Below are 57671 nucleotides of genomic sequence, written 5' to 3' on the forward strand. Positions count from 1 at the left end.
CTCAATTCAGATCAAGATATTAATCTATTGAATGTAAATCTCAGTAATCTTAATCAAGATACAGAACAATTAAATGATGATTTTAGGCTATTGAGCATCATTAACGCTGCAATGGCCTCTGATATATCACAATTGAATCAAATATCTTCGAAAATAAATGATTTATATTTATCTCCTAGCAATACTAACCACATCGAAGAATTAAACCGATTAAAAAGCAACCTGATAGGTTATAGTTTGAACTTATCTTTATCAGGTCATCTTAACGCAATACCAGATACTGAAATTGACATACTTTCAAAAGCGAAAACATCAGAAATCGAGTTGTCAAAATATAAAGAATCCCAAGAAACACTTGTTAATTTAATAACTAAGGCTAAAGCTGTGCCTGGAGGAGGCAGCTAACATAATGTAGAAGGAAGGAAAAATGAAAACAGTTGGTCTTTTAGGCGGTATGAGTTGGGAGTCCACAGCAAGTTATTATAAAACAATCAATGAGGGGGTTAAACACTCTCTTGGAGGCTTACATAGCGCCAAAATCGCGATGGTAAGTGTTGATTTTCATGAAATTGAACAACTTCAACATAAAGGAGAGTGGGGGGAAACAGCGTCAATCTTAACCTCTGCAGCACAATCTATTGAATCAGCTGGTGCTGATTTTTTATTAATATGTACCAATACTATGCATAAAGTTGCAGTCGATATCCAAGCCAATATTTCTATACCTTTATTTCATATAGCAGATGCCACAGCTCAAGAGTTACAAGTTGATGGCATCACTAAAGTCGGTTTGCTTGGTACACGCTTTACAATGGAGCAAGACTTTTACAAAAGCCGATTGATAAATCATTTTAATATTGATGTCATAGTACCTGACTCAGATCAACAAACGATAATTCATAATGTTATATATAATGAGTTGTGCCTTGGAATTATTAATATTGATTCTAAAAAGCAATATCTGAATATTATAAATGATTTATTTAGACAAGGCGCACAGGCGGTTATTTTAGGCTGTACAGAAATTGCATTATTAGTAAAACAAACAGATACAAATGTGCCGCTATACGATACAACACAAATACATGCTAATGCGGCCGTGAAAATGGCGTTAGGTTTCCTGTAATTAGATGGTCGTTCAGCGGCCTAAAAGGCGCTTTTGAGGATTTCCACTTTGTTGTTCTGTCAGTTCTAGCGGCAATAACCATTAATTAGCTGAAATGCCTAGAATTGCAAACTCTCATAAGCTCTGAGTAGCCATTTATTTATAGGAATTGGTATTTATAATGAACAGTTTTGATCATTTTGTTTTTGCACGAATTTTTCATATCATAGGTATCGTTTTATGGATTGGCGGCGTTGCATTTGTCACCTTGGTTTTAATACCTTCCTTAAAAAGAATCGATGAAAAATCTAAACGCATGGATTTATTTGAATCATTAGAGGGCGCTTTTTCACTTCAGGCAAAATTTACAACTTTGATAACAGGCATATCAGGGTTTTACATGATTGCATATTTGGATGCATGGGATAGATATCTACAAATACAATTTTGGTGGATTCACTTAATGACTTTAGTATGGCTAGTGTTTACATTAGTATTATTCGTTTTTGAACCGGTATTTTTACATAAATGGTTTCACCAAAAAGCTAAATTAAACTGCGATAAAACATTTAATTACTTACATTTTATGCATGTTGTATTACTGTCTATTAGTATAATTTCAATTTTTGCTGCTGTAGCAGGCGCTCATGGTTTAAGTGTTTTTTGACGCTATTCGATTAATCCCATTCCGATATATCTTTCAATTATTTTGAAGTATGCTTTTGAATGATAAAAGAATGAAAGCTCCTTATTAAAATTTTCTCTTAAATTTTTATCATGGAAGCCTATACTCGCAGGTACTTGCGGAATAAGGTTATGCTCTGTAAAAATAGATGTGTCTCTATTGTGGTTTTTTAATCTGAAATAATAATAAAAAATATATTTATCTAATACCACATAGTCAAACCTATCTTTAACAAGTAAATCAGATAATACACTCATATCAACCATTTCTTGATACTTAGGGGTATTAGCTAACAATGTAAACTCTGGGCCAAAATACCCAGGCGCTCCTTGAAAAGTTGCAATAGAAGCACCTTTCAAATCACGTAAACTCGTTGGATTTAACTTATTTCTTTTAAGCGAAAATACCATAGGTTTATATTGCACTATTGGATCACTCGTATAAAAACCCTTCTCATCTTGTTGCCAAAAAATAGGTGCTATCGCATCATATTTATGTGAAATAACAAGATGTTTTCCTCTTGCTAAACCTGGAAATTCAAATTTTACGGAATAACCTAATTTAAATAAAATAGCTTGTATAATATCTAGGTCTATACCATGAAAACTGCCTCTCACCATATGAGGTGGCCCCTCACTAGATGCAATAACAAGTGTTTCGTTTTTAGCAAAACAAGTATTTGCAGGTATGATAAGTAAGAATAGTATTACAAGATAGTGCATATTTAGTTTGTTTTAATTCAATCCTTTAAATTAATCATAGACTAATTGTTTTTTCTTTGAGTTTTTAATAAATTTAATTTTTTACATATAATGAACGTAGACAATACGATTTTGCTTTGCTCTAATGAGGCTAAGTTTAGATACACTTTTGTTAATAAATAGGTCATTGCTTGATTAATATGAATGCTAAAAAGCAAAATTTGCTAAAGCAGTTAACATTAATTTTTATGTTAATCATATTCGCCTGCCAACTAAGTTCATTAACAAATAATAACGCAATACAATACCCTAGTGATAAACACCCAATGGGCATTGAAGTCAGCCATCATCACACCCATGGGCATGAACACTTAGATAACAACACAAATAACTTAATTCAAAATCTAGACTCTGATTTTCAGCATCACGAACACGCAAAACATTCGCACACGGTATATTTCCCGCCAAGTAATCTCGCTATAGCCACCCCATATAATCAATCTTTAAGTATCATAGGTTTTAGTAAAAATTATAAAAATCTCACGCACGCACCACCCATACCGCCTCCAACTGTTTAACTTTACTTTCTTAAAATAACAATTAATAAAATAATGCCTTATCTATTTATAGATAAAGGTATCTTTTTAAACTCATATAAAAAATATGTAGAAGTAACTATGAAAGAAATATTAATAAAAAATAGGTGTTATTTATGAATATCTCATCTAAAAATGTCATGTATTTTATAATCTTACTGACAACAGTGCTGGCTTCATTTTCAATATTTGCCCATGGTGTAGATGAAAACACAAAGCAGTTTTTGACAAATAATCAAGGGGTTTCAATTATTCCCTTTATCTATATTGGTGCTAAACATATGGTGACCGGATATGATCATCTTTTGTTTTTAGTAGGCGTCATATTCTTTCTATTTAAAACAAAAGATGTGGTGATTTATGTCAGCTTATTTACTGTAGGGCATAGCATCACGCTATTATTTGGTGTTTTAAATGATGTTCAAATAAATGCTTATTTAATTGATGCCATTATTGGTTTATCTATTGTGTATAAAGGGTTTGATAATTTAGGCGGTTTTAAAAAGCTCTTTAACTGTCAACCCAATACCCAAGCAGCAGTGATGATTTTTGGTTTATTTCATGGATTTGGATTAGCAACAAAAATTCAAGAGTTCCAGTTACCACAAGATGGGCTTATAACAAATATTATTGCATTTAATATCGGCGTAGAAATTGGTCAATTTTTAGCTTTAGGTTTAGTACTCATATTGATGAACTTTTGGCGAAAACACACCAGCTTTATGCAGTTTTCAACTGCAGCAAACACCCTATTAATGAGCGGTGGTTTGATGCTAGTAGGTTTTCAGTTAACAGGTTATTTCGTCAATATTTAAAGGATAAAGAAATATGAATACAATTAAAGTACCAATCCATTCTACAAAAACCTTAATAAAGGCAAGTTTACTCGCTTCAGTTATTGCTAGTGTTTTACTTATAACGTGTATTTTACCATCAGAGTATAATATTGACCCAACAGGGGTAGGTGAAGCTTTAGGCTTAACCAAATTATCTCAAACAGCTGGTATTCCTAAGTCTTTAAGCACACCAAAAAGTAACAGTGGAGTTGGTGTTAAACCTAAAAGTGATATTGTACAAATCGAAATCCCAGCAAATAAAGGTATTGAGTACAAATTATTAATGGATAAACATGCGCACCTTGAATATAAATGGCAAACAGATGGCGCAGAGTTATTTTTTGATTTTCATGGAGAGCCCAAAGGTGACACAACAGGTTACTTTGAGAGTTTTTCTATTACAACGTCAAAGGACATGAAGGGAAGCTTAACAACCCCATTTGAAGGCTCTCATGGCTGGTATTGGAAGAATTCAACTGACGAGCCTGTTGTTGTTACACTTTCTATTAAAGGGGTTTATACAATCAAAGGATAAAAAACATTTAAAATCAGCCTTGATAATTCAGGGCTGATTTATATATGAGTATTAGTAGTTAATCTTTACTTTTAGTTAAAAGTTGTGACAAAACTTCAATTTGCGATTGTAGTTCTTTTACCTGCCCTGTAGTGGCAGGCTTGTCATCTTCATCTTGTTGCTCAGCTGCAAAATCTGCACTTTCTTTAGTCATTACTTCAAGTACCACGCCAACCATCATATTTAAAAAGATAAAAGCTGTTAAGAAGATAAAGCTCAGATAATAAATCCAACTTAAAGGGTAAACTTCCATTGTTTCATACATAACATCAGTCCAATCCTCAAAGGTTGCAATTCTAAATAATGTCAGCATGGCAATCGATAAGTCTCGCCATAACGTTTCATTTATATTCGTAAAAAGCATACTGCCAATCGCTGCATAAATATAAAAAATAACAAACATGAGTAAAGCAATATAACCCATTCTTGGGATCGCTTTAAGTAAAGCATTAACCAACATTCGAAGCTCTGGGATCATAGATACTAAACGCAGCACTCTAAATACACGTAATAAACGAGCGATAAATATAGTGGAGCCAGCAACAGGAACTAAACTACCCACTACGATTATTACATCGAATATATTCCAGCCTTTAGAGAAGAACTTTTTAAAATCATTCAGTGCGATGTACCTGATAATAATTTCAACTAAAAAGAAAACGGTAATACCTGTGTCTAAAATTATTAGCGCACGATCAAACCATGGAGGTAATTCATATGTATGTGCTCCAACACTTAATGCGGATACGACAATGACAAATATAATGATTGACTGAAATAGCTTACTATTATCAAGACGTTCAAATAGTAATTTTAATGAAGATAACATGTTTGTTTCCATGAAAAAATAAGTAAATAACAAGAAGGAAATTAAGTGATATATATGATTAACTTATTAAAAAAATGACTCCTATTAAAATATTTTCGGTGAGTTTAAATAGTTCTTATATTCAAATCAAATATCAATTGTTACTAAGTTTGAAATATTCCAAATAGGTAAATATATGCTATTGTTTTTTAATTCAATTCCATTTAACTATTAACAATGAATAAATTACTCATATTACTATTTTTCTTCTCTAGCAGTTTATTTGCAGAAGTCATTCAAAAAGATAAACATGGTTTTAAAATCATAATTAAAAAAACTGTAAATGTTAGCTCTAGTGCCACTTACAAACAGTTTTTAAATATTAGTCAGTGGTGGAATAAAGACCATACTTGGTTTGGTAAATCAGAAAACCTTACATTAGAACCCAAAGCAGGAGGATGTTTTTGTGAAAAATCCAAGGGTAGGGAAGTACTTCATATGACAGTGTCATATGTTGACCCCAACACTGAATTAAGAATGATAGGCGGGTTAGGCCCATTACAAATCATGGGTGTTCAAGGAGGTATGAGCTGGAAATTTTCAGCCATAACACAAACAAAGACTGAGATAATTCACACCTATCAAGTTGTAGGTTTTATGCCCGAAGGTCTAGATAAATTAGCTGCTGTAGTAGATAAAGTACAAAGCAGCCAAGTTGATTCACTTATTACACAATTAAATTCTAAACATTTAAAATAAACGATTATTTATTCTAAGGAATTCCAGTGTTTCGCTGTTGATATTGCTTGAATAAATAATGGCCATTGTTGTAATTTAGTTTGGTATTCTCCGGCTTTACCTTCAAGTTCAATACCGTATGCTGATAATCTAAATGCAAGTACAGCATAAAAAGCATCTACTGGAGTTGCTTTTTCAAACATGAAATTGCCTTGAGCATTATCAAAAATATGTGTTAAACGTATAATTTCTTTATTTAAGGCTTCACTCAATTTGACAGGTTCTACTTTGTCTAAACTAAATGGGCAATTTGCTCTTAAATTCATGAAGCCTGAATGAAGTTCGGCACATAAACTGCGAGACAATGCTTTTTGCTTTTTAGATTCAGGATAGATATTTGTTATGTCATTTACATATTCACAGATAGCTAACGAATCATGAATATGTATGTCATTATCGAGTAGTACCGGCACTAATAGTGTATCTGAGAATTGAGAGATCTTACTTTGGTAATTGTCTTTTTCAAGGTTTATTACAATTTCATTAAACTCTAACTTTGCAATCTTTAAACATAACCAAGCTCTTATTGACCACGTAGAGTGTGTTCCAACTACCAAATCTAACTTAGGCACAATTTGATTCCTTTCTTAAATTATTTAATATTTCAACAGTCCCTATTAGATAACATAGCCCGACAAAAAACCATACAATTGCAGCAATAAATTCCCACATATCAAAGCCAAACTGTATCAAGTATGGAATGACAATCGAAGCCCTGATCAAACACAAACTTGTTATCACAATCAGCGCTGTTTTAAGTAAAGGAAGCTGCCTAATGACGTGAATAGCAGATAGTGCATATAAACTACAAATAAACATTAAAGTCGCAATTAAAACTGCAGATACAGGTGCAAGCCAAGTTCCTTGTTTTGCAGAATCTATAATTTCTTGTGGTGCTCTGGCAAATTCAAACCAAGATGGTCCCCCGATAATACATAATAAATGCCAAATCGCTGCACAAAAGGCGATTGAAGCGCCTAAAAGTAATAATTTTAATTGCATGGCTAATTTCAAAAAAAATATCTCCTCAAATTCACTTTATTGTACCTTTAACGATCAAATTTCAACAATACTATGTTATGCTCAGGTTTACTTTATGTAACAAGATGTTTTATACATATAACTAATTTACTTATCTAAAAGGAATTAAAATGAAAAAATATAAGAACTTATTACTTGCAGGTGCGACTTTTGCTCTATGTACCGGTTTTTTTGGTGGTGATGACTATAATTTTAAAAGCTCTAAATCAGAAGGAATTGGCTCTTTTAAAGTTAATTTACCATACGTAAAATATGAAAAATACTTTGGTTATGTTGATACTAATGTAAAGCCAGATGGTAAATATAAAAATAAAGATGCATATTATTTATATTTATGGGTACCTGCTGCAATAGATGAGCTAGGTGTTTCTATGGTTTCTCCAGCGAAAGATAAACCTGGGAAAAAAGATTTTGTTCATTCAATATTCAAAAAAAGTATGAAAAAAGATAAAAAGGCATATTTTGATACTTACTTAGTTTTAGACAAACTAGACATATTGGATCCTAAAAAAATTAAAAATGGTGGTAAAGTTGTCAAAACACTAAAAACAAATGACGATAGTAGTGAACTACCAAAAAACCCTGGTGGCAAAAAATATAACTCTATATTACGACATGAATCTAAAATCAGTAGCCCAACAGAGTCATTAGTGCGTGGTGTATACCGTGTTTCTTTCACTTCTTTTAGAGGTAAAGTTAAAGGTTCATATATGGCAACTATCGGAAGTAATATCCCTGGTATAAAAGTGGCTAATTCTCTCGAACAATTAAACACGCTCGTGAATGAATAATATTCAAATCTAATTACTGAAATAAATAGGCCGCTATAATTTATAGCGGCCTTTCTTTTATCTATATTATTACCAATTTAAAGTTTAAAATTAATCTATGTAATACCAACCCCAATAAATATGTGATCAATCTAAATATAATTTTTAGGAATAAAATGCAAAGCCAATCAAATCAAGACCAAATAGACATGGTTGACTCTTTAAAATCAATTGCGACTGAAGGGCAAAACATCGATACCTTAGATATCGATTTATTAGATTCTTTAGGTGTTGTAACAAAAATAAATAATGAAGATCAAAAAGTGGCTGATGCTGTTAAAGACATTTTGCCAGAAATAGCAAAAGCAGTTGATGAAATTGTTATTGCCTTTAACAATGGTGGCCGTTTAATTTATATAGGTGCGGGTACCAGTGGTCGTTTAGGTATTTTAGATGCGGTTGAATGTCGCCCTACATTTAGTGTTTCTGATGATAAGGTGGTTGGCATAATTGCAGGTGGTCAAACTGCAATTCAAAGTGCTGTAGAAGGCGCTGAAGACAATACAGAATTAGGTATTCAAGATTTAAAAGATATTAATTTAACGTCTAAAGACGTATTAGTTGGCATCGCAGCCAGCGGTCGTACTCCATATGTTATTTCAGCGATGAATTATGCAAAGCAGATTAACTGTAGCGTAGTAGGTGTGACTTGTAGCCCAAATCAAGGTGTCTCAGATGTAGCTGATATTGCTATATGTGCCCAAGTAGGTCCTGAAGTATTAACAGGTTCAACTAGAATGAAATCAGGTACGGCACAAAAGCTTATTTTAAATACATTGAGCACAGCAAGCATGATCAGGATAGGTAAAATATATAAAAACCTCATGGTTGATGTAAGTGCTACCAATGAAAAATTAAATGCACGTGCAATTCGTATTGTTATGCAAGCAACTGAGTGTGATTTTGATACTGCAAGCACCGCATTAATAAATGCGCAATCGAATACTAAATTAGCAATATTAAATATATTAACAGGTGTTTCAATAGATGAGGGCGCGAAGCTTTTAGAACACAGTGCTGGATTTTTAAGAAAAGCAATTGATACCAATACAAGTGTATAAATTTCAATCGATATTTGTTGATTATAAAATAGCAAAAAAGTTTAAAACACAAAGCGAGTTAAATTAATTAACTCGCTTTAAATTAATCTAAAATGTTATCTAGACTGGCTGTAAATCTTGTCGTCTAAATAAAGGGGCAAAATTACTTAAGAAGCCAGCAATGAAAATACACCCTAATATGTACCATAAGGTAAAGTCTTCATCTATTTCTTTAACTTGCTCTTTCACTTCTTCTAGTTTTTGACCTGTGACTTGTTCAACCTTTTGCTGTGTATTCGGATTTGCTTGTTCAGGGGTAGCTTGTGATTGCATATTCGCTAAAGCCAAAGCAGCCAAACCAAAACCAGCATTTTGATTTTGAACATAATCAGTAAACTTTTGATTATCAGTTGCTACGTCATGTTCATTTGCTATTTCGGTATAGGTTTCTAGCATCTTTTTAATTGTTGCATCATCAGCTTGCCAATAACCTTTACGCACAGCTTCAAGCATGCGTTCAATGATTTGGGCTAGTGCTTCAGCATTATGTTTATCAAAAAATTCTCGCATTTGCATATCGTATTTATCATCAACATAAACTTCAAAGAATTCTTGCCATTGATCGTCTCTTACGGCCTCAGGTGTCATTACTTCCCAGCCCCACATATTATTCATACGATCTAATATTGCGGTTGCGCCGGCATAACCCGAATCTTGCATCGCTTGTATCCAACGTGGGTGAAAGTATCGACTGCGCATTTCTTGGTTTAAGAAATCTTTCATTGTTTGCGCTTTAACATTATCTTTACGGCGTAAGTTTGAAACATACATCTCAGGCGTTTTACCATCTAAATGCCTAACAGCTAATCCTATGCCACCAAAATATTGAAATGGGTCATCATTAGTCATAAGAGCATAAAGGTTTGTCGAGCGTGAAAATATCACGCCATCAGTACCAGATAATACCTGATTATAAAGTTTCGTATCTGATACATTTTCACTCCAACGACTTTCATCTTTACCAAACGCATAACCCATGCGATCTAGGTATAAGTTAGCCAGTTTACTGTCATCTTCCCAGGTATCTGACGCTAAACTTGTTGACGCTAAGCCAGTGCCGTAGTTACCCGTTTCATTAGAGAAAATACGAATAGAAGATAAATAATCAGCATCTTCTTCGCTTTTACCTTGCTCTATCAGACTTTGTTTTACGGTATTTGCGTGACGATATACAAAATTATTATCTTCTTTCAATTTTGCTATTTTATCTATCGCTTCTGCAAGCCAAAGCATTACATTTGGAAACGCATCACGATAAAGACCTGTGGCAGAAATAACAACATCAATACGCGGGCGTTTCAACTCACTATAAGGAATAACCTCAGTACCAGATACATTACCTTGTCGATTCCATTTTGGTCTTAAACCTAATGCATGAAGTATTTGCGCTTCTAATGCGCCATGATGTCTCATTGTTTCTAATGACCAAAGTGAAAATGCTAATTTCTCAGGATAACGACCATGATTTTCAACATAGTCAGCTATCGTTTGATCCATCAATTTAACACCAGCTTCATATGCTTCCTTGGACGGCACTTTTGCAGGATTAAAACCAATTAAGTTACGGCCAGTCGGTGCTGCTTGTGGGTTTCTAATTGGGTCTCCACCATAACTGACTGGAATATATTCGCCAGATAACGCTCCTAATAAGTTTTTAATTTCAGCTATTTTGGCAAAGTTATCCCAGTAAGTTTTAGCTTCAGTTAAATAAGGGGTTATTGTATCTGGTATGTTGTTTAAAGGTTTATTATTAATATAAGCATGTAATAGCTGAAAGCCATCAAGTGCCTGTAATTTTACAACATCACGTTCATCTTTTTTTAATGCTTCAGAAATTGCAATACCTGAATTGAGCTCATATTTAGCTGCAAGCTGTGCAAAATTATCACCTAACATTTGGATCATCGTGCTATATAAATGTGCTTCTTGAGGTAATAAACCAAATATGTGAACACCTAAAGGTTGGCTTTGCTGCGCTAACTCATTTAAATGGTCTTGTATTTTGCTGATATTTTCATCAAAGCTTTGACTCAGGTTTTCTGGTGTTAGTTCAAGATCTTTCAATAGATTAAGCTGTGAAGCCGCAGTAATAATTTGTTGTTTAGTATTTTCTTTCGTTTGCCCTTGTTCGAGTACCACGAAATTACTGATTAATTCATTAAGCTTCGCAACCTCGGTATAAAGTCCTGCTTTAGCAAATCCGGGCGTAAGATGACTGATCATAGTTGCACGGCCACGACGTTTAGCCTGCATGGCTTCTCCTACATTATCTATAATATAAGGGTAGAAGACAGGTAAGTTACCAATTGCCAAACTAGGTGCATCATATACAGATAAACCACGTTCTTTACCAGTCAACCACTCTTGTGAGCCATGAGTACCCAAATGAATATAAGCATTAGCGCCAAATACTTCACGGGTATAGAGATATATCGCTAAGTAACTATGATTAATTGGGGTTTTAGTGCTGTGATATAAAGAAGAGTGCTCTTTTGCATCTTTACCACGCACGCCTTGTGGTAATACAATTAAGTTTCCAAGCTCCATTCGAGGGATCACAAAAGCTTGTTCGCCATTATGATTTGCTAACATAGCATTTTCTTCAGGCTTTCCCCAACGCGCAACAATAGGGTCCGAAACATCTTTTGGTAATGCATTAAACCAGTTTAGGTAAGTAGAAAGCGGTAACCAATCTGCAAGACCTTGCTCAATAAGTCCTTGTGTATCTTCATTACGATAATAAGGACGTAATAATTTACCCGCATTTTCTATTAAGGTTTCAGTTGATTTAGGGTTAACTTGATAACCTTGCGCTTTCATTTCTTTAGCAATTTCATTGATTGATGATGGCACGTCTAGAAATGCAGCACCGATATTTTTTTCACCTGGCGGATAATTCCAGATAAATGTTGCTACTTTTTTATTGTTGTTGTTTATATGCGCTAAATTGGCATGATTATAAGCGCGTTCCACTAACGCCTTTAGTTGTGCGGGCATAACTTTTTTTATGCCTTTCTCATTTGAAGCAATAATAGTTGGATCTGTACTGCCAGTATCTTCAGGCATCACTAAAAAGAAAGGTGTAAGTGAAGGAGAAACACCTGCATTATCAGTTTTAAATTCTTCTGCTGTTCCTTCAGTATAATTAAGGGCATGGATCACAGGCACACCAATTTTAGTAAATTCAGCTTTGCGTTTTTCAACAAAATGTAATGAACGATAATTAATTAGCAGGTCAATTCTTGCTTTATTGTTATCATCTAATAAAAGTTCAGGATACGTTAAATCTTCATCATTGCCTTCAAAAAACACACCAAATGCTTTAGCACCTTTAGCTTGAAGGTCATTAATAATGGCATCAACTATCTGTTGTTGTTCATAATCAACAACAGATCTATGCATTGCGATTGCAATGACTGGTTTATCATTTTTTGGTTGTAGCCAGTTATAAAATTCAGTTTCATTTGCAGTAACTAAACCATTCAGATCAGTATGGTATAAACCCACATTCGGAACTAAAATAGGTTTCGGTGCTGCTTGAGTGCTTAATTTGAAAACATTAGTTGCTAAATATTGCATCAAGTTAGCGTAGTTAATTCTCCCAGCATTATTATAATATTCACCTAATGTCTTTTGTTGTAATGCAGGTAAACCTTGGTTCATATTTTTATTATTTAAATCACCCAGAGATACAACCGGTACATTTTTAAATTGTTGTAAATGGCCCTGATATTTAGCAAACATATATTTAGATAGGGCAGGGTTAATACCATCTAATAAAATTAATTGTGCATTTTCCCAAGCTGCTTTGACTTCTTCTTCAGATTTTCCCTTAGTAGAAAAATTGGTAAAGTTAAATGGTTGATCTTTAGCAAGAGAAACAAGTAAATCACCTTTCGCTTTTGCCGCATGACCAGACATCATAAGTAATACATCTGGCTTTTGTTGTGCTTGCACTAATAAGGAGAACCCCATTAATAAGCACAGTACTAAATAACGCATTAAAGTTTTGCTCCTGTTTTAGCTTTTTCATCACCTTCTGGTACATACACAAAGCTGCCATCAGCCATTTTATATGCAATGCCCGCACGCGCGCCTTCACCAGAGCCGATAGTATCGTTTGCTTTATATTGTTTAATTTCTTTACCTTCTTTAACGATAATTTCCATATTAGGTTTGCCGGCATTTTTAACGACTGTGACATTATCTGCAGAAAAGGTACTTAACGGGTTTTGTGCAATCGCGATTAATAAAGCCGCTATGATCACCAAAAATACATCTACTAAATTAACCGCACTTACGATGGGATTAAGTTCTTCATCTTCATCTAAAAAACGCATAATTTATTCGCCCTTTATTTTTCTGATATTAATGATCTCTTGTGCAAACCAACGTTTTTTAACTGATGCGGGCCAAAATGTAATAGTTGATATCACTAAACCCCAAATAACAGCAGCAAATGCAATAATTAAGTTTTCACTGATCCCTTGAATATTACCATCTGCTAATGATTTTAATGCTGGACCCATAGGGATCATGGTTGCGATAAGGCCTAACATAGGTGCGATACGCGTCACAATTCGCAGTGTTTCTAACTTTTTAAGGGCATAAACTTCGATTTCATCTTCTGAAGCTGTAGGATTTTTAATGAAATAGTTATGAATTGGAAAACCGATAAATTGATTTTTATTCTTAATTTCTACATCTTTAAAATAACTTAAGTAATTCTTTTTGCGTATTAAATACTGGGATATAAATCGACCTAAGATATAAATCGCATATATAAATAGTACAAGTATGGCGACTAAGACGGGTGCCATAAGGATTTCTGACACATTGGCCATTAAGGTTTCTATTAGTTGAATATTCACTTTGCTACATCTCTTTTTTAAAGTGAGGGAAATTTAAATGATTTCCATAAATAGATCAATAGCACGAATGATAATAATTATTATTTGTGTTGATCTTTTGGCTTATTTAAGTATTATTCATGCCATTAAATAGTTAAAACAACAAAATTAGTAATTATTACCCAAAAGGAAAACATAAATTATGTTTAAGCCAAACCTTGCGCTTGTACCTCTGGCAGTTTCAGCTGCTTTATTTTCGGCTAACAGCTTGTCTCAAGAAAGCGGTGCACATAATAAAGACACATTTGAAACAATAGTGGTAAGTGGCACTCGAACTGAAAAACATCTAAAAGATGTTGCTGGCAGTATATCGGTGATCACAAGTGATGATATTGAGAAGCAAGTTATTGATGATATGAATCAATTATTTAAATATGATCCCAGTGTGCAAGTAACAGGCTCTATTGGCTCTGCACAAAATTTTATCGTGCGTGGTATGGGCGGTGATCGAATTTTAATGATCAAAGACGGTATGCGAATGAATGAAGGCTATGGTGCTAATGGTCTTAATGATATTGTTGGCCGAGGTTTTATTGATACTGACACTTTAAAACAAGTTGAAGTTGCCAAAGGCGCTTCTTCATCTCTTTATGGATCAGATGCATTAGGTGGTATCGTTGTTTTTACAACAAAAGATGCCAGTGATTATTTGTCTAGTGATGAAAAATTTGGTGCTAATGTAAGAGTAGGTATGAATAATGATGGTGATCAGACAAATATAGCAACCACCTTTGCTTATCAAGCCGACAAATTTGAACATGTTTTAAATATGGTATTACGTGATGGTGAAGAACAGCAAAACTATGACGAATCAAAACCACAACTTGATATTGGATCTAAAAGCTTTTTCTATAAAGGTAAATATAATATCAATAACACTGACTACTTAGTGTTAAGTGCTGATTTTTGGCAACAAGATGTTGAGGGTGATATAGCAGATGGTTTATTAGGTAACTTTCGCGGACTTGAAGGTTATGACATAATCGCTGAAAGTAATGATAGCGAAAAAACAAATCGCTCTTTTCAAATACAATATCACAGTGAATCTGCCACACAATTTTACGATCAATTAAACCTATCACTTTATAACAACTTTACGCAGCAAAAAGACTCTGAATATGGCCAAATCGATATTGATGCTAATTTTGGTTACCCATTAATAGAAATTAGAGATATGTGGAAAAATTCAGATTATCAGCAAGATACTTTTGGATTTTTGTCTAATGCTAGTTTAAAAGTGAATGATCAACATACCTTAGGTTATGGCTTAGATATTGAAAAATCAGAGTCTTTAAGAACAGAGTTCAAACTATATTCTGTTGAAGGTGTGCCAAAAGGTGGTTATCCACAAAGTTCAGAAAAATTTCCTGAAACTGAAGTACAAAGAGCTGGTGTATATATAAATGATGAAATGTCATTTATGGATGGAGATTTAATTGTTACGCCAGGTATCCGTTATGATAGTTATAAAATGGATCCGATTAACACCACTAGTGAGACTGGCAATAACTATAAAAGCTACGATGAAAACAACTTGTCATTTAACATAGGCTCACTTTATTACGTATCTGACGCCTTATCTGTATTTGCTCAATATGGTCAAGGTTTTAAAGTACCAGCTTATGATTTAGCCTATATTGATCATGATAATTCAATCTATGGTTATAAAGTTGTGCCTGCTGAAGATGACTTATCACCAGAAAAAAGTGATAGTTTTGAGATAGGTTTAAGAGGTCATGTTGGTGACTTTATTATCAATGGTGCTGTTTTTTATGACCAATTTGAAGATTTCTTAGCGACCCAATTAATTGATGTTGAAACAAGTATTAATCCTTATTCTGGAAAAGAAACTGAAGTGTTAGTTTATCAATATCAAAATATTGATGCCGTAACAATTAAAGGGATTGAACTTGGGATCAATTATTTAGTGAGTGACCGCACAACCTTATTTGTAAATGGTAGCTACCAAGATGGTAAAGATGATAATTCCGGTGAATATATCCAAAGCATCAGTCCATTATCTGGTAATGCAGGTATCAATTTTGATGGTAACAACTGGTCTACAGAGCTTATTGCTAATTGGGCTCAGAGCATGAAGAAAGTAAATGATGGTGAAAGTGAAGTAGCCGGTTATGTTTCATTAGATTGGTTAGTAAACTACCAAATAAATGATCAATTAGGTATAAACGTTGGTGTAAATAACGTGCTAGATAAAGAATATGTTCGTTACAGCAATATTGCAGGCCATAAAGGAACTGGAGATAAAAGTTACTTTGCAGAACCAGGGCGTACGTTATCTGCAAAAATGCGTTTTAAATTTTAGAACTTAATTTATTAAACAAAATATGACGACAGTTTTAAGAACTAGGTCGTCATATTTTTTTATCAAGTCAGAATTAGTAATAATCGTTTTCTTAATTTACCTCAAAAACATTCAGTGAATCACCTTTACCAGCAGTTACAATTAAGTATTGTCCATCAGTCGATAAAGTAACAGATGATGCACCAAGTAGATTATTTTCATTAAAATCTAAATTGTTTATCGTATCCTTGAATGTGAGCGTGCCATCTACATTTCTAGAAAAAATAGATAAAGCATTGTCGTTTTCAGCTACAACATATAATAATTTATCATCGTGACTCATTAAAACACTACCCGCACCGTCAAGACCTGTGATTTGCTCACTTTTAATTGATTCTAAGTAACTTAATTTACCCTGATGGTCTTGATTAAACACTACAATCGCGCCACTGGCGCATGCTACGTATAAATATTCACCATTGTTAGAAAATACAATACTCTGTGGTTTATCTAAGTTATTAATACCATTAGCGTCATTTACTAGGCTTTGCTCTAAACGAAATGTATTATCTTCTTCTCTTATAAAGTAATTAATTACATTCTCATTAAAACCAGCAACAGCAAGATAATTATCATCTGGTGATAAAGCCACATCAACAGCACCTTTTAAGCCAAAATTGATGTTATCTGTATCTTTAATGGCATGTGAAAAAATAGGAAAACCATCTTCATTAATATTAAAAATACTGACAGCATTACTCACCGAACTGGCTATATACAATTGATTTGCTGAGCTGTTTATTTCGATATCATACGCGCCTAATAAATAAAATTTTTGTAATGCAGATGAGATAGGTTTTCCTTTATATTCCCACCAATTAATTTTATCTGAATAAGTATGTTGGTAGTGAAATTTACCATCATCTGCTTTTTTAAAAATAACTAAAGCATTATCATAAAAACTCACTACATACGCATATTGACCATTTTTAGAAATAGCAACATCTGTCGCACCGCGTAAGCCTTTAATCTCTTCGTTATTTTTAAAAACTTGTGATAATGAAAGTGTTACATTATTACCCACATTGAATATTGCTAACGCATCATCATCAGCGCTTACAACAAAAAGCTGTGAATCATTTTGATTAAATTTTGCAACGCGGGGATTATCTAAGCCATCAATATTATTGATAGTATCTTGTAATAGGTGAATGTGCTTAATATTTTGAAATTGCAGTCCTGATGAACAACCTATTAAGCTAAATAATGAAAAAACAAAAAATGATGAAACGAAAAGCTTTAAATAGCGCATAACTTTCTCATGAAAATGTCGTAGTTCTATTTTATGCCTTAACTAAAGGTTTTTCCTCATTTTTGTGCCAAAAGTATTTAAAAAACATTTGTTTGATTGTATTTTAATCAAAATTTAGATGAGGGGGAGTGGGTTTAAATCAAAATAATTTAAACCCGTGATAAATTATTCTAAGCCTGCTTCGAAAGTTAAAAACAATGTATTAACCATCTTATCTGCTAAAGCATTATCTTTTAATTCTTTTTCATAAGTCGCATGTAATAAATAACGGCCAGCTTCTTGAGGAATAAATGAAACTATGCCCTTATTATCAGATTTAACTTCAATTGCTTCAATTTTATTACGGTATAAAGTCCCCTCTCTTACAATTGATACTTCAGCATTTTTAACTGGTTTACCATTAAATAGGAATTTAAATTCGGTATCATTTTTTTCAACAATATCAGCAGGGTGAGTAATAGGAACTAGTTCAAAATATTGATTTGTTGGTTTAAATGCAGCGTTATTCGGGGTATTTAATGTTACGTAAGTTTCAACTCGCGAAAAATATAATGCGCCTTCTAAATCATAAGCACCTTTGGGCATCATCGCTTTAGTGGCTAATTTATCAACACGTGTACGCACTGGCTTATCAGAACCTTTCATTTTATATCTTGAGTAATATTTGGCAGACGTTTCTTTTTGGAAGCGGTAAGTGCCTATTTCTGTTAATTGATAATCAAAAACAGATTTACGTGAGCCTCTATAACTTGATGAAGGGTATGCTTTTTTACCTTTTGGTGTAATGATTTCAATATCTTCAGAGCCAAAAGGCTTATCAAATACGAATACCTGATTACCAGCAGTTACATCAGATGTGATCCATACACCTTTTGAACCTTCTGCTGAAACATTAAACTCGTTAGGCAAGATCCAACGATCATGTGCAGCTACGTTATGAGACATAACAGAGGCAGCAATCATTGATGTTGCCATTAAAAGTATTTTTTTGGTTTTCATGTGTGATCCTATTTTTAAATGCTAAATTATTTATTAAATGTAATTTCAATGGGCCCTGTTTCAGCAGTTGCTTTTAGGTGTGTTGTAAAGTCTTTGTTTAATGTAAAGCTATGTTTTAATAAGTTACGGCCACCGTGCTCTCTGACAACTTCAATAAAAACACGGTAATCACCTGTTTTTATCTGATTGTTTTGCTCGTCAGTCAAATCCCAATTAATATCGTAAGTACCAGCTGGACGTGTCGCCGATGAAATGCCATCTACCCATTGCGCATCGCTTCTACCTATTTTACGCCACCAGCGACGAATATCTTTTAACCATTTTTGACCTTTAGGCTCGGTCCAAAGTGCAAGCGTTTTAACATGTTTACCTTTGTTAGTTTCTATCCAAACAGCTGTGTATGGTCTGTGGTATTGACCTTCTGTAATAACTGGTAGCGTCAATGATACTGATAGATTAGATTGAGCGTACAAGGGGAGGCTACTAAACAATATGGCAGCACTAATAATTTGATTTTTTATTTTCATTTTAATCTCGTTAAAATTATGGAACTAAAGTGATATAAATAAGCACACAACCTGAGCTAACAAGTGTCATGTATAAAAGTGATTTTTTTAACTTTCTGGTTTGAGGTAACAATAAATAAGCCCCAGTGAGTGAAAATAAAATAATCAAAATAGAACTGATATCGAGTATTAAGCGCCAAGCTAAGCCCGCATTACGCCCTTTGTGTAAGTCATTTAAAATGGCGATAACGCCATAATTTTGCCTTTCTATAATCGCAATATTATCGATTAAATCTAAAGTAATATTTTGATAGGTACCCGGTCCTTTATGCACAACGATCACTTCATCATCAGTGAACTCTATGCTATTAAAATCAACGCCCCATTGGCTTTTTAGCCAATGACCGCTTGCTTGCTGCCAATTAGAATCTAATGGTTCACTAGGGAGTAAATAATCTGGGATGGCTTGTTCGCTAAAGTGACTATTATCTATTTTACTATCGAACCAGTCAGGGTGGTTTAATGTAATGCCAGTAAAAGCATAAAACAGCATAAATAAGAATAATGCCATTGATACATAAATATGGATTGCACGTGCAATGCTAAGTGACTTTTTATTTACACGTTTTTTTGATTTAGAGTTCACTGCTACAGCTTAATATTAGAACATGCAAATGCACGCGTTAACGATAGTGATTCTCATTATACTTTAAATATTGATTTATAAAAGTAATTTTGTAAATTAATAAACTGAGAAGGTATTTCACAGACATTTATTATTAGCTTATAAAAATATAATTTGCGCTTTTTTCAGTCGTAATAACAAAACAAACAAGCTAATATAGTGTAAATAGTATGTGAGTTATTATATTTTAAGCGGCCAAGGACGAGACTTAATAAATTATCAATTGGAAAGTTAGTGAAAAGAATCTCCATATCATTATTTAGTATTTTAGTATTAGCATTTAGCTCAGATGTATTGTCTCAATACAGTAAACAGCTTCAAAGAATTTCTCCTGATGAGGGGTTATCACAAACCTCTGTTTCAAAAACAATTCAAGACAACTTAGGCTATATGTGGATTGCAACAGAATTAGGGTTAAACCGTTCTGATGGTAATATATTAACAACATTTCCAGGGCCAAATGGCATCTTTGATAGCGAGTCAATCGTTACATTATATAAAGACAAAAAAGGTATGCTATGGGTCAGTACCGCATTCTCAGGCCTTTTTAGAATTAACCCGCAAACATTAGAGACCAAGCAGCTTTTCAAAGGAAAGTTCAATCCAACTGATGATAAAATCAGCATAGTTGATATCATACTTGAAGATGATCAAGGTAACTTTTGGTTAGGAGTATCGACTAAACTAATAAAATATAATCTAAATACAAATGAACAAACTGTCTATATAACGCTCGATAGTGATTTAGATTTTTTCAGAGACTTATTATTAAAAGATAACTTCTTATATATTGCCACTTCAAAAGGTTTCTACCAGTTAAACACTTTAACTAATAAAGTCCAATTAATTGAACATCGCCTTGTTGAGGATAATTCCATTGATTCAAATAATACAAAACTATTAAAATTTGATAACCAGCTTGGATTATTAGTTGGCACTGTGGAGGGCTTATATCAATTAAATATTAATGAATTTGGTATCAATCCACTTATAAAACCTAAAAAGATTATTCCATTATTAAACATATGGGATATGAGCGAAAATGAAACAGGTTATTTTGTAGCAACAGAGAAAGGTCTTTTTCAATTCAATTCGAAAAAACTACTTTTAGAACCTTTGTTGAAATTTAGTAAATCACAGTATCAAATTAATGAAGATTCTATAATTGATATTTTTGAAGATAAAACGGGTTTATTATGGCTAAGCTCTAGAACACAAGGGGTTTTTACTTGGCTACCCCTAGCACAACGATTTAATAACTATAATATGTTCTCTGAGCCAAAATTAAGTCATGATATGGTCTGGTCTAATTATCAAGATACTAATGGCATATTATGGGTTGGAACTGACAACGGATTAAATAAATTAAACCTAAAAGACAAAACCAGTACTGCTTATTTGATGACTCACGATAAAAAAGCTGTCGCTGGATTACATACAATTCATCATATTTTCTCAGGTAAACAAGACTACTTATGGCTGTTAACATCAGATGGATTAAAATACTTTAATAAACGAACAGGTATTGCCTCTGAGCCTAATTATAATCAACGCACACTAAAGATACTCGAAAAAGAAACTATTTATACAGCTAAAAAAATCTCTGAACACCAGGTTATCTTAATAACAGATTTAAACTATTACATATATGATAGTCAGAATGGGTCATTAAAATTACTTAAAGAATTAACCGAATACGCGCCAGTGGATCTCGCGTATCGATTCATAAAGCCTCTACCAAATGAACCCAATACACTTCTTTTAGCTTATTCTGGTCATTTATATCAGTTTCATTTAATAACAAAAGAAGTCTCTCTTATTTATCAAGTAAAAAATTATCAACCGCAAACTTATAATTACGTCGATAATTGGGTGATCCATAATGATATTTTATGGCTAAGTGTTTCAGGTGAAGGGTTAATTGGTCTTCATAAAAATACATATAAAGAGTTATATCGTTTCGATACAAATAATTTATTGCCTTCAAATAAAATTTATTCATTAGCACTAGGAGCAAATAACGATTTATGGTTTAGTTCCCAAGTAGGTTTATTTCAATTAAGCTTAACTAATTTCAATTTAAAGCAATATTCAGTAAAAGATGGTTTATCTGCTAACGAGTTTAATGGCTATGGGGTGACGCATTTAGATAATGGTCGAATAGCATTTAACTCTACCCGAGGCCTTGTTACATTAAACCCTAAAGAATTTTCAAATGAGCAGCTACATAAAGATAAATTGACAGTGAGTATTACTGACATCTCTTTATTATCACGTGAGTTATCTTTTACACCTAACAAGTATTTAAACGAGCCTGTAAAAATCCAACATGATGACTTTGGTTTAAATATTTCCTTTTCTATTTTTGACCATAAAAGTATTAATAGAGTACGTTATCATATTGAAGTGTTAGGCCCTGATAAATTAAATTTTAATGACTTAAAAGAATCACATATTAACTTTTCTAAGTTAGCACCGGGTATACATACCATTTCAATTTCAGCGACAGATCCCAATCTAGGCACAAAAACAAAAGCTGTTAGCCTAACAGTGCATGTTGCATACCCACCATGGCAAAAACCTTGGGTAAAAGTATTGTGCGTAGTGATATTTATCCTGTTAGTTTCAATATTCTATGTTAGAAGAGTCAAACTACAGCATAAAGCGCAAAAAGCACATAACGCTTTAAAAATTGCTCAAGAAGAAACAGCGCTCGCGCTTGAAAATAGTCATAGTGGGATTTGGACCTATTTACCAACTGAAAGTAAATGGATAGATAAAAGAGTATCCTCTGAGCTTGGCTTTCCAGAAAGAGATACTGAATTCACCTTAAAATCACATATTAAGCTGGTTCATCCTGATGATACTAAAACTTATACAGCCTCCTGGTTAGCATTTATATCTGGTGACATACCTCAATGGCAAGCGACATATCGCATGCAAAACTATAATGGTGATTGGGTTTGGTTTCGTGAAACAGGAAAAATTGCAAGCTTTGATGAAAATAATAAGCCAAATCGGTTTTCAGGTACCTATACAAATATCACTGATACCAAAGCAAATGAATTTCAAGCCCAAATTTATGGTGAAGCTTTTTCTCAAATTAATGACTGGTTATTGATATTAGATATAAACAAACAACTTGTTTCTGCAAATGCTTCATTTTTTAAGAGCTTTAATTTAAAAAATGATGAAGATTTAAATAAAGTGCTCGTCCGTTTTATTAAGTCACTATCGTCAAACGCCTATGCAAAATACAACACTATTTTTGATTCATTAGAGGTAGGTGGAAAATATAGTTGCGAAGATTTTGTCACAACGGCAAAACTGAGTGTCCCAATACTGGTGAGTGTTAACTGCGTGTCATCTGATGAAGGCAGAACACGACATTTTGTGATCATAATTTCAGACTTAACAATTCAAAAAGAATCTGAAGAAAAACTCAAAAAATTAGCGAGTTTTGATCATTTAACCAAAATACCCAATCGTACATTAATGTTAGATCGCATCAGTCAAGCTATCATACATGCTAAAAGCCAACATCATACTTCAGCATTATTTTTTATAGATTTAGATAGATTTAAGCCAGTAAATGATACTTTTGGCCATTCTATCGGAGATAAATTACTCAAAAGTGTTACCCAAAGACTATCAAGCTTACTATCAAATGATGATTGTATCGGTAGACAAAGTGGCGATGAATTCATTATTTTAATTGAGCAGTTCTCATCTCCTGATGAGCTAACTCATTTAGCAACTGATATAAATAAGCTTTTAGCTAAGCCTATTAATATTGAAAATTATTCTCTTAATATATCAGCAAGCATTGGTATTGCGGTGTATCCATTTGATGCACAAAACGCAGAAGAGTTAATTCAAAACTCAGATATTGCCATGATCCATGCCAAGCAAGCGGGTAAGAATGGATTTAGATTTTTTACAGATGAAATGAATCATAAAGCTAAAAGGCGTATGACTTTTGAAGCACAATTAAAATCAGCTGTGAAAAACAATGAACTAACAAATCACTATCAACCTATCATAAATACAAAAGACAAAAGTGTTTGTGGGGTAGAACTCTTATTAAGATGGCCGACTGATAATGGCATGGTTTCTCCTGGTGTTTTTATCCCAATTGCTGAAGAAATATCTCTAATAACTGAGGTAACAGAGCAAGCTTTAACGCGTGTATTAAACGAGTTTTCTGATTTCTTAAAGTTAAATCCGAACTTTTATATTTCTATTAATCTATCAGCAATTCATATATTGCGCTCAGATCTTACTAATAGCTTAATGGAAATTATCACGCCATATAATATTTCGCCAAGACAATTTAGGTTGGAGATCACTGAAAGTATTTTAATGGATGATAAAAATCGTGCATTAGAACAACTAAAGAAACTAAAAAAAGCTGGATTTAGGTTATTTTTAGACGACTTTGGTACTGGTTTTTCTTCATTAACTTACTTAAGTCAGTTCCCAATAGATGTAATCAAAATAGATCAAAGCTTTGTAAGAGATATAGGCACTAACAAAGTAAATGAATCTATCATTAAAACCATATTAACTTTAGCTAAAAATCTTGAGATATATTGTGTTGCTGAAGGGGTTGAGACGCGAGAGCAATTACACTTTTTAACTAAACAAGGTTGTACTAATTTTCAAGGGTATTATTTTGATAAACCTATGTCTTATCATGACTTGATTGAGTCAGGCAGGATTAAAAATTTAATTGATGAAATTCAACAAAGTTAGCTTTCCTAGCAATTTTCATCTCTTAATTCTTAATTAATGAGATAAGCATCGCAAGTTTTGTTGTGCATATAACTAAAATGCCAACAAACATTAAGCTAATTGTAAACAATAGTGACATTAAAAAGAAATTTGATAATGTATTAGCTGTGTTTAAATTGTTATGTGTTGTGAATAAATCTAACCAAGTCTCATGGTTTTCAAATTTGTATTTTTTCATTTTACATTGTCGGAATGTTATTGATGCCATTAATATTAGCTTAAAAGGTTGTAGGAAAAAGTTTCAAATTGTTCGAAAGTGTAGGAGGGGTTATAGCGCCGGTTTACTTGATTATATTTGTAAACCGACGATCATGTTATCTGCTAATAATTGTTTAATTTATCAAAATATTTTTTAGACTCTACATTTACTTTTTTTGCTAATAGTATGGTAGAAACCATAGTTGGAATAGCCATTAAAGCATACATAACATCTATCAAATTAATCACTAATTTAAGCGATGCAATGGCGCCTACAATTATCAAAGCTAAATAAAAGATAATATAAAATCTTTGAAAGGTTTTACCTAATAAAAACTCAGCACATTTTCCGCCATAATACCAAAAACTTAATACCGTACTGGTACTTAGAAAGAATACAACCATAATTAGTAGGTAACCGCCAATCCCAGGGAATGTATTTTCAAAAGCTTGCGCTGTTAAACTAACACCAGTGAAATCACCATCTAATACTCCAGTGACTAAAATTGCTAAAGCAGTGCAGGTACATACAATTAAAGTATCAACAATTGGACCTAAGGTTGCAACTAACCCCTCTCTTATTGGTTCGTCAGTTTTTGCCGCACCATGGGCCATAGATTCTGTGCCTATACCAGCTTCATTAGAAAATGCACCACGTTGTACACCTATCATAATAATCGTGCCTAGCAATCCACCAGCAACCGAACTTGAATTAAATGCATTTATAAATATTGAAGCAAAAGCAGGTATTATTTTATCTAAATTGATAAACAAAACACTTAATGTCATTAGTAGATAAACAACCACCATAAATGGCACTACTCGACTGGTTACTTTTGCAATCCTAGTCAGTTTACCCATCACAATTGAGGAGATTAAAATACAAAGCAATATTCCACACATCAGATCAAAACTAAAATGCTGACTTTGAGATGCAAGTCCATTTGGTATCGCTATAAAATCTCTCAATATTTGCACCAACTGATTTATTTGAAAAATAGGCAATGAACCAAACATACAGGCGATACAAAATAACCAAGCAAGTGGCAGCCATTTATGGCCTAATCCTTCACGTATTACATACATGGGACCACCTTGTAATTGACCGCTTCTATCAAGTCCCCGAAACTTTACTGCAAGTGTCGCTGTATAATATTTAGTTGAGATACCCACAATCGCAGTGATCCACATCCAAAAAATGGCGCCAGATCCTCCTAAAGTAATTGCGACAGCAACACCACTTATGTTGCCTAAGCCGAGTGTGCCTGATAACGCCACCATTAATGCTTGAAAATGACTGAGTTCTCCTTTGGCCTTAGAATCTTTATCATATTTACCAAGTGTAATATCTATTGCATGTTTTAAATGTCGATATGGCCTAAGTTTTGAATAAATGACAAAAAATAAACCGCCACCTACAAGAATTATAACCAGAGGTAATCCCCACAAAAAACTTGCGATATTACCTAATGTGGTTTCAATTTGATTTATGAGTTGTGATGACATTTAAGCTCTTTTTAAATTTTTTGTTCAATTTAGTAACGATATAAATACCAGTCACAAATTTTAGAAGTAATATATTGATCTGTATCACTATCCTACATTCAAACTTAACTAATTGCGACATTATGTCACACCCCAAAGATTACATTGTTAATTACAATTGCGTTACACTTTTTATTGAGCAATCAATTATGCAATCTTATTTAAAGATATCTCTACTCGCTTTATGTATTTCAGCAAGTTTTCATTCAAACTCTCAAGAAGTTTCCAAAAACAATGAAATAAAAGATATTGAAAGAATTTCTATAACAGCAACCAGAAAAGAATCTTTAGACACAGATTTAGCTATGTCTGTTCATAGCATTAATTCAGATGAGCTTAAAATCGATAACGGACAGCATATTGCTGAATCTTTAAATAGTGTATCGGGTGTATTAATAGACCAACTTTCTGGCGGACAGGGTCATAAAACGGCAATAAGAATGCCGATGAATACCAGCGGTTATTACTTATTTTTACAAGATAATGTGCCCATTCAATCAGCTGCTTTTTTTAATCATAACGCTTTATGGTGGTCTAGCTTTAATTCAAATGCTGCTCGTGTTGAAGTATTAAAAGGAGCCGGCACTGCTTTATATGGATCTGGGGCTGTTGCAGCAACAATAAATGTACTTTCTAAGCCAATCAGTAAAAAGCCTGAAACTGATTTATCTATGACATTTGGAGAGTCTGAATATAATAAAATGGCACTTAGTCACTCGCAAAACTTAGATGATAACAATGGCATAAGAGTATCGGCATCTCATTTATCAAACCAAGGCTGGCGTGATCATACAAGCTCTCAACGGTCAGAAATTACTGCTAGACATGAATATACCATCAATGATTCCCAATCATTAACCACCTCCGTGGTAATGAGTGATTTAGAACAAGAGATGGCTGCAGGTTTATCTAAAGATTTATTTGAAAATAATCCTACTGATTCAGGTTTACCACAGCAAGTACTAGAAAATGATCCTCTTAGAAAAAGTCAGTATCTAAAATTATCTACACAATGGGATTTTTACTCAGGCGATAATTATTATTCTGCGATTGGTTATATTCGTCATAGAACAAATGACTACACGGCAACTTGGAATGCAAATATGCCAAACAATGAATCCCAAGTTAATTCGCTTGGTTTATTGGCATTAGCAAACTGGCAACATGACAATGATGCTAATTCTATTTTTGGGATCGATATTGAGTTAACAGAAGGCGAACAATTTTCAAATCAACCGACAGATATCACTACAACGGGTTATGGTGCAGATACCTTTCTCAAAGGAGAAATATTCTATGATGATACAACCCGCTATACAGGCATTTCACCTTATTTTCAGCATCAAAGGTCATTGAATCAAAAATTAGAACTCACTTTAGGTGCGCGTTATGATTACGCTAAGTATGATTTTGATAATCATATGTCAGTGATAGGTGATATAGTTCATGGGTTGCAAAGCTTAGCAGATAGAAGCGATAGCTTTAAACACCTCAGTCCTAAAGCCAGTTTAAATTACCATTTAACCGATGAATCAAGTACTTATTTACGATATGCAAATAGTTTTAGACTGCCAACAGCCGGTAGTTTATATCATATAAAATCAAGTGATACTGCTGATAATTTATCAAGCATTGAAGCTGAAGTATCTGACACATTTGAGCTTGGATATAAAAATAATCTAGAGAATGTATCTATTGATTTAGCGTTATTTTATATGGATGTAGATGATGCAATAGTGCGTGCATATGATGATAACGGCCGAAGATTTTTAACCAACGCAGGACGTGTTATACATAAAGGATTTGAAGCCGCTGTTAATTGGCACGTGACAACGAATTTCAACATCTCTATGGCTTATAGTAAAGCCGATCATGAATATGATGAATTCATCATAGATGAGGGCCGTTTCAAACGCGGAGAATTAGTTGAAAAAGATTTATCAGGCAACAGCATGGTTATGGCACCAGAATATTTAGCAAACCTAAGGTTAAGGTATCAACCTGAAGCAATCTCTGGGCTATCAACTATGGTAGAAGTGCAATCTATTGGTGAGTATTGGATGGATGAAGAAAACGAGCAAAGTTATGATGGTTATGCTATCGCAAATATAAAATTAAATTATGATGTCACCAATAAATTAAGTTTAAATGCCAGAGTTTTGAACTTAACAGATAAATTTTATGCGCAAGAAGCGCAAGTGAGATATGGCAAACAAAGATATCAACCGGCAGCTCCTAGAACAGCTTATTTTGGCTTGAAATACCAGTGGTAATGACTATGAAATTATTATTATCAGGATTATTTATTATTTGGTGTTCATCTTTAGCAGCACATCAGCATGTAATGGATCCACCAGATCAAGCTAAGCTTAAAACCTGTCAAGCACAGCATGTAACATGTGCAAAAACAGTGACTATAGCCACGCATCCAAATGGGGATATCTGGCGTGTTTGGGCCAATAATAACCAAATGTATTATGCCATTTCACATGATCTGGGTAAGCATTTTAGTAGAGCGATTAAAATAAAAGCAATTAATGAAAAAATATCTGCGCGAGGTGAAAATCGCCCTAAAATCGCTTTTTCAAGTACTGGTCATGTTTACTTATCATGGTCAAAGCCTGGCATTAAAAAATATACAGGTGATATTAGGTTTAGCTATTCTCAAAATGGAGGTAAATTTTTTGCTAAACCCATTACCGTTAATAATGATAATTTAATAACGGGCCATAGTTTTAATGAAATGATAGTGACTCAAGATCAAAAACTCGTTTTAATTTGGTTGGATGGACGCGATAAATATAAAGCAAAAAAAGCAGGGCAGCAGTTTAATGGATCATCGATTTACTTAGCACAAGCTAATTTTGAAAATGATCTCAGAGTCACATTTTCTAATATTAAACTGGCGCAAGGTACCTGTGTTTGTTGCCGGTTAACCTTAGTAGAAACCGATAAAAATCAAGTTTCTATTATGTATCGGGATATATTTGGGGATAATATCCGTGACTTTACATTAATGAATTACGATCTAAGCAGTAATGAAGTTATCAGTCGTCACAGAGTCACTCAAGACGAATGGTTTATCAATGGTTGCCCTCATCAAGGTGCGGGCATTTCAAAAACAGATGGTAGATTACACTTAACTTGGTTTAACCAAGGCAGTAAAGGCAAGGGGATTTTTTACGGTTATACCGATACCTTAGGTAAAAAGATATCTAAACCTATACCTGTAGGGGAGCTTAGTAAACAAGCGGTACACCCAAATATTATTTCTAATAATAAACAGGTCGATATCGTATGGCTTGAGTTTAATGGCGTAAAACACGAACTATGGCATAAACAATCTCTTGATAATGGCCACTCATTTCAAGCTCCGAATTTACTTACAACTTCAAGTACGGGCGCAGATAGGCCATTTTTATTCAAGTCTAAAAACGGGTCTAATCATGTATCTTGGCATAAACCAAAAACAGCCCATTGGACAACTAAACTATGAGCTCATTAAAAATATTATCTCATATCTTATTGTGTATTATATTGGGTTTTACAGCCCTGGAAAGTGCAGCCCAAAGTACACAGTTTAATAAGCAAGTTTGGCATGATGTAAAAAAGCAAAACTTAAATGAAAATTGGATTGCAGTATTTTGGTCTTTAGAATGTCCACCTTGCTTTAAAGAGCTCAAAACAATTTCTCAAATGCTAAAAGTTAACTCAGATCTTAAAGTTGTTTTAATTAACACAGATTCAGATGATGAAATAAAGCAAGATATGGATAAGGTTATCAATGAATATGAATTAAATACTTTAGCTTTGCTACACTTTGCTGATGAACAAGCAATGCAAAGTAGGTATATCGTTGATCCAACTTGGTATGGCGAGTTACCACGCAGCTATTTTTTTAACAAGAAAGGACAAAGCCAAGGTCGCAGTGGTTTAGTAGATAAAGGCATTTTGCAAAAATGGCTAAATTAATACCTTAAAGATCTAAATTTAAACGTAAAGAATCATCTTGTATAGGGGGAAAATCATTCGGTTTTCTCCCTATTTTTAATTTAAGTCCCACCATTACATATAGTGTTAACTAACATGATAGTGACGTCGACTATGCTCTTCACGTCGACCTTGGCTAAAAGCAGATACACGTTTTAAATAACCTATCACACGGGTACCATAATCTATATCTTCTGAGCCACATTCACTGCATTGAGAAATCGTTTTTTTATCAATATGTTCGCATACATTACATATAGTACACTTCACATTTATACAAAAGTAATTGCATCCTGTTGTTGCGGCAATATCCAATAAGTTTTCATAATTCGTTTTAGTTAAAGACTCTTCTAAGTTTAAATGTAAAGCTGAACCACCATCTAAGTATTGGATCATTTCTTTTCCATGTAATATAAATTTATCTAAATGATTAATAGACTCATCTTCAACTACATAAAAATATGAATTATAACAATCTCTTGGTACCTTGTAGCCATCTCGTTTATCCCATTTAGCATTTTTAATGCCTAAGTTCTCAGCTGGTACAAATTCCGTATTAAAACGATAGCCATAAATTTTATGTGCCTTTTTATTCGCGGTGTAGATCTTTTTTAATTGGTGAGATACATAATTTTTATAATCAGGGTTATTACCAACTATAATGCCAATAGACTCAGCGGCTTCACTCATGCCATTAATGCCTATTGTTAAAAATTGCTTATCAAGATTTATAAAGCCAGCATCATAAACTGTTAACATGCCTTGATTTAAGTAATCATTCATAATCTCTCGGTATGCAACCTGATACTTATGTATTTTATCTATCTCTGTAGTTAAATCTCGATTATCTTGCTGAAGTCTATTCATATTTATAGTGATAACATTTATGGAGCCTGTAGCTACGCCTCCAGCACCTAAAGTGTATGAAAAAGTATTATCTGACATTTCATTTCTAAGTCGGCAACAAGATGCAAGAGAATCTGCATTATCAGATTGGTAAATAAAAAATGTATTGCCTTTACTTAATTGTTCAGCACAAAAGCTTTTAAATTGTTTATCTTTCACTTTACCATCTTTAGTTAGCATAGCTACCGTTATTACAGGAAATGTCAGTACAGCTTTTTCTCTTTCAATTGCAAACCAGTCCATAAAATAATGCTGTAATGTATTTAATGAACCCCACTGTGGCTCTGATCCATCTGGAAATCGAAAATTTTCAAAAATTGCTGAAAAATAATGTTCGTCATATAAAGAGATGTTCCAAAATACACTCTGATAACCCCGAGCAGCCGCAGGTTGATTAATCGCATAAACAACATGTTGTAAATGATTAGAGATTTGTTTTGAATGTGTTGTTAAATAAGCCTTGCCATATTCTTTTTTTGCAAAATAATCAAAGTAAGTTAAAAATTCGACAGTCGCAATGGCACCTGCAAATTGAGAACTGATCGCAAAAACCAAATTTACAAATGATCCGCAAAAAGATTCTAAATGTTGAGGTGCCTTTGACTCACCACCTAGTTTTGTTAAACCATCTAATAGAAATGGATACATAGTAATCGACGTACAATAAGGCTTTAAACTAGTTTCATCATGAACATATATTTCATGCTCTGCAATTTGCCTCTCATATTCTACAGCTAACTCTTTATCAAATAGGGCTGCTATTTTTTGTTGAACTAAAGCGCGGTTGATATCTAATAAAAAATCTTTTGTTATTTCAGCTTCAAGCGTCGCAATATTCTTATGAGTAACATTGGCATTTGCATCTAGTTTTGAGCCATCGGCAGCATTACTCGCTTGTATATATTGATCAATAAAAGAGAGTTTTTTTGTTATTTGATTTGTATTGAGGTGTGCCATTTTAATTCCCTAAAAATTTATAGTTGAGTAAGGTTTTTGTTTTAACGTTGATAAATCTTTGATTGGTATTTTTGTTATTTAAGCCGCCGAGTTGTTTTTGCCATCTACCAGTTTTTAAAAAATCTAAATGCGCTATGATGCTATTACTGACTTTTTCAGCTCCTGTGTATAAGCAAGTTTTAAGCCCTTGATTTTGAGCAAATTTTAAATGCGCGATAAGTTTATGGGCTTGCCACTCACCTCCGAAGAAAACAACACAGGTAATGAGGTTTTTGTATTGAGATAAGTAATTTGAAAAAGTTTTAGCATCTAATTCAACACCCGAGGTTGCAGTCCAGCTGTCTTGGCTATGACACCCATCACACGCAAAAGGACAACCAGTAACTAAAAATGCCAAAGATACTTCATTAGGTACTTCTTGAAATACAACTTGTGGTTCAAAGCAATTAAACATTAAAAATACCATATATTGTGTTTATTTTCATAAACAAGCACAATATATGGATTATTATGAAATCGCTAGTCAGTTAATTACTCAAAAATTGTGTTAGATCAACTAATTTATAAATAATAAAATTTCAGTAGTTTAAAAGGGGTAGATATTAAATTTAAAAATTTCTTACATTTGAAATTTAAAGGACAAAGTTAAGCTGTGTTACTATGCAGAAATACCCTGAACAATGTTTAATAATATGTCAAAAGAAGTTATCAGAATCCTCGTAGGGTCACTTAACCCTGTTAAAATCAATGCAGTAAAAAATGCATTTTCTAATATTTTTGCTAACAACCAAATTATTTGTAAAGGCATGCATGCGCCATCCAGTGTTTCTGAACAACCTATGACAGCAAGCGAAACACGCCTTGGAGCGATAAACCGAGCACTATTTTGTAAAAATGGATCTAATAATGCCGATTTTTATGTTGCTCTAGAGGGCGGTGTTGATTTAACCGAAGACGGTCCAATCACATGCGCGTACTTTTCAATTATCAATAATCAACAGCAATCTGTCGGCAGAAGTGCAAGTTTGCCATTGCCATTAAGTGTTTATGATGATCTAGTTGCGGGTAAAGAATTAGGACATGTGATGGATGAATTATTTAATACAACCAATATTAAACAAAAAGGGGGGGCGATTGGATTATTAACACAAAATAACGCCACCCGTGAAAGCATTTATACTCAAGCACTGATTTTAGCATTATCTCCCTTTATAAATGCAGACTTATATCATGGAACAGGAGTGAATAATGAATTATAAATGGATATTATTTGATGCTGATGAAACGTTATTTCACTTTGATGCATATCAAGGCTTAAAATTAATGTTTGAAAAGTTTGATGTTGACTTTTCAATTGATGATTTTGAAATCTATCAAAGAGTCAATCAGCCACTTTGGGTTGAATATCAAAATGGCGATATTACAGCACAACAATTACAACATAACCGATTTAATGATTGGTCGAACAAACTGTCTGTATCGACTCAAACGCTTAATAGCGAATTTTTACATGCAATGGCACAAATCTGTAAACCACTTGATGGTGCTAAAGAGCTCATTCATTATTTATCCACAAAAGTTAAAATGGGGATCATTACTAATGGCTTTACACAATTACAAACTGTGAGACTAGAAAAGACAGGCTTTAAAGATGTATTTTCAACACTCATCATTTCTGAGCAAGTTGGTGTTGCAAAACCAGATATTGGTATTTTTGAATATGCCTTTAAAACCATGGGAGAGCCTAATAAAAGTGATATTTTAATGGTAGGGGATAATCCCCATTCTGATATTTTAGGTGGTATAAATGCTGGTATAGATACCTGTTGGTTAAACGTAGATAAACTAAATAGGCCTAAAAATATTACACCTACTCACGAAGTTGATTCTTTGTGGCAACTATTAGAACTATTTAAATAATAAATTCAAGCCTATTCTTGCACTTTCCTAGTGCAAGAAATCACTAAAAAAGTGCATGAAATTAATTTCATATGTGCTTTTCAAATCATCATTATATGAAGTAAATTCATCTGGCTACACATCTGGACCCAAAAAGGGTTCTAGTTGAAAATATCTCACCAAAATAAGATCTATTATCATTTAAAAACATATAAATTTAAATTATATTAAATATTAATCAAAAATGGTTTATTTATTGCTCTATCTACTACACTAAGTTTTCTTTATAAAAGCCATAACATTTTGTTTTATTTTGGTGCAGTAAGCTCAAATAAATACTGTCATAAAACCTAAATATTCATATGTTTAACTTTAATGAGCTTAAGTAACATCATTTAGAACATTGTTAAAACACGCGTTTTAGTCATGTTCGGCAAGGAATTTTTTCGGTTTAGAACTGTTAGGAGCCAATATGTTAATTAAAAGATTTTTTAAAACCAAACAAGAAGCAGAAGTAACGTTTGAATTTAATGTATCAGATGTGAAGAAAGTACAACTCGTTGCTGAATTTAATGACTGGCAACCTATTGATATGAAGTTCAATAAGAAAGATAAAGTCTATCGTACGAGAGTGAGGCTACCTAAAGACAAAGACTTTCATTTTCGTTACTTAATTAATGAAGATAAATGGGAAAATGACAATCATGCTGATGCTTATATTCAAAATAGCTTTGGTAGTGATAATAGTGTTGTAAATACCTATCAAGCTTAAGGCGAATATAGCCTTATGCAATCAATAACACAATTATTATATTTACAAGGTATTGGCAATCAATATACCAGTTATAACGGCGATCAAATTACAATTAGTGATGATGTAAGACGCAGTGTTTTAGCAGTATGTGGATATGACCTAGAAGATTTAGATGCCGTCAACTTAGCTAATTTTCAATTAGATGTTGCCCCTTGGTTCGATATTATTGCTAAAACTAGCTTTGTATCTAATTGTGATTTTATTTTGAAAGTACGTGCTAATGCTGCTCAAGTTAAATCACAAATTTGTTGGAAAATTTATAAAAATAACCAATTAGTTAATTCAAACTGTAAGGGGTTAGCGCAGTTAAAAGAAGTTGGCAATTATCAATATAATGATCAAGTGTTCCGTGAATTCGCACTCAAAATTGATGATATTGCGATTGGATATTACCAGATTGAAATATCAATAAACGATATTACACATAGTGGTGAATTAGTTGTTTATCCAAATAAAGCTTATTTAAATGACTATAACCAAGCATGGGGTGTATCCCTGCAATTATATAGTCTCATTAGTGATAATAATTATGGAATAGGTGATTTTAATGACTTAAAAAGTGTAATTCAGCATTCATCACAACGCGGTGCTGACTATATTTTATTAAATCCATTACACGCATTATTTGATCATGAGCCAAATAGAGCGAGTCCATATAGTCCTAGCGATAGATTATGTATCAATCCTTTATATATACATATCCAAGATATTGAAGACTTTAATAATTGTGCTGATGCACAAGTATTAGCTAAATCTGATTTCTTATCAACTCAGCTGAGGCAGCAAAAAAGTGAAAGTTACATAGATTATGAATTGGTATTTTCCTTAAAGTATCAAATTTATTACATCTTGTTTCAGTATTTTTTAGAACACCATAAATTAATTAAATCGCATTATTACAAACAATTCATCAATTATAAAAATGGTAATGACATTAGCAGCTATTGTGATTGGGTGTGTACTCAAGAAAACTTAAAAGCGAATTATAAAGATCCAGAGTTTATTGCTTATTTACAATGGCAAGCCAATATTCAATTTGAGCAGTGCCAACAATTGAGTAAACAAAGTAATATGCGTTTAGGTTTAATACGCGATCTAGCAGTAGGGTGTGCTCAAGACGGTAATGAGTTTAAACAAAATGAAAATATCTTCATTAAAAATGCCAGTATAGGCGCACCACCAGATCCTTGGTCTAATGAAGGACAAAACTGGGGTCTACCACCCATAGAACCGATTAAATTAAAACAGTCAGGTTATAGCCATTACATCAAGTTACTACAATCGAATCTGAAAAGCTGCGGCGCACTTAGAATTGATCATGTTATGGCATTATTAAGACTCTGGTGGTGTATTTTAGATAACTCAGAGCAAAACAAAGGGTGTTACGTTTATTATCCATTTGAGCAGATGTTAGCTTTACTTAAGCTTGAATCTCATCTGAACCAATGTGAAGTGATTGGCGAAGACCTAGGTATCGTACCAGATGAAATTAAATCAGCATTGAAATCATCTAATATCTATTCCAATTTACTATTTTATTTTGAAAAGAATCATATAGGAGAATTCATCGCTCCAGATGAATTTGAGCCTCATGCCATGCTTATGGTTGCTAATCACGATGTACCAACATTTAAAGCTTGGTGGCAAAAAAGTGATATAAATTTACGCCATTCTTTAAATTTATATCCCAGTGCAGATAAATGCCTTGAGGCACTAGCTCAACGGCAATCTGAAAAAACCAAACTACTTAATTGGTTAAATCTATATAAAAGCCAATCTGACGTTAAAGAATTAACGTTAGATTCATCACATCAACACATTTATCTCAGCTTACTAATCATTTTAGCACGCACTAAAGTGAAGTTACTCACAGTGCAGCTTGATGATTTGGATGATAACGAGTTGCCCGTAAATATTCCTGGAACAGATAAAGAATACCCTAATTGGCGAAGGCGCTTACACAATAAACCAAAAAAGTTATTTTCAGAAAATACGTTTTTTAAGCAATTAAATCAGGCAAGGAAGCACTATGAGTGAAGCAATGTTAATAACACCTCAGGTATATAAACCTGATTATGATACACAAGTATCTGCTTTAAACTTAGGGGTATTTAGTGATCCTTTTTCGTTTTTAGGCGTACACAAGTTTAATGAAGATCAATATGTACTTAGGTGTTACATACCAGGTGCAACTAAAGTTTTTTATGAGACTAGTAAACACAAGTCAGCTTATAGCAGATATAAAAATACAGACTTATTTACTTTGATTTTAAATAAATCTTTTTTTAGTCAGCATTATAAACTCAATATTAATTATCCATTGTCTAATGAAATACATTCTGATGTTTATACATTTGAATCTACATTAGATTTAAATGCCATGTATTTATTTAATGAAGGCACGTTAGAGCAGGCATATCAACACTTAGGTGCGCATTGGCAAACACTAGAACAACACATTGGTGTTAGGTTTACTTTATGGGCACCCAATGCAAAGAGTGTCAGTTTAATTGGTGATTTTAACCATTGGAATAATAAGCGCCATCTAATGAGAAAACATCCAGCATGCGGAGTTTGGGAAATTTTTATTCCAGATATAAGTGAGGGGCAAAGCTATAAATTTAGTATTGTTACCCCGCATGGTGATAGATTAGAAAAATCTGACCCTTTTGCATTTTCAATGCAATTACCTTCAGATACCGCATCTGTAGTACCTGAACAACAAGCATTAACTGGTTGCAATAAAACTCCCAAAGACATTAATGATCTGCAATATGCCAGAGAATTACGTAATGCGATTGATAAACCAATTAGCATATACGAAGTACACGCTGGTTCTTGGCAACATGATACTCAAAAACTTGAACAGGGTTTAAAGGGCTACCTGAGCTACCAGCAATTATCAGAAAAACTGGTGCCTTATGTCAAATCTCTTGGATTTACTCATATTCAGTTAATGCCAATTAGTGAATTTCCATTTGATGGTTCGTGGGGATATCAGCCAGTTGGCATGTATGCACCTACAAGTCGTTTTGGCAGTGTTGCTGATTTTCAAAATTTAGTTGATGCCTGTCACGAACATAATATTGGATTATTAATAGATTGGGTACCTGGACATTTTCCTTCAGATCCCCACGGTTTAGCTAAATTCGATGGCTCTCACCTATTTGAACATGCAGATAAACGTCAAGGATTCCATCCTGATTGGAATACTCATATCTATAATTATGGTCGCGCTGAAATACAGAGCTTTTTAATTTCTAATGCAATGTTTTGGTTTGATAACTTTGCAATTGATGGTTTAAGAGTTGATGCTGTCGCTTCAATGCTTTATCTAGATTACAGCAGAGAGTCAGGAGAATGGATCCCGAATCAATATGGCGGTCGTGAAAACCTAGAAGCCATTGAACTATTAAAACAAGTTAATCAAAGATGTTATGGCAACTATCCAGGGATCATGATGGCAGCAGAAGAGTCTACCGCATGGCCTGGTGTCACACAGTTTGTAGAACATGGTGGTTTAGGCTTTGGTTATAAGTGGAATATGGGCTGGATGAATGACAGTCTCAACTACATGTCAAAAGATCCTATCTATCGCGCGCATCATCATAATGAAATGACTTTTTCTCTCATCTATGCATTTAGTGAAAACTATATCTTGCCGCTTTCACATGATGAAGTGGTACATGGTAAAGGTTCTTTAATTAATAAAATGCCCGGAGATGATTGGCAAAAATTTGCAAATTTACGCGCATATTATGCATTTATGTGGGCACATCCAGGTAAAAAATTATTATTTATGGGCGGAGAGTTTGCTCAGTACAATGAATGGGATCATGACTCATCCCTTGATTGGCATTTATTAGATTTTGAACCACATAAAGGCATGCTACAACTGATCACAAACCTAAATGCTGTTTATCAAAATCACAAAGCTTTGTATCAGTTAGATAATAAACAAGAAGGCTTTAAATGGATAGATGGTGGCAATGCCGGTCAAAGTATATTTAGCTTTATTCGTTTTGCACAAAATTTGGATGAACATATCGTTGTGATCAGCAATATGACACCTAATACTCATCAAAATTTTAGAATTGGCGTACCAAGTAAGTGTGAATATGAAGTAATACTCAATACCGACGCAATTGAATATTGGGGATCTGATTTTAATAAACAATCACGATACCAACCTCAATTAATTCAATGGCAAGGTTTTGAGAATAGCATTTATTTAGACATACCGCCTTTAGCTACCTTGTATTTAAAAAGAGTAGATTAATGCCAATAGATTATGAGTTAAAACCTGGGTTAATTTTCCCTTTAGGTTCATCAGTTATATCAAGCAGTGAAATCGAGAAATACAGTATTAATTTTGCTGTATTTTCCAGTTCAGCTCAAGCAATACAACTTTGCTTATTTGATGAAAATGGTACTCATGAAATTGGGCGCTTTGAGCTATTCAAAGGCGAGGGGCATATTTGGCATGGCCAAATAGATTACTTGCCTAAAGATCAGTTATACGGTTACCGCTTAACAGGTGACTTTAATCCTGAGCAAGGTCTTAGGTTTAATCCAAATAATCTATTGATCGACCCTTATGCGAAGGCGCTATTTGGCGAGTTTACACCAGCCACAGCTTTTGATTTTATTTTAAACTCAGATGAAAATTCAGATAGCGACTTTGATGAAGCTTGCAATCACAACAACACAACTGAAGAAATTAATAATTTAGATACAGCAGCATATATACCCAAGTCTCAAGTATCGAATATTAAGGCTTATACAGGCAAAAAACCTTGTATTCCTTGGCATGATACTGTGATTTATGAATGCCATGTTAAAGGGGCAACTAAAAATAATACATTAATTAATGAGTTACATAGAGGTAAATTTTTAGGACTCGCAGAACCGGCATTTATCGCACATTTGAAGAACTTAGGCATTACAACCCTTGAGTTGCTACCTGTATATCAATTTATCAGTGAACGTTTTTTACAAGATAAAAACCTAACTAATTACTGGGGCTATAATAGTTTAAACTTTTTCACTCCTCATAATGCATATTTGACTCACGGTAATATCATAGAGTTTCAAACTATGGTTGCTCAACTACATAAACATAATATTGAAGTTATATTAGATGTTGTTTTTAATCATACAGCAGAAGGGAATCATCATGGTCCTACTTTATGTTTTAAAGGTTTTGATAACCCAAGTTATTACCGATTAGATCCCATTAATCTCGCTACATATATTAATGATACTGGTTGCGGTAATACAATTAACATCAGTCATCCTATGACATTAAAATTGGTATTAGATAGTTTAAGGTATTGGGTTGAAATCATGGGCGTTGATGGCTTTAGATTTGACTTAGCTCCCATACTTGGACGTGACCCTTCAGGATTTAAAACGCATCATACATTTTTTCAATCTATCAACCAAGATCCTATTTTAAGCCAAGTTAAATTAATTGCAGAACCTTGGGATATTGGCCCAGGCGGCTACCAACTCGGTAATTTCCCCCCTAACTGGCGAGAGTGGAATGACAAATATCGCGATGTAGTTCGTCGTTTCTGGCGTTCCGATCTTGGTTTATTGCCTGAGTTTGCTTTACGTTTTCATGGCTCAAATGATTTATTCGAACACTCTGGTCGAAACTCTAGTGCAAGTATTAATTTTATTAGTGCCCATGATGGTTTTACATTAACAGATCTAGTGATGTTTAATGAAAAGCATAATGAAGCCAATGGGGAGGAGAATAGGGATGGTCATAGTGAAAACTATAGCTTTAATTTTGGCATAGAGGGTCCTACTGATGAACTTGATATCAAAGTAAAAAGGTTAAAACAACAAAAAAATATTCTATTGACGCTGTTATTTTCACAAGGCGTGCCTATGATATGTGCAGGTACTGAAAGTGAACATTCTCAAAATGGTAATAACAATGCTTATTGCCAAGATAATGATATTAGTTGGCTTACAGATCAAAATATCTACCAAAAATCTCCTCTATATCGCTTTATTACCCAAGCTTTATCTTTAAGAAAACAGTTTAAAGTATTCCAGCAAACACGTTTTATTCACCAAAACGATAGTGAATTTGAACTTATTTGGCTTAATAAAGAGGGGCTGCCTATGTCTGAAACTGACTGGCAACTCGAAGATAACCATATTTTAGGCTATATGATTTCAAATAAGTCTCATAAAAATAACTTTGATGTATTACTGATTATATTTAATGCTTCACAAAATGACTGTTCGTTTCAATTACCAAACATCCACATAGCAACCCCGTGGCAAGTCCGCTTAAATACCTTGCCTTCACCTAATTTAAATGAAATGTATACCTCAGAGCAGAGCATAATGATTGGCGCTCAAACAGCTTGGGTATTGTCTACAACGAAAGAAGGAACATTGAGTGAGTAGTGAAAATATTTCTAGTTTAAGGGATCTTCAAGAAGGGCCCGTTATAGATGAAAATACCTTACATGATGACTTAACAAGACATTTTTATTATACCTTAGGGCGAGATCGCGTTGGTAAATCTCATTTATATTTATATAACGCATTAGCTTTAACAATCCGCGATAGGTTAATTGCTCGATGTCGACAAACAAGACAAAGCCTAATCAATAAACCAACAAAACAAGTGGCGTATTTATCATTAGAGTTTTTGATGGGTAGGGCACTCGGCAATGCCGTATTAAATTTAGAGCTTGATGAGAGTGTTAAAAAAGCTTTAGAACAATACTCAAGTACCTTAGAAGAAGTATCTGACGCAGAACACGATGCTGGATTAGGTAATGGGGGCCTAGGTCGATTAGCCGCATGTTTTTTAGATAGCTGTGCAAGTTTAGCCTTGCCTGTGACTGGCTATGGGATCCGCTACGAATATGGCATGTTTAATCAAAGCATTGAAAATGGTCATCAAGTTGAGCACCCTGATAATTGGTTAAGGGAAGGGCACCCTTGGGAAATATCAGCACCTGAACATACGAGAAGAATAAAATTCTTTGGTCATGTAGAAATATATCAGGATAAAAAAGGTCGCAAGCATCATCAGTGGTTAGGCACAGAAGATGTTCTCGCTGTGCCTTATGACGTGCCCATTCCTGGTTATAAAAATGATGTAGTAAACACATTAAGACTTTGGAAAGCAGAAGCAACTGATGAGTTTGATTTAGATGAATTTAATGCAGGCAGTTACACTGACGCTGTCGCACATAAAAACTTAGCTGAACAAATCACAATGGTTTTATATCCTAATGATGCCAGTGAAAATGGTAAAGAGCTTAGGTTACGCCAGCAATACTTTTTAACGTCAGCCAGCCTGCAAGATATTTTAGCTGACTGGGTTGCACGTTTTGGTGAAGACTTTACTGAATTTGCACAAAATAACGTATTTCAACTTAATGATACGCATCCAAGTATCGCAGTTGCCGAGCTCATGCGATTATTAATTGATGATTATGATCTAGATTGGGACAAAGCATGGTCAATCACCACAAAAACCATGGCTTACACAAACCATACTTTGTTGCCTGAAGCGCTAGAAAAATGGTCAGTGCCATTATTCAAAAATTTGTTACCTAGATTATTAGAAATTATATATGAAATTAATGCGCGATTTTTATTAGAAGTGGCATGTAAATGGCCTGGCGATATAAATAAGCAAAGAAATATGTCTTTAATCGAGGAAGGGGAAGTCCCTCAGATCCGTATGGCGTATCTGGCTATTGTAGGCAGCTTTTCGGTAAATGGTGTAGCTGCATTACATACCCAATTACTCACAAAAGGTTTATTTAATGACTTTTACCAGCTGTGGCCGACCAAGTTTAATAATAAAACCAATGGTGTTACCCCTAGACGCTGGCTATCTCATTGTAATGAAAACCTCGCTAAATTAATTTCTAAAAAAATTGGTGATGATTGGATCCGAGATTTTTCAAAGGTAAAACAAATACGCAGATTTTATGATGATGCCGCTTTTCAAAAGCAATGGCAGCAAGTTAAGTTTGATAATAAACAAAAGCTTGTTGCTTTAGTTAAACGAGATTGCAATGTCGAGTTTGATGCCAACATGATGTTTGATGTTCAAGTTAAGCGGATACATGAATATAAACGACAATTACTCAATGTTATGCATGTGATCCATTTATATGAGCGTATACGTAAAGGCGATACAAAAACGCTCACACCAAGATGTGTATTGTTTGGCGGTAAAGCTGCGCCTGGTTATTTTATCGCAAAGTTGATTATCAAGCTTATTAATAATGTAGCGCAAACAATTAATGCAGATCCCCTTGCTAAGCCTTATCTAAGAGTCGCGTTTTTACCTAATTACAATGTGACGGCGATGGAAACAATCTGTCCTGCAACTGATTTATCTGAACAAATATCAACTACAGGTAAAGAAGCTTCGGGCACTGGTAATATGAAATTTATGATGAATGGTGCTATCACTATTGGCACTCTTGATGGTGCTAATATTGAAATTAAGCAAGCTGTTGGTGATGATAATTTCTTTTTGTTTGGTGCAAAATCAGAGCAACTAGCTGATATTCGAAATAATTATGACCCTATAAATATCATTGAAAACTCGCAAAACTTAAAAGAAGTTATATCACTTATAGAATCTGGTCATTTTAATTTATTTGAACCGGGTCTATTTCAACCTCTACTTGACTCAATCAAAAGCTCAACTGATGAATGGCTAGTAGCCTATGATTTTGAAAGCTACGTTAAGGCACAACACATGGCAGAACTTGCATATCAAGATAAAACCCATTGGACGCGTTTGAGCATTTTAAACACAGCAGCCAGTGGCTCATTTTCAAGTGATCGCACGATTAACGAATATAGTCAGGATATCTGGCAATTGTAAAAAATTTAATACTTACGGAGAAGTAAAATGCCAAATTATGAAAACCGATATATCAGTAATTTAACAAGAGAAACTTATGCACTTATATTAGCAGGTGGAAGAGGCTCTCGCTTACATGAATTAACAGATTGGCGTGCTAAACCTGCGGTCTATTTTGGTGGAAAGTTTAGAATTATTGATTTCCCTTTGTCTAACTGTATTAATTCAGGGATCAGAAGAGTGGGTATTGCAACGCAATATAAATCTCATTCTTTGATCCGTCATGTTAATCGTGCTTGGGGTCACTTTAAAAAAGAACTGGGTGAATCAGTTGAAATTTTACCTGCATCTCAAAGGTATGGTGATGATTGGTATTGTGGTACTGCTGATGCTGTTTTTCAAAATATGGATATCATTCGTCATGAATTACCTAAGTATGTGATGATTTTATCTGGCGACCATGTTTATAGAATGGACTATGGTGCATTAATCGCAAAACATGTTGAAACCAATGCAGATATGACGGTGTGCTGTATTGAAACTGATATTGAAGAGGCTGCTGGCACTTTTGGTGTTATGACAGTTGATAAACAAAATCGTGTAAAACGCTTTGATGAAAAGCCAGCTATGCCAACATCAATTCCAGGCAAAGCGGGTAAATGTTTAGCATCTATGGGCAATTACGTATTTAATACTGAGTTTTTATTTGAACAACTAAAAAAAGATGCACAAAGAGAAGGTTCAGGTAGAGATTTTGGCCATGATATCATTCCGGCAATTATAGAAGAGCATAATGTATTTGCATTCCCATTTAGTGATCCAGGCCATGAAGGTCAACCTTATTGGCGTGATGTTGGTACATTAGATTCATTTTGGGAAGCGAATATGGAGCTTGCTTCTCCTGAACCTCAACTAGACCTATACGATGCTAACTGGCCAATCTGGACTTATCAAGAACAATTAGCACCCGCTAAATTTGTTTTTGATAATGACGAAAGGCGTGGAATGGCGGTAGATTCAACTGTATCTGGTGGCTGTATTATATCTGGCGCAACAGTTAGAAAATCTTTATTGTTTTCTAATGTGCATGTGCATTCTTTTTGTGAAATTAATGAAAGTGTTATTTTACCTGCAGCTATTATTGGCCGAAATTGTAGAATTAAGCGCGCCATCATAGACCGTAGTTGTGAGATCCCAGATAACTTAGAAATAGGTTATGACCAAGAGCAAGATATTAAAAACGGTTTTAGAGTATCTAAAAAAGGTATTGTTTTAGTAACGAGAGATATGTTGATTGCGTTAGCCAAAAGACAACAAATAACTGATAACACAGTGCAAGTAGCCCAACTCGCTTAAAGGATTAAAGAGATATGCAAATATTAATGGTCGCAGCAGAAAATGATGCGATTAAAGGTGCTAAAGTAGGTGGTGTAGCTGATGTTGTAAGAGATGTCCCTACAGCACTTGCTATGCTTGGTCATAATGTTGATGTGATTATTCCTGATTATGGTAATTATACTCATGTTTACGAATCAAATAAGTTAGCAACCTTTTATGTGCCATTTTCAGGTCACCATGAAGAAGTTACTTTAAACGAAATATACACAGATAAGGGGGAGCTAACTGTAAGACAACTCATTCTAAGCCACCCTTTATTTACCTCTGGTGGTATAGGTCGTGTTTATTTAGATGATCCAAGTGATAGACCATTTTCATCAGATGCGACAAAATATGCTTTATTTTGTGCCGCTGTTACACAAGGTATTTATGAGCAACATATAATAATGCCAGATGTATTACACCTTCATGATTGGCATAGTGCACTGGTTGCGGTTTTATGTGAATACAACGAAAAATATCATGAACTGAAACAGATACATACGGTTTACACCGTACATAATCTCGCTTTACAGGGGATACGTCCTTTTAAACATGATGAATCAAGTTTAGAACATTGGTTTTCATCTTTATCATATGATGGTCAACTAATATGTGATCCGCGATACCCTCATTGTTTTAATCCAATGCGTGCCGCAATTAATTTAGCTGATAAAGTGCATTTAGTGTCACCTACATACGCTTTAGAAGTTTTAGAACAAAGTAATTTTAATCAAGGTTTCTTTGGTGGTGAAGGCTTAGAGTTAGATTTAAAAAAAGCCTCATTTGATGGCAAAGTGGTTGGTATTTTAAATGGCTGTGATTATCAAAATATACCCAATGTTAAAGTTTCAAATGAAACTCTATTAAAATCCGCTAAAAGCTCATTATTGGCTTGGATGTCTATAGAAGTACACGTAAAAAGTGTTCACTATATAGCAATTGAGCGTATAAATGACTGGCTTAATCGCGGTACTTTTGATGGCCCATTAATTACTAGTATTGGTCGCTTAACAGATCAAAAAGTGCTTTTATTAAGAGAAAATATCGGCCGCCCAGACACTTTTTCACAAATATTACATCATCTAGATGCCAATAAAGGCAAAATGATTATTCTAGGCTCGGGAGATAAACAAATTGAACTAGAATTAACTCAGCTTATGGCAAAACACGACAATTTTTTATTTTTGAATGGTTATGGTCAAAACTTAAGTGACTCGCTATATGAATTAGGGGATATATTTTTAATGCCAAGCTCATTTGAGCCTTGTGGGATCAGCCAAATGTTAGCATTAAGATCAGGTCAACCTTGTTTAGTTCATTCAGTTGGAGGGCTTAAAGATACTGTAAAACATTTAGATAATGGTTTTAGTTTTAATGGCAATTCGATTACTGAGCAGCAAGAGAATTTAATAACGACTTTTAAACAGTCATTAAATATTTTTAAATCACAGCCTTCTCAATGGAAGAAAATCGTGACCAATGCTAAAAAATCAAGATTCAATTGGCAAGATAGTGCAAAAGCGTATATTGAAAACTTATATTAAATCTTAATTTTAATAATACAGACGTTATAAATTATGATATCTGTATTATTTAATTAGAGGCATAAATTAATTATAAATCAGTCTATAATTTCATAATAAACAGTTACTAAATTAGAATTTAATTGAACCAAGAACTTACCGAACAGCTCATATCTAACTGGAATGTTACTTTAAACATAATTGCGAAATTGATGGATATTCCTGTTGTACTGGTAATGTCAGTAAATGAAGATCAGATTCAAGTTTTTTCTAAAAATGATGATGTTAATAATCCCTATAATCTAGAAGATTCAGAGAATTTGGCCGATTCAGGATTATATTGTGAGCATGTCATAAAAACTCAAAAGCCCCTTGAAGTTTTCAATGCCTTACAAGATCCTAAATGGTGTAACAACCCAGATTTAGAATTGGATATGATTTATTATTATGGTGTACCCTTAAGTAGTCGTCAAAATGAACCTTTTGGCACCTTATGCGTACTTGATAAAAAACAAAGAAAAATAGAACCAAAATTTGTTGCATTGTTGAATGAAATTAAAGCCACATTTGAAATGCAATTATCTACTTTTAATCATCAAAAGCAATTGCTTCAACAAAAGTCAATTGCGAGTATTGATTCCTTAGTTTGGGGTATGGCACACCATTTAAATACACCTATTGGCACAAGTATTACTTCCGTGAGTATTATTAAAGAACGAATTAGAGTAATTGAAGATAGCATCAAAACCAAAACCTTAACGATGAAGCAGTTAACAGATCAAATATCTGATATCAATGATAGTTTAGTCATAGCAGAATCTAATTTAAAAAAGTCAGCATTATTAATTGATGACTATAAAGATATTTCTATTGCACAAAATGAAGGTATTCTCACTGAATATAATATTGCAGATTTAATATCAAATTGCTTAAAAACAAAAGAAAACCAAATTACCGCTTTAAATATCACAATTAAACTCAAATGTGATACCAGCTTAATATTCAAAACATGTAAGAACTTATTTTCACAAGTGTTGACACATTTAATAAATAATACATTAGTACATGCATTTGAACCTGAGACTAATAATAGAGTTATTAATATAGAGGCGATACAAGCTCACTCCCATTTGCAATTAACCTATACAGATAATGGCGGCGGAATAACCGACAATATTCGAGATAAAATATTCAATCCTTTTTTTACTACCGATATGAAAAAAGGGCATGGCTTAGGGCTAAGCATTGTTGAAAAAATAATTTCCTTACAGCTCAATGGAAAAATAGAGTTAGTTCATACATCTCATGGTTCATCTTTTGAAATTTTATTGCCTAAATAATATCAACGGTTTAATATTTTTATGTGTTTGTGGTTAAACCTGTTAAAATCCCTGAATTCTATTTAGGCATTTTAAAGACCTAAACACTATTGAGAACACATAAATGACAAATAACGATCTACTTTTTAAAATTCACACAATCTTTGATTATACAACCGAGGAAATGCTTGAAATATTTTCCTTGGCTAACCAAAAAGTAACGGCTGAACAATTAAACGCATGGATTTTAAAATCAGAAGAAGAAACGTCTGAACCACTAGATGATAAAAGTTTAGAAACATTTCTTAATGGTTATATTGTTTTTAAACGTGGCCCGAGTGAAAAAGGTCTTCCAGCATTATCAGTTAAACTTAATAACAACATCATTTTAACTAAATTAAAAATAGCCCTTAATTTAAAAGCGGAAGATTTAATTGCGCATTTTCAAATCGCGGGATTAGAATTAAGTAAACATGAAATCAGTGCTTTTTTCAGGAAGCCTGCAAACAAACATTATAAAAAATGTACAGCTCAAACCTTAGCTTGTTTTATGAAAGGCGTTACATTAAAGAACTCAACTAAATAGAACCTATTTTTATTTAGCTACCATTGAAAATTCAAGGCTATTACTAAGGTGGTCTTGAATTAAACCACTGACAATAAATACATAATAAGTCTACATGGATACTTAGATTTAATCTGAAACTATAAAGCTATACTCTTAAATTTGTCCTAATTTAGATTAGCTCATTACCTTAATAAAATTGAAATTAGTACAATATTCACCTTCTCTTGCATCACTCATAAAAATGTTATTTTGCACCCATTTTTATTTCAAAATACTCAACAATTAATCTTATAAATTAAAATCTGTCAGCAATTTAGGTTCAATTGTAAATTTAAAGTTGCATCAATATTAAATATTGTATACATTATCCATGTTGTACCTTTTATCTTTGCAATAATTTTAACTCTCGCTGTAAAGACTAAATGCAGTTAACCTGGGTTATATTGTTGAATTTAGCATAATGATATTTGGTCTATGTCTGCTTAAAAGCAAACGTAAGTGCAACATTTATAAAAATAAATTAATTAGCACTAGGGAAAACCCATGTCTTATATGAATAATGCAACTAAGTTAATGTCAGCTTTACTCGCATTAACCAGTGTTTCTGCAATGGCTGGTTCAAACCAGTTAAGCATTAATACAGTTAAAAAACAGTTAAACTCAACGCAACACACAAAAAACCAGCAAGGTAACGTATGTGGCACAGATACAAACTTGCAAGACTGGAATCAAATTCAAAAAAACAATAAGTTTCAACTTGAAAACAAATTAAGTAAAGCGAATGCTGTTTTACAAAAACTATCAAATAGCAGTGTAGATATACAAGATACAGCTGGTAACGGAATCGCCGGTCGCTATTACATACCTGTTGTATTTCATGTTTATGGTAATGAATTCAACTGTACTGACGAAAGTGCAATGTGTTTAACAGAAGCTAAGATTTTAGATGGTCTAAATAGAACAAATGAAGATTTTCTTGGTACAAATACACTTGATGGTCCGATTGCAGCAGAGTTTCAGGCGATCCGTGATAATTTAAACGTTGAGTTTGTATTAGCTAAAAAAGATCCAAATGGTAACCCTACTAACGGTATTGTGCGTCATGGTGCAAAATCTGGATATGGTGACGGTTCAAAGTTTGATAGTGAGATCTCTGCAGATGCATGGGATAACTTCAAATATATGAATATTTATATTCAGCAAGATTTATATAATGATGGCACAACAAGTAGCTCGGGTGTTGCATGGTATCCAGAATTAAACATGTCTCAAGCAGGGTTGTCACGTGTTGTATATAACGGTAATTTCCTAGGTAAAAATTCAAACGAAAACTTCCGCTCTGTATTTACCCATGAATTTGGTCATTGGCTAAACTTACCTCATACTTTTGACGGCGATGTTTGTTCTGTCCATCAAGAAGCATTTTGTGCAGCCACAGGGGATAATAACTGTGATACACCACAAATGAGCAGCAGTATCTTACAAAACAATGCACTTAACTGTTTGGGTCAACCGACAAATACAGAAAACTTTATGCATTATTCTGATAACTATGCCATGTATACAGCTGGTCAGGTTCAAAGAATGACTGCGGCATTACATGGTCCTGCTCGTGCAACTTTATGGTCAAATGAAAACTTAATCGCGACAGGTTTATCTGACTTAACAAGTACAGCTGATCATTATTGGGATGGTTCTGGATTAGATATCGCGCCTACAGGGTCTTTAATTACTGAGGTTACTAATTTATCTGCGGCTAAAGGCAATGTTGATAATCATGTTGTAAATATTCCAAGTGGCACAGAAGCAGTTGCATTTTACTTAGATGGATATACAGAAGATCCTGATATGTATGTATCAAAAGGCAGTGTACCTGCTAAAAATGGTGATACTTGGACTGCTGATTACATTTCATTCAAATCTAAAGGTGTGCCAGAGCTAGTTACTGTTTCTGCACCATCATCAACTCTTGAATATAACACTACGGTAGATGCTTTTACTGCTTACTCTAATGCACGTTTACAAATTTTAGCGGTAGATGATGCAACTTTATGTAATGGTTGCGAGAGAGTATTTTTAGCTGAAGAAACAAACCTAAGCGCAAAAAAAGGTGACGCTGTAAAAACTTATCAATATCAAGTTCCTTCAGATGCAATAAGAACTGTTGTTGTTATTGCAGGGGGTTATACGGGTGATCCTGATATGTATGCAAGCATGAATAGTGTTCCAGATACTACAACATTTGATTGTGGGCCATTCAGTGCCCCAAGATTAAGTGAATTTTGTGAGTTAAACGCCGGTGGTGGCGAACTCAATGTGATGATTGAACCATTCTTAGATTACAGCAACGCAACTTTTAGAGTTTATTATGAGCGTTCTTTAGGTTCTGATTTACCTTTAGCCGAAGCAAATGGTGCATATACAGCAATATTGGGACAAAAAGTAATATTTAGTAGCGCAGGTACTACTGATACAAATGGCAGTATTCAAAGTTACTTATGGGATTTTGGTGATGGCAATACAAGTAACCTAGCTAACCCTCAGCATACATATGCTACAACAGGATCATTTACTGCAACCCTTACCGTAACAGATAATGATAGTAACACAGCCTCAGATACTGCAAATGTCGTAATACAAGCATCAAATGAAGCGCCTGTAGCACAAATTAATGGTCCATATTCAGCTGTTTCAGGTCAAGAAATAACGATGAATAGTAATGGTTCAGTTGATCCAGATGGTGCAATTGTCACGTACCTTTGGCACTTTGGTGATGGTAATACAAGCTCTCAACCAAATCCAAAACATACATATGCAGCGTCAGGTGATTATACAGTTACATTAAGCGTAACTGATAATGGTGGTTTAACTGCTACTGCAACAACAAATGCATCTATCACTGATATTTCTTATTGTTTAGCTTCAGGCAATACAGGATACGAGTGGATAGCTAATGTTTCATCATCAGGTGTTTCACATGCAAGTGCACAAGAAGGCTATGCAGATAATACATCTGTTATTATTCCTATGGTTGTTGGAAACAATCCTATTGAATTAACTGCTGGTGGCAACTATACAGAGTATTGGACAGCTTGGGTTGACTTAAATGAAGATGGCACATTCACTAATAATGAAAAATTATTATCTGGTTTATCGGGTAAGAATCAAGTGGCAGGTAGTATTACAATGCCAAGTTCTTTGGCAGGTAAATCGGCTCGTATGCGCATAGCAATGAAATATGGCAGTGCTGCAACAAGCCCTTGTGGCAACATAGGTGATGGTGAAGTGGAAGATTATACTGTTACAGTAGGATCAGCTACAAATCAGGCTCCTGTTGCAAATGCAAATGGCTCATATACAGCAACAGTCGGTGATTCAGTTAACTTTGACGGTTCACGTTCAACTGATGCTGATGGCTCAATTGCCACTTACGCATGGAACTTTGATGATACAAACTCATCAGATAATACAAGTGCCGCTATCAGTCCGACACATACTTATACAAGTGCAGGAAGTTATACTGTCACTTTAACAGTAACTGATAATCAAGGTGCTTCACATACAGATACAGCAGTCGTGACTATATCTCCAAGCATACCAACGACTAACTTAGTTGATGCTTGTGCGACTAAAAGTGCAGTAACGAGTGGTAGGTTAGAAAATGGTGTTTCGGCATGTTTAGGTAATGCTTCAACCATGTGGTTTAGTATCCCTGAAGTAAATAATCATCAAAAGATTTCTATCACAACAAGTCATGGTCAAGGTAATCTAGATATTTTATATAAAAATGGTGGCTGGCCGAGTACTAATAGTAACGATGCTTCGGCATCTGGCTCAACAACAACGTGTATCGATGTTGCAGCAGGCACTAACTATTGGTCTTATTTAAAAGTATCAGGAGGGGCAACTGGTTCAACGATTATTGTTGATATGGATGCTGCTGGCTGTCGATAAAATAAGTCATTAAGTAAAATATTGTTTTTACCAAGTGGGTAACTTAGGTTATCCATTTTTTTAAACCGTTAGATCTGAAATACTTTGACGACATAATATCCTGCCAAGCCCTAATTTATCGGTAATATGCAATTGCGCCCCCGTTTCTTTTGCCATCACTTTACTTATATCTAAAGGAGAAAATCAGACACCCACCAGATCTTCAAACAATAGAAATTCAGTATTGATACGGATATCTATCGCTTTTTAAAATGCATCTATTTTTAAAATGCATCTATTAAAACTTGTTGATTAAGGCGTGTTGCTTGGTTTTTTCTATTATCCGCCAATATTGGGCTTGTTCTTACAAGGAATAGTTTGGCTGATTTTACTAATAAAATGACTTAAATGCATGTTTTTAGATCACTTGCTCATTAAGTATCACCATTAATAAATTGGATATTAAAGATATTTAACGCTTAAGGTTAAATTATTATAGTTTTTAAGTGTGTTTTAAATAGGGCTTTTATATAAATATGTAGTGAAGTGTTGATTTTATCTATTCCTTTAAATATGTCCTAAAAGTAAACGATTTATGTATTATCCATATTTATTACACAATTAACCAATACGATACTCCCATCTTGTTAATTTGTAAAAATACATATGAATACTTCTGTTAAACATCAGTGTACAAACTCACAAAGTATTGAGCCGTTTATTAAAACCAAATTACATAAAAATAATGATTTAAAGATTATCAAATCAGAGGTTGAAAGAAGAGATTCTGATAATAATAAAAAATTTTTATATGACAAACTTAATTTAATCCAAAAAGTAGCTGTCAGCGAGTTAGGGCGCATTGGCTACCAATTACACTTCATAAGAGGACAGTATTTTCGTACTACAGCAATTCTAATTTGCGAAAATAATATCGCTACAATTGATCGTGATGGAAAAGTGGTCATGAACCCTAATATCAAAATCAGAAAGTAGAAGCTAAAACTATTAATCCATACTTTATTCACAATTCAATTTTAAAATATAGCTATAGTTAAAACCTAATAAGGCGATTAAATGGAAACTATCCCTAACATTAGCAATTCATTTAAATGTATTAATACTGAAGAATTTAATTCAATAGAACTTAAATTTTTTATTTTAAATGAAAGTGCTTATAAAATAGAGTGGTTCAGCAAAATGACAGGTGCGATGGCGACATTTGTTACATTTAATAATGTTGAATATACAGTCACCCGCCAATGGTCTCAAAGTAAAAATCTAGAAAACTTTGATTTGACTTTTACAGACAATAAAGCTGCATTTAAACACTTTTTACTTAATGTAGATGTTATTAAAGTAGATCCTTATGTAATAAAGCGTGCAAAAAAATGTACAACGGATTTTTTTACTCAACAAGAAGGGCTAGAAAAAATAACAAATCCAAAGTTTTTTTATAGTCGTTTACAAAGCAGTATTGGTATGCGAGTTAATGTTTACGACCAAAGTAGCAAAGATAATTTAATTGCTAAAGGCTACCTTCTACAATTGATAGGAGGAAAAGCACAAGTTCAAATTAGTGAACGGCTTGATTTAAGAGCAAGGAAACCAATTCAAGTTTTTCCTACAAAACAGGTAGCGCTCATTTAATTTTTAAAACTTAATGGAATATTTATGAATAACAAGGATGATACATATACTTTAGACTTATTTTGGTGGTTTATATCAGTCACAGGATTGATTTCTATTATAGTATTACTGTTTTTCTTTTTTCTACTTTAACCTCATGCAATATCACGCCTATCTTTGATGAAGATTAAGGCGTGACGTACCATAGCTATCTGTAAAGTTAATTCATTCAACAACATTAGTTAAGTCTAATTTTTGCATTATGTTAAATAAATAAACATTGATGATACGTTCACTATTATTAAGTGATGATGCCACTTCTTTATTGCTCAATCCAAGTACCAATAACTTGGAGCTCTTTTGGTGTTAATTTAGTGTCATGCTCAGATATTTTGTCACGAAATGAAGCCGATATATAATTTTATTTGTAAGAATGTGATCAACAGCTAAATTATATTCTTAACAAGGATCTGTTTTTAAAAAAACTGCAGTTAAGTCAGGTGCTATTTCATATTTCTTTTGTGAAAAGCTATGCCTTAATCCAACCCTGATCAGCCCTTATTGTTACGCAATTATTAATTTTAACATTTAAATTCTGATTCATAACGATTCGATGTTTAAATTTAAACAAAAAAAATGTGTTGAAACTGAGTTTAAATTTGTAATAAAAATAAATAAATATTAATGGTAAAAAGTTAAAATATAATCAGTTAATTGCTAGTTAAACCTTAGATCTAGTCTAAAATTGTTACTTATGGGGATTGAAACTATGTATCTGCTCTAATATGTATCTACATAGATATTTCAATAATAAAGGAAGAAAAATGAAATATTGTAAATTTTTAACTTCTACTATTAGTATATTTTTTGCTTTTTCGGGAATTCAAGCTCATGCAGATGATGGCATTACAGCCAATGTAGGCGTGACTAACAATTATATATGGCGTGGTGTTACGCAAAGTGATAAAAAACCAGCGGTGTCTGGTGGCATTGATTTTTCGCATAGTTCTGGGTTCTATGCCGGTACTTGGGCTTCTAATATAGACTTTGGCTCTGATGCCACAACTGAAACAGACTTTTACACAGGATTTGCAAGTCAGGTGGGGGATTTCTCATATGATGTTGGTTATATATATTATGGCTACCATGATGGCGATGATTTAAATTTTTCTGAAGTCATGGCATCTGCTTCTTGGAATTTTTTATCTTTAGGTGTATCAACTACTGCTCATAGTGATTGGGATTCTGACTTTGGTGATGATACTTATTTTGAATTGAATCTTTCATTTGAAGTATTTAAAGACGTTGAGTTTGGTATGCATCTCGGCAGTTATGATTTTGATTCTGGTACTGATTACCTTGATTACAATATGAGTCTCAGTAAAGCAGGGTTTAGCTTTATGGTAAGCGCTGTCGATGAAGACGAAATAGATGATGAATACAGTATTTCAATATCTTATACCCATGAAGTAAATTTTTAATATTTAAAATCAACATCTTAAATTAGTTGTAGGGTTTTAAAAAAAAAGAGGTGCCAAGCACCTCTTTTTATTTTATGTTAAGAGGTTACAACCTAAACTCTTTCATTTTCATTTCTAAATTACTTACCAATACACTGAGTCGTTTTACATCATCTTTACTGACATCAGCTTTATCAGAAATATTATGTGAGGTATCAGCTATTTCAGTCACATTTTTATTAATATCATCTACAACGGCACTTTGTTGCTCAGAAGCCGTTGCAATTTGTAAATTCATATCATTTAATTGCTGTACTAAATCAACCACATCAGCCATCAATTTCTTATTATCTTCACAGGCATCAATACTCGCATTTGCCATTTTACTTGAAGAGGTTACCATTTTAACGGTTGTCTGAGTTTCCTGTTGTAACGAATTAATTTTTGAACGAATATCTTCTGTCGATTGTTGTGTTCGACTGGCTAAGGTTCTTACTTCATCAGCTACAACTGCAAAACCGCGACCTTGCTCACCAGCACGAGCTGCTTCAATGGCGGCATTTAAAGCTAACAGGTTAGTTTGCTCTGCGATTGATTGGATCACATCAAGCACTGAACCGATAGATTCACTCTCGATTGCTAATTTTTCTATTGAGTGAGATGCATTATCCATTTCCGAATTTAAGTTATTCATATCAGATTCTAATTTTTGTGCTGATTGTGTGCTTTCACTACATTTGTCATCAGTAGCTTTAACAGTATCGGCCGCAGTTGTGGCATTACGTGCAACTTCTTGAATGGTTGCAAGTAATTGATTTGTCGCAACAGCGACACTATCGGCGTTATCTGATTGATGTAATGTTTGATTGGTTGTTTCATCCATATTAACGAGCATTGTTTCAGTAGACTCAAGTAGTGTTTTTGATAAGTTTTCAACACAATGCAAAATTTCTTGTAGTTCATTTAATAGGTGATTAAACGAGTTAGCAAGGGAAAATAATTCATCATTTCCTTTGTAATCTACCCTTGCAGTTAAATCTTTGTCTTTTGATATATGGTTAACTTGATCTATAAATTGATTTATTGGATTTGAGATACCTTTGCCTACTTTAAATCCAGCAAGTAAAGTTAAAGGAATAAGTACCAACATTATACCGCTCATAATAAACCAAATACTATTAAGCATTTCATCTTTATCTTTCATTGCTTCTGATACATCAATCTCACTTAAAACAGCCCATTTAACACCATCTATATTAAGGGGCCCGTAAGCTGATAGTACATCAACGCCTCTATAATCCTTTATTGTTTTAATGCCAGTTTGTCCAGCAATACCAGATACCGCACCTTCACTTTTGACAGGTTGTAAACCGATAGCAGAGCCACTAGCAACAATTTTTTCTATAATTGTATTATTCACTCCGGAATTTAAAAGCGCTTTTTTGTAATTTTGAGGATCATCATAAAGAAAGCGACTCTGGCTACGTAACAGATAATCTTCTCCAATTAGGTAAGTTTCACCAGATTCTCCTAACCCTACTTTTTCCCATTGTTTTCCATATGTCATCAATGAATTTATTTTATCTATGGGCATTTGAAAGATTAGAATACCAAGCTTTTCACCTTCATCTGAAAAAATAGGGGAGGACATAAACGCAGCAGCATCATGATATGAGGGATAATAAGGTTCAAAATCAATTAAAAAGCTGTGATCAGGTTCTGTACTTTGATTTGCTTTTTTAAATGCTTTTGCAAGACCTGAATTTTTATAAGGGCCGTCTTTTAGAGAAGTAGCAAAATCCAACTCTTTAAAAACACTGTAAATCACGTACCCTGTATTTGGATCAACTAAAAATATGTCATAGAAACCAAAAGCTTCTAAATATTTATTTAAATGAGGATGATATTTTTTATGTATTTTACTATATGTAGTATCGTCATTTGAGAAGTTAAGCTTATTTTTACTCCCTAATTCAAACTGATTACCACTAATGTATGCATGTTGAATTGATCGCGTATTCTGATTTAGTTTAGCTAATTTATCAATTGAACTTTGGCTTAAATTGGGGTTTTGTTGTTTGTATCGTACGTCGAATTGCGAT

General features: G+C 33.7%; 45 protein-coding genes (2 of these 45 only partly in view). 29 read left to right on the forward strand and 16 right to left on the reverse strand.

Going from position 1 to position 57671, the window contains the following annotated elements; genetic code table 11:
- From KO527_RS13920 to KO527_RS13930, 3 genes are all read left to right on the forward strand, one after another.
- Positions 1-405, forward strand: the final stretch of a protein-coding gene (locus tag KO527_RS13920; protein ID WP_216040887.1) for a hypothetical protein. Its footprint begins 546 nt before the window's first position; only the last 405 of its 951 coding nucleotides appear in the window; its start codon lies beyond the left edge, outside the window; it ends in the stop codon at positions 403-405.
- A 22-nt stretch (positions 406-427) separates the two neighbouring features.
- Positions 428-1126, forward strand: coding sequence for an aspartate/glutamate racemase family protein (locus KO527_RS13925; RefSeq protein WP_216040888.1), 699 nt, complete (start codon positions 428-430; stop codon positions 1124-1126).
- Between the two features lie 160 nt (positions 1127-1286).
- Entirely contained in the window at positions 1287-1772 is a 486-nt protein-coding gene (locus KO527_RS13930; RefSeq protein WP_216040889.1) for a hypothetical protein, read from the forward strand.
- 2 nt (positions 1773-1774) lie between these two features.
- On the opposite strand, the gene KO527_RS13935 is transcribed toward KO527_RS13930, so the two are convergent.
- Positions 1775-2512 carry a transporter substrate-binding domain-containing protein gene (locus KO527_RS13935; protein ID WP_216040890.1) on the reverse strand — a complete coding sequence of 246 codons (738 nt, stop codon included), beginning with the start codon at positions 2510-2512 and terminating at the stop codon, positions 1775-1777.
- 170 nt (positions 2513-2682) lie between these two features.
- Between KO527_RS13935 and KO527_RS13940 the strand changes: the two genes are divergently transcribed.
- The 3 genes from KO527_RS13940 to KO527_RS13950 all read left to right on the forward strand — a co-directional run bounded on the left by KO527_RS13940 (position 2683) and on the right by KO527_RS13950 (position 4458).
- Positions 2683-3069, forward strand: coding sequence for a hypothetical protein (locus KO527_RS13940; protein WP_216040891.1), 387 nt, complete (start codon positions 2683-2685; stop codon positions 3067-3069).
- 134 nt (positions 3070-3203) lie between these two features.
- The gene (locus KO527_RS13945) at positions 3204-3902 is read left to right on the forward strand and encodes a HupE/UreJ family protein (RefSeq protein WP_216040892.1); all 699 of its coding nucleotides are present in this window, start codon (positions 3204-3206) and stop codon (positions 3900-3902) included.
- A gap of 13 nt (positions 3903-3915) precedes the next feature.
- A complete protein-coding gene (locus KO527_RS13950) occupies positions 3916-4458 on the forward strand; it encodes a hypothetical protein (protein ID WP_216040893.1) in 543 nt (180 codons plus the stop codon).
- A 58-nt stretch (positions 4459-4516) separates the two neighbouring features.
- Here KO527_RS13950 and KO527_RS13955 read toward each other — a convergent pair whose 3' ends face one another.
- Positions 4517-5326, reverse strand: coding sequence for an ion transporter (locus KO527_RS13955; protein WP_216040894.1), 810 nt, complete (start codon positions 5324-5326; stop codon positions 4517-4519).
- 216 nt (positions 5327-5542) lie between these two features.
- Here KO527_RS13955 and KO527_RS13960 point away from each other — a divergent pair, with 216 nt between their 5' ends.
- Entirely contained in the window at positions 5543-6064 is a 522-nt protein-coding gene (locus KO527_RS13960; RefSeq protein WP_216040895.1) for an SRPBCC domain-containing protein, read from the forward strand.
- 8 nt (positions 6065-6072) lie between these two features.
- On the opposite strand, the gene KO527_RS13965 is transcribed toward KO527_RS13960, so the two are convergent.
- Positions 6073-6675 carry a glutathione S-transferase N-terminal domain-containing protein gene (locus tag KO527_RS13965; RefSeq protein ID WP_216040896.1) on the reverse strand — a complete coding sequence of 201 codons (603 nt, stop codon included), beginning with the start codon at positions 6673-6675 and terminating at the stop codon, positions 6073-6075.
- Positions 6668-7105 (reverse strand): hypothetical protein, encoded by a 438-nt coding sequence (locus KO527_RS13970; protein ID WP_216040897.1) that lies wholly within the window; start codon positions 7103-7105, stop codon positions 6668-6670. The genes KO527_RS13965 and KO527_RS13970 overlap by 8 nt, the downstream gene beginning before the upstream one ends.
- A 149-nt stretch (positions 7106-7254) precedes the next feature.
- On the opposite strand from KO527_RS13970, the gene KO527_RS13975 reads away from it, so the two are divergent.
- Both KO527_RS13975 and murQ read left to right on the forward strand, forming a co-directional pair.
- Positions 7255-7935, forward strand: coding sequence for a LipL32 family surface lipoprotein (locus tag KO527_RS13975; RefSeq protein ID WP_216040898.1), 681 nt, complete (start codon positions 7255-7257; stop codon positions 7933-7935).
- 155 nt (positions 7936-8090) lie between these two features.
- The gene (murQ, locus tag KO527_RS13980) at positions 8091-9035 is read left to right on the forward strand and encodes an N-acetylmuramic acid 6-phosphate etherase (protein ID WP_216040899.1); all 945 of its coding nucleotides are present in this window, start codon (positions 8091-8093) and stop codon (positions 9033-9035) included.
- A 99-nt stretch (positions 9036-9134) separates the two neighbouring features.
- Here murQ and cobN read toward each other — a convergent pair whose 3' ends face one another.
- From cobN to KO527_RS13995, 3 genes are read right to left on the reverse strand one after another with little or no spacing between them, the layout of a single operon-like run.
- The gene (gene cobN / locus KO527_RS13985) at positions 9135-13076 is read right to left on the reverse strand and encodes a cobaltochelatase subunit CobN (protein ID WP_216040900.1); all 3942 of its coding nucleotides are present in this window, start codon (positions 13074-13076) and stop codon (positions 9135-9137) included.
- Positions 13076-13414 (reverse strand): DUF2149 domain-containing protein, encoded by a 339-nt coding sequence (locus KO527_RS13990; RefSeq protein WP_216040901.1) that lies wholly within the window; start codon positions 13412-13414, stop codon positions 13076-13078. The genes cobN and KO527_RS13990 overlap by 1 nt, the downstream gene beginning before the upstream one ends.
- A 3-nt stretch (positions 13415-13417) precedes the next feature.
- Positions 13418-13945, reverse strand: a complete 528-nt coding sequence (locus tag KO527_RS13995; protein WP_216040902.1) for a MotA/TolQ/ExbB proton channel family protein — start codon at positions 13943-13945, stop codon at positions 13418-13420.
- Between the two features lie 181 nt (positions 13946-14126).
- On the opposite strand from KO527_RS13995, the gene KO527_RS14000 reads away from it, so the two are divergent.
- Entirely contained in the window at positions 14127-16307 is a 2181-nt protein-coding gene (locus tag KO527_RS14000; RefSeq protein WP_216040903.1) for a TonB-dependent hemoglobin/transferrin/lactoferrin family receptor, read from the forward strand.
- A 91-nt stretch (positions 16308-16398) separates the two neighbouring features.
- Here KO527_RS14000 and KO527_RS14005 read toward each other — a convergent pair whose 3' ends face one another.
- From KO527_RS14005 to KO527_RS14020, 4 genes are all read right to left on the reverse strand, one after another.
- The gene (locus KO527_RS14005; protein WP_216040904.1) at positions 16399-17598 is read right to left on the reverse strand and encodes a beta-propeller fold lactonase family protein; all 1200 of its coding nucleotides are present in this window, start codon (positions 17596-17598) and stop codon (positions 16399-16401) included.
- 165 nt (positions 17599-17763) lie between these two features.
- Complete coding sequence (locus KO527_RS14010; protein WP_216040905.1) at positions 17764-18597, reverse strand: DUF4198 domain-containing protein; 834 nt, start codon at positions 18595-18597, stop codon at positions 17764-17766.
- Between the two features lie 26 nt (positions 18598-18623).
- Positions 18624-19124 (reverse strand): DUF2271 domain-containing protein, encoded by a 501-nt coding sequence (locus KO527_RS14015; RefSeq protein ID WP_216040906.1) that lies wholly within the window; start codon positions 19122-19124, stop codon positions 18624-18626.
- Between the two features lie 16 nt (positions 19125-19140).
- On the reverse strand, positions 19141-19749 hold the full coding sequence (locus KO527_RS14020; protein ID WP_216040907.1) for a PepSY-associated TM helix domain-containing protein: 609 nt from the start codon (positions 19747-19749) through the stop codon (positions 19141-19143).
- A gap of 273 nt (positions 19750-20022) precedes the next feature.
- Here KO527_RS14020 and KO527_RS14025 point away from each other — a divergent pair, with 273 nt between their 5' ends.
- Entirely contained in the window at positions 20023-24543 is a 4521-nt protein-coding gene (locus tag KO527_RS14025) for an EAL domain-containing protein (protein WP_216040908.1), read from the forward strand.
- Between the two features lie 360 nt (positions 24544-24903).
- Here the strand turns inward: KO527_RS14025 and KO527_RS14030 are convergent, their stop codons facing one another.
- Positions 24904-26286 (reverse strand): alanine/glycine:cation symporter family protein, encoded by a 1383-nt coding sequence (locus tag KO527_RS14030; RefSeq protein WP_216040909.1) that lies wholly within the window; start codon positions 26284-26286, stop codon positions 24904-24906.
- 188 nt (positions 26287-26474) lie between these two features.
- On the opposite strand from KO527_RS14030, the gene KO527_RS14035 reads away from it, so the two are divergent.
- From KO527_RS14035 to KO527_RS14045, 3 genes are read left to right on the forward strand one after another with little or no spacing between them, the layout of a single operon-like run.
- Positions 26475-28598, forward strand: a complete 2124-nt coding sequence (locus KO527_RS14035) for a TonB-dependent receptor (protein ID WP_216040910.1) — start codon at positions 26475-26477, stop codon at positions 28596-28598.
- Between the two features lie 5 nt (positions 28599-28603).
- Positions 28604-29821 carry an exo-alpha-sialidase gene (locus KO527_RS14040; protein ID WP_216040911.1) on the forward strand — a complete coding sequence of 406 codons (1218 nt, stop codon included), beginning with the start codon at positions 28604-28606 and terminating at the stop codon, positions 29819-29821.
- Complete coding sequence (locus KO527_RS14045; RefSeq protein ID WP_216040912.1) at positions 29818-30297, forward strand: redoxin domain-containing protein; 480 nt, start codon at positions 29818-29820, stop codon at positions 30295-30297. Before KO527_RS14040 ends, KO527_RS14045 begins: the two co-directional genes overlap by 4 nt.
- 105 nt (positions 30298-30402) lie before the next feature.
- Here the strand turns inward: KO527_RS14045 and nrdD are convergent, their stop codons facing one another.
- Complete coding sequence (nrdD, locus tag KO527_RS14050; RefSeq protein ID WP_216040913.1) at positions 30403-32178, reverse strand: anaerobic ribonucleoside-triphosphate reductase; 1776 nt, start codon at positions 32176-32178, stop codon at positions 30403-30405.
- Position 32179: 1 nt separating this feature from the next.
- Positions 32180-32632 (reverse strand): anaerobic ribonucleoside-triphosphate reductase activating protein, encoded by a 453-nt coding sequence (gene nrdG / locus KO527_RS14055; protein ID WP_216040914.1) that lies wholly within the window; start codon positions 32630-32632, stop codon positions 32180-32182.
- A 238-nt stretch (positions 32633-32870) separates the two neighbouring features.
- On the opposite strand from nrdG, the gene yjjX reads away from it, so the two are divergent.
- The 14 genes from yjjX (at position 32871) to KO527_RS14125 (ending at position 54130) form a co-directional block, all read left to right on the forward strand.
- Positions 32871-33437, forward strand: coding sequence for an inosine/xanthosine triphosphatase (gene yjjX, locus KO527_RS14060; protein WP_216040915.1), 567 nt, complete (start codon positions 32871-32873; stop codon positions 33435-33437).
- Positions 33427-34098 carry a pyrimidine 5'-nucleotidase gene (gene yjjG / locus KO527_RS14065; RefSeq protein ID WP_216040916.1) on the forward strand — a complete coding sequence of 224 codons (672 nt, stop codon included), beginning with the start codon at positions 33427-33429 and terminating at the stop codon, positions 34096-34098. Before yjjX ends, yjjG begins: the two co-directional genes overlap by 11 nt.
- 451 nt (positions 34099-34549) lie before the next feature.
- Positions 34550-34849, forward strand: coding sequence for an isoamylase early set domain-containing protein (locus KO527_RS14070; RefSeq protein ID WP_216040917.1), 300 nt, complete (start codon positions 34550-34552; stop codon positions 34847-34849).
- Between the two features lie 15 nt (positions 34850-34864).
- Positions 34865-36928 carry a 4-alpha-glucanotransferase gene (gene malQ, locus KO527_RS14075; protein WP_216040918.1) on the forward strand — a complete coding sequence of 688 codons (2064 nt, stop codon included), beginning with the start codon at positions 34865-34867 and terminating at the stop codon, positions 36926-36928.
- Complete coding sequence (glgB, locus tag KO527_RS14080) at positions 36921-39170, forward strand: 1,4-alpha-glucan branching protein GlgB (protein ID WP_216040919.1); 2250 nt, start codon at positions 36921-36923, stop codon at positions 39168-39170. Before malQ ends, glgB begins: the two co-directional genes overlap by 8 nt.
- Complete coding sequence (glgX, locus tag KO527_RS14085; protein ID WP_216040920.1) at positions 39170-41320, forward strand: glycogen debranching protein GlgX; 2151 nt, start codon at positions 39170-39172, stop codon at positions 41318-41320. Before glgB ends, glgX begins: the two co-directional genes overlap by 1 nt.
- Positions 41313-43778 carry a glycogen/starch/alpha-glucan phosphorylase gene (locus KO527_RS14090; RefSeq protein ID WP_216040921.1) on the forward strand — a complete coding sequence of 822 codons (2466 nt, stop codon included), beginning with the start codon at positions 41313-41315 and terminating at the stop codon, positions 43776-43778. The genes glgX and KO527_RS14090 overlap by 8 nt, the downstream gene beginning before the upstream one ends.
- A 27-nt stretch (positions 43779-43805) precedes the next feature.
- Positions 43806-45113 (forward strand): glucose-1-phosphate adenylyltransferase, encoded by a 1308-nt coding sequence (gene glgC, locus KO527_RS14095; protein WP_216040922.1) that lies wholly within the window; start codon positions 43806-43808, stop codon positions 45111-45113.
- 14 nt (positions 45114-45127) lie between these two features.
- Positions 45128-46681 (forward strand): glycogen/starch synthase, encoded by a 1554-nt coding sequence (locus KO527_RS14100; RefSeq protein WP_216040923.1) that lies wholly within the window; start codon positions 45128-45130, stop codon positions 46679-46681.
- A 122-nt stretch (positions 46682-46803) separates the two neighbouring features.
- Positions 46804-48000, forward strand: coding sequence for an ATP-binding protein (locus KO527_RS14105; RefSeq protein WP_216040924.1), 1197 nt, complete (start codon positions 46804-46806; stop codon positions 47998-48000).
- Positions 48001-48103: 103 nt separating this feature from the next.
- Positions 48104-48565 (forward strand): DUF1456 family protein, encoded by a 462-nt coding sequence (locus KO527_RS14110; RefSeq protein ID WP_216040925.1) that lies wholly within the window; start codon positions 48104-48106, stop codon positions 48563-48565.
- 525 nt (positions 48566-49090) lie between these two features.
- Positions 49091-52501, forward strand: a complete 3411-nt coding sequence (locus KO527_RS14115; RefSeq protein ID WP_216040926.1) for a PKD domain-containing protein — start codon at positions 49091-49093, stop codon at positions 52499-52501.
- Positions 52502-53146: 645 nt separating this feature from the next.
- On the forward strand, positions 53147-53476 hold the full coding sequence (locus KO527_RS14120) for a hypothetical protein (protein WP_216040927.1): 330 nt from the start codon (positions 53147-53149) through the stop codon (positions 53474-53476).
- Positions 53477-53557: 81 nt separating this feature from the next.
- A complete protein-coding gene (locus KO527_RS14125) occupies positions 53558-54130 on the forward strand; it encodes a hypothetical protein (RefSeq protein WP_216040928.1) in 573 nt (190 codons plus the stop codon).
- A gap of 204 nt (positions 54131-54334) precedes the next feature.
- Here KO527_RS14125 and KO527_RS14130 read toward each other — a convergent pair whose 3' ends face one another.
- On the reverse strand, positions 54335-54454 hold the full coding sequence (locus tag KO527_RS14130; protein WP_289847698.1) for a LuxR C-terminal-related transcriptional regulator: 120 nt from the start codon (positions 54452-54454) through the stop codon (positions 54335-54337).
- Positions 54455-54933: 479 nt separating this feature from the next.
- Here KO527_RS14130 and KO527_RS14135 point away from each other — a divergent pair, with 479 nt between their 5' ends.
- On the forward strand, positions 54934-55590 hold the full coding sequence (locus KO527_RS14135; RefSeq protein WP_216040930.1) for a TorF family putative porin: 657 nt from the start codon (positions 54934-54936) through the stop codon (positions 55588-55590).
- A gap of 85 nt (positions 55591-55675) precedes the next feature.
- On the opposite strand, the gene KO527_RS14140 is transcribed toward KO527_RS14135, so the two are convergent.
- A protein-coding gene (locus tag KO527_RS14140; RefSeq protein ID WP_216040931.1) for a methyl-accepting chemotaxis protein crosses the window boundary here: on the reverse strand, positions 55676-57671 show its 3' portion. Its footprint extends 323 nt past the window's final position; only the last 1996 of its 2319 coding nucleotides appear in the window; its start codon lies off the right edge, out of view — the gene reads right to left on this strand; its stop codon occupies positions 55676-55678.

Source organism: Pseudoalteromonas sp. C2R02, assembly GCF_018860845.1.
Lineage (GTDB): Bacteria > Pseudomonadota > Gammaproteobacteria > Enterobacterales > Alteromonadaceae > Pseudoalteromonas.

Bases quoted from the DNA above. Each gene is read 5' to 3' on its own strand.
- cobN (WP_216040900.1), bottom strand. From the start codon at position 13,076: ATGCGTTATTTAGTACTGTGCTTATTAATGGGGTTCTCCTTATTAGTG.
- malQ (WP_216040918.1), top strand. From the start codon at position 34,865: ATGCAATCAATAACACAATTATTATATTTACAAGGTATTGGCAATCAA.
- KO527_RS13970 (WP_216040897.1), bottom strand. From the start codon at position 7,105: ATGCAATTAAAATTATTACTTTTAGGCGCTTCAATCGCCTTTTGTGCA.
- murQ (WP_216040899.1), top strand. From the start codon at position 8,091: ATGCAAAGCCAATCAAATCAAGACCAAATAGACATGGTTGACTCTTTA.
- glgC (WP_216040922.1), top strand. From the start codon at position 43,806: ATGCCAAATTATGAAAACCGATATATCAGTAATTTAACAAGAGAAACT.
- KO527_RS13935 (WP_216040890.1), bottom strand. From the start codon at position 2,512: ATGCACTATCTTGTAATACTATTCTTACTTATCATACCTGCAAATACT.
- KO527_RS14030 (WP_216040909.1), bottom strand. From the start codon at position 26,286: ATGTCATCACAACTCATAAATCAAATTGAAACCACATTAGGTAATATC.
- yjjG (WP_216040916.1), top strand. From the start codon at position 33,427: ATGAATTATAAATGGATATTATTTGATGCTGATGAAACGTTATTTCAC.
- nrdD (WP_216040913.1), bottom strand. From the start codon at position 32,178: ATGGCACACCTCAATACAAATCAAATAACAAAAAAACTCTCTTTTATT.
- KO527_RS14070 (WP_216040917.1), top strand. From the start codon at position 34,550: ATGTTAATTAAAAGATTTTTTAAAACCAAACAAGAAGCAGAAGTAACG.
- KO527_RS14040 (WP_216040911.1), top strand. From the start codon at position 28,604: ATGAAATTATTATTATCAGGATTATTTATTATTTGGTGTTCATCTTTA.
- glgX (WP_216040920.1), top strand. From the start codon at position 39,170: ATGCCAATAGATTATGAGTTAAAACCTGGGTTAATTTTCCCTTTAGGT.
- KO527_RS13950 (WP_216040893.1), top strand. From the start codon at position 3,916: ATGAATACAATTAAAGTACCAATCCATTCTACAAAAACCTTAATAAAG.
- KO527_RS13960 (WP_216040895.1), top strand. From the start codon at position 5,543: ATGAATAAATTACTCATATTACTATTTTTCTTCTCTAGCAGTTTATTT.
- KO527_RS13930 (WP_216040889.1), top strand. From the start codon at position 1,287: ATGAACAGTTTTGATCATTTTGTTTTTGCACGAATTTTTCATATCATA.
- KO527_RS13990 (WP_216040901.1), bottom strand. From the start codon at position 13,414: ATGCGTTTTTTAGATGAAGATGAAGAACTTAATCCCATCGTAAGTGCG.
- glgB (WP_216040919.1), top strand. From the start codon at position 36,921: ATGAGTGAAGCAATGTTAATAACACCTCAGGTATATAAACCTGATTAT.
- KO527_RS14115 (WP_216040926.1), top strand. From the start codon at position 49,091: ATGTCTTATATGAATAATGCAACTAAGTTAATGTCAGCTTTACTCGCA.
- yjjX (WP_216040915.1), top strand. From the start codon at position 32,871: ATGTCAAAAGAAGTTATCAGAATCCTCGTAGGGTCACTTAACCCTGTT.
- KO527_RS14000 (WP_216040903.1), top strand. From the start codon at position 14,127: ATGTTTAAGCCAAACCTTGCGCTTGTACCTCTGGCAGTTTCAGCTGCT.
- KO527_RS14100 (WP_216040923.1), top strand. From the start codon at position 45,128: ATGCAAATATTAATGGTCGCAGCAGAAAATGATGCGATTAAAGGTGCT.
- KO527_RS13955 (WP_216040894.1), bottom strand. From the start codon at position 5,326: ATGTTATCTTCATTAAAATTACTATTTGAACGTCTTGATAATAGTAAG.
- KO527_RS14035 (WP_216040910.1), top strand. From the start codon at position 26,475: ATGCAATCTTATTTAAAGATATCTCTACTCGCTTTATGTATTTCAGCA.
- KO527_RS13925 (WP_216040888.1), top strand. From the start codon at position 428: ATGAAAACAGTTGGTCTTTTAGGCGGTATGAGTTGGGAGTCCACAGCA.
- nrdG (WP_216040914.1), bottom strand. From the start codon at position 32,632: ATGTTTAATTGCTTTGAACCACAAGTTGTATTTCAAGAAGTACCTAAT.
- KO527_RS14125 (WP_216040928.1), top strand. From the start codon at position 53,558: ATGGAAACTATCCCTAACATTAGCAATTCATTTAAATGTATTAATACT.
- KO527_RS13975 (WP_216040898.1), top strand. From the start codon at position 7,255: ATGAAAAAATATAAGAACTTATTACTTGCAGGTGCGACTTTTGCTCTA.
- KO527_RS14005 (WP_216040904.1), bottom strand. From the start codon at position 17,598: ATGCGCTATTTAAAGCTTTTCGTTTCATCATTTTTTGTTTTTTCATTA.
- KO527_RS14110 (WP_216040925.1), top strand. From the start codon at position 48,104: ATGACAAATAACGATCTACTTTTTAAAATTCACACAATCTTTGATTAT.
- KO527_RS13945 (WP_216040892.1), top strand. From the start codon at position 3,204: ATGAATATCTCATCTAAAAATGTCATGTATTTTATAATCTTACTGACA.
- KO527_RS14010 (WP_216040905.1), bottom strand. From the start codon at position 18,597: ATGAAAACCAAAAAAATACTTTTAATGGCAACATCAATGATTGCTGCC.
- KO527_RS14120 (WP_216040927.1), top strand. From the start codon at position 53,147: ATGAATACTTCTGTTAAACATCAGTGTACAAACTCACAAAGTATTGAG.
- KO527_RS14015 (WP_216040906.1), bottom strand. From the start codon at position 19,124: ATGAAAATAAAAAATCAAATTATTAGTGCTGCCATATTGTTTAGTAGC.
- KO527_RS14045 (WP_216040912.1), top strand. From the start codon at position 29,818: ATGAGCTCATTAAAAATATTATCTCATATCTTATTGTGTATTATATTG.
- KO527_RS14135 (WP_216040930.1), top strand. From the start codon at position 54,934: ATGAAATATTGTAAATTTTTAACTTCTACTATTAGTATATTTTTTGCT.